Source organism: Streptosporangium saharense, assembly GCF_014203715.1.
GTDB classification, from domain to species: domain Bacteria; phylum Actinomycetota; class Actinomycetes; order Streptosporangiales; family Streptosporangiaceae; genus Streptosporangium; species Streptosporangium saharense.
This window is the reverse complement of the sequence record NZ_JACHJP010000010.1, coordinates 226,543-281,687: the sequence shown is the minus strand read 5'-3', so window position 1 is coordinate 281,687 and position 55,145 is coordinate 226,543. Positions and strand designations below refer to the sequence as shown.

The 55,145-nt window shown below is 70.8% G+C and carries 58 protein-coding genes (2 of these 58 only partly in view); 29 read left to right on the top strand and 29 right to left on the bottom strand.

From position 1 onward, the window contains the following. Window positions 1–154: the beginning of an MDR family MFS transporter gene (locus FHS44_RS33600; RefSeq protein WP_184722335.1), read on the bottom strand. The gene continues 1,379 nt to the left of window position 1, outside the view; the window shows 154 of its 1,533 coding nt (coding positions 1–154); its start codon is at window positions 152–154; the stop codon falls past the left edge of the window. 159 nt (window positions 155–313) lie between these two features. Here FHS44_RS33600 and FHS44_RS33595 point away from each other — a divergent pair, with 159 nt between their 5' ends. The 4 genes from FHS44_RS33595 to FHS44_RS33580 all read left to right on the top strand — a co-directional run bounded on the left by FHS44_RS33595 (window position 314) and on the right by FHS44_RS33580 (window position 2,386). Continuing rightward, window positions 314–865: a TetR/AcrR family transcriptional regulator gene (locus FHS44_RS33595; RefSeq protein WP_184722332.1), complete on the top strand. Its 552-nt coding sequence runs from the start codon at window positions 314–316 to the stop codon at window positions 863–865. Then, window positions 862–1,128 carry a DUF4031 domain-containing protein gene (locus tag FHS44_RS33590; protein WP_184722329.1) on the top strand — a complete coding sequence of 89 codons (267 nt, stop codon included), beginning with the start codon at window positions 862–864 and terminating at the stop codon, window positions 1,126–1,128. The genes FHS44_RS33595 and FHS44_RS33590 overlap by 4 nt, the downstream gene beginning before the upstream one ends. A 101-nt stretch (window positions 1,129–1,229) precedes the next feature. After that, window positions 1,230–1,775 carry a type 1 glutamine amidotransferase domain-containing protein gene (locus FHS44_RS33585; RefSeq protein WP_184722424.1) on the top strand — a complete coding sequence of 182 codons (546 nt, stop codon included), beginning with the start codon at window positions 1,230–1,232 and terminating at the stop codon, window positions 1,773–1,775. A 119-nt stretch (window positions 1,776–1,894) separates the two neighbouring features. Then, complete coding sequence (locus FHS44_RS33580) at window positions 1,895–2,386, top strand: ATP-binding protein (protein ID WP_184722326.1); 492 nt, start codon at window positions 1,895–1,897, stop codon at window positions 2,384–2,386. 10 nt (window positions 2,387–2,396) lie between these two features. Here FHS44_RS33580 and FHS44_RS33575 read toward each other — a convergent pair whose 3' ends face one another. Together FHS44_RS33575 and FHS44_RS42545 are read right to left on the bottom strand one after the other, a co-directional pair. Beyond that, window positions 2,397–2,549, bottom strand: a complete 153-nt coding sequence (locus FHS44_RS33575) for a hypothetical protein (RefSeq protein WP_184722323.1) — start codon at window positions 2,547–2,549, stop codon at window positions 2,397–2,399. A 39-nt stretch (window positions 2,550–2,588) separates the two neighbouring features. Beyond that, window positions 2,589–3,638 carry a helix-turn-helix domain-containing protein gene (locus FHS44_RS42545; RefSeq protein ID WP_184722320.1) on the bottom strand — a complete coding sequence of 350 codons (1,050 nt, stop codon included), beginning with the start codon at window positions 3,636–3,638 and terminating at the stop codon, window positions 2,589–2,591. 111 nt (window positions 3,639–3,749) lie between these two features. Between FHS44_RS42545 and glyA the strand changes: the two genes are divergently transcribed. Beyond that, the gene (gene glyA / locus FHS44_RS33565; protein ID WP_184722318.1) at window positions 3,750–5,057 is read left to right on the top strand and encodes a serine hydroxymethyltransferase; all 1,308 of its coding nucleotides are present in this window, start codon (window positions 3,750–3,752) and stop codon (window positions 5,055–5,057) included. A gap of 78 nt (window positions 5,058–5,135) precedes the next feature. Here glyA and FHS44_RS33560 read toward each other — a convergent pair whose 3' ends face one another. The 3 genes from FHS44_RS33560 to FHS44_RS33550 all read right to left on the bottom strand — a co-directional run bounded on the left by FHS44_RS33560 (window position 5,136) and on the right by FHS44_RS33550 (window position 7,944). Further along, window positions 5,136–6,509 carry an NADP-dependent succinic semialdehyde dehydrogenase gene (locus FHS44_RS33560; protein WP_184722315.1) on the bottom strand — a complete coding sequence of 458 codons (1,374 nt, stop codon included), beginning with the start codon at window positions 6,507–6,509 and terminating at the stop codon, window positions 5,136–5,138. Window positions 6,510–6,634: 125 nt separating this feature from the next. After that, complete coding sequence (locus FHS44_RS33555; protein WP_184722312.1) at window positions 6,635–7,684, bottom strand: NADPH:quinone reductase; 1,050 nt, start codon at window positions 7,682–7,684, stop codon at window positions 6,635–6,637. Window positions 7,685–7,773: 89 nt separating this feature from the next. Beyond that, window positions 7,774–7,944 carry a hypothetical protein gene (locus FHS44_RS33550; protein ID WP_184722309.1) on the bottom strand — a complete coding sequence of 57 codons (171 nt, stop codon included), beginning with the start codon at window positions 7,942–7,944 and terminating at the stop codon, window positions 7,774–7,776. Between the two features lie 220 nt (window positions 7,945–8,164). Here FHS44_RS33550 and FHS44_RS33545 point away from each other — a divergent pair, with 220 nt between their 5' ends. From FHS44_RS33545 to FHS44_RS33535, 3 genes are all read left to right on the top strand, one after another. Next, window positions 8,165–9,133, top strand: coding sequence for a YihY/virulence factor BrkB family protein (locus FHS44_RS33545; RefSeq protein ID WP_184722306.1), 969 nt, complete (start codon window positions 8,165–8,167; stop codon window positions 9,131–9,133). A gap of 105 nt (window positions 9,134–9,238) precedes the next feature. Next, window positions 9,239–10,303 carry a cobalamin-independent methionine synthase II family protein gene (locus FHS44_RS33540; RefSeq protein ID WP_184722304.1) on the top strand — a complete coding sequence of 355 codons (1,065 nt, stop codon included), beginning with the start codon at window positions 9,239–9,241 and terminating at the stop codon, window positions 10,301–10,303. Window positions 10,304–10,369: 66 nt separating this feature from the next. Continuing rightward, window positions 10,370–10,660, top strand: a complete 291-nt coding sequence (locus tag FHS44_RS33535) for a DUF1330 domain-containing protein (protein WP_184722301.1) — start codon at window positions 10,370–10,372, stop codon at window positions 10,658–10,660. A 2-nt stretch (window positions 10,661–10,662) separates the two neighbouring features. On the opposite strand, the gene FHS44_RS33530 is transcribed toward FHS44_RS33535, so the two are convergent. The 6 genes from FHS44_RS33530 to FHS44_RS33505 all read right to left on the bottom strand — a co-directional run bounded on the left by FHS44_RS33530 (window position 10,663) and on the right by FHS44_RS33505 (window position 19,621). Next, window positions 10,663–11,307 (bottom strand): SDR family NAD(P)-dependent oxidoreductase, encoded by a 645-nt coding sequence (locus FHS44_RS33530; protein WP_184722298.1) that lies wholly within the window; start codon window positions 11,305–11,307, stop codon window positions 10,663–10,665. Between the two features lie 119 nt (window positions 11,308–11,426). Continuing rightward, window positions 11,427–13,385 (bottom strand): Xaa-Pro dipeptidyl-peptidase, encoded by a 1,959-nt coding sequence (locus tag FHS44_RS33525; protein ID WP_184722295.1) that lies wholly within the window; start codon window positions 13,383–13,385, stop codon window positions 11,427–11,429. A gap of 100 nt (window positions 13,386–13,485) precedes the next feature. Then, window positions 13,486–14,487, bottom strand: coding sequence for a glycoside hydrolase family 6 protein (locus FHS44_RS33520; RefSeq protein WP_184722292.1), 1,002 nt, complete (start codon window positions 14,485–14,487; stop codon window positions 13,486–13,488). 10 nt (window positions 14,488–14,497) lie between these two features. Then, on the bottom strand, window positions 14,498–16,519 hold the full coding sequence (locus tag FHS44_RS33515; protein WP_184722288.1) for a galactose oxidase early set domain-containing protein: 2,022 nt from the start codon (window positions 16,517–16,519) through the stop codon (window positions 14,498–14,500). Next, window positions 16,516–18,228 carry a glycosyltransferase family 2 protein gene (locus FHS44_RS33510; protein ID WP_184722286.1) on the bottom strand — a complete coding sequence of 571 codons (1,713 nt, stop codon included), beginning with the start codon at window positions 18,226–18,228 and terminating at the stop codon, window positions 16,516–16,518. The genes FHS44_RS33515 and FHS44_RS33510 overlap by 4 nt, the downstream gene beginning before the upstream one ends. Window positions 18,229–18,508: 280 nt before the next feature. After that, on the bottom strand, window positions 18,509–19,621 hold the full coding sequence (locus tag FHS44_RS33505; protein WP_184722283.1) for an MBL fold metallo-hydrolase: 1,113 nt from the start codon (window positions 19,619–19,621) through the stop codon (window positions 18,509–18,511). Window positions 19,622–19,890: 269 nt separating this feature from the next. Here FHS44_RS33505 and FHS44_RS33500 point away from each other — a divergent pair, with 269 nt between their 5' ends. Then, window positions 19,891–21,108, top strand: coding sequence for an MFS transporter (locus tag FHS44_RS33500; protein WP_184722280.1), 1,218 nt, complete (start codon window positions 19,891–19,893; stop codon window positions 21,106–21,108). Here the strand turns inward: FHS44_RS33500 and FHS44_RS33495 are convergent. Continuing rightward, window positions 21,096–21,395 (bottom strand): thiamine-binding protein, encoded by a 300-nt coding sequence (locus FHS44_RS33495; protein WP_184722277.1) that lies wholly within the window; start codon window positions 21,393–21,395, stop codon window positions 21,096–21,098. The genes FHS44_RS33500 and FHS44_RS33495 overlap by 13 nt on opposite strands. Before the next feature lie 59 nt (window positions 21,396–21,454). On the opposite strand from FHS44_RS33495, the gene FHS44_RS33490 reads away from it, so the two are divergent. From FHS44_RS33490 to FHS44_RS33455, 8 genes are all read left to right on the top strand, one after another. Further along, window positions 21,455–22,126: an endonuclease V gene (locus FHS44_RS33490; protein ID WP_184722275.1), complete on the top strand. Its 672-nt coding sequence runs from the start codon at window positions 21,455–21,457 to the stop codon at window positions 22,124–22,126. 28 nt (window positions 22,127–22,154) lie between these two features. After that, a complete protein-coding gene (locus FHS44_RS33485; RefSeq protein ID WP_184722271.1) occupies window positions 22,155–23,144 on the top strand; it encodes an ankyrin repeat domain-containing protein in 990 nt (329 codons plus the stop codon). 12 nt (window positions 23,145–23,156) lie between these two features. Then, window positions 23,157–23,705, top strand: a complete 549-nt coding sequence (locus FHS44_RS33480) for a hypothetical protein (RefSeq protein ID WP_184722268.1) — start codon at window positions 23,157–23,159, stop codon at window positions 23,703–23,705. A 340-nt stretch (window positions 23,706–24,045) separates the two neighbouring features. Beyond that, window positions 24,046–25,008: a LysR family transcriptional regulator gene (locus FHS44_RS33475; protein ID WP_312863911.1), complete on the top strand. Its 963-nt coding sequence runs from the start codon at window positions 24,046–24,048 to the stop codon at window positions 25,006–25,008. A gap of 169 nt (window positions 25,009–25,177) precedes the next feature. Then, the gene (locus FHS44_RS33470; RefSeq protein WP_312863910.1) at window positions 25,178–26,902 is read left to right on the top strand and encodes a M28 family peptidase; all 1,725 of its coding nucleotides are present in this window, start codon (window positions 25,178–25,180) and stop codon (window positions 26,900–26,902) included. A 319-nt stretch (window positions 26,903–27,221) separates the two neighbouring features. Continuing rightward, window positions 27,222–28,595 carry a hypothetical protein gene (locus tag FHS44_RS33465; RefSeq protein ID WP_312863909.1) on the top strand — a complete coding sequence of 458 codons (1,374 nt, stop codon included), beginning with the start codon at window positions 27,222–27,224 and terminating at the stop codon, window positions 28,593–28,595. After that, a complete protein-coding gene (locus FHS44_RS33460; protein WP_184722263.1) occupies window positions 28,592–29,734 on the top strand; it encodes an ARPP-2 domain-containing protein in 1,143 nt (380 codons plus the stop codon). Before FHS44_RS33465 ends, FHS44_RS33460 begins: the two co-directional genes overlap by 4 nt. 114 nt (window positions 29,735–29,848) lie before the next feature. Next, window positions 29,849–31,348, top strand: a complete 1,500-nt coding sequence (locus tag FHS44_RS33455) for an MFS transporter (RefSeq protein ID WP_184722260.1) — start codon at window positions 29,849–29,851, stop codon at window positions 31,346–31,348. Window positions 31,349–31,352: 4 nt separating this feature from the next. Here the strand turns inward: FHS44_RS33455 and FHS44_RS33450 are convergent, their stop codons facing one another. From FHS44_RS33450 to FHS44_RS33435, 4 genes are read right to left on the bottom strand one after another with little or no spacing between them, the layout of a single operon-like run. Further along, window positions 31,353–32,498: an LLM class flavin-dependent oxidoreductase gene (locus FHS44_RS33450; RefSeq protein WP_184722257.1), complete on the bottom strand. Its 1,146-nt coding sequence runs from the start codon at window positions 32,496–32,498 to the stop codon at window positions 31,353–31,355. Continuing rightward, window positions 32,495–33,460, bottom strand: coding sequence for an ABC transporter substrate-binding protein (locus FHS44_RS33445; RefSeq protein WP_312863908.1), 966 nt, complete (start codon window positions 33,458–33,460; stop codon window positions 32,495–32,497). The genes FHS44_RS33450 and FHS44_RS33445 overlap by 4 nt, the downstream gene beginning before the upstream one ends. 23 nt (window positions 33,461–33,483) lie before the next feature. After that, window positions 33,484–34,215: an ABC transporter ATP-binding protein gene (locus FHS44_RS33440; protein ID WP_184722251.1), complete on the bottom strand. Its 732-nt coding sequence runs from the start codon at window positions 34,213–34,215 to the stop codon at window positions 33,484–33,486. Continuing rightward, window positions 34,188–35,015, bottom strand: coding sequence for an ABC transporter permease (locus FHS44_RS33435; RefSeq protein ID WP_312863907.1), 828 nt, complete (start codon window positions 35,013–35,015; stop codon window positions 34,188–34,190). Before FHS44_RS33435 ends, FHS44_RS33440 begins: the two co-directional genes overlap by 28 nt. Before the next feature lie 163 nt (window positions 35,016–35,178). Here FHS44_RS33435 and FHS44_RS33430 point away from each other — a divergent pair, with 163 nt between their 5' ends. The 4 genes from FHS44_RS33430 to FHS44_RS33415 all read left to right on the top strand — a co-directional run bounded on the left by FHS44_RS33430 (window position 35,179) and on the right by FHS44_RS33415 (window position 38,598). After that, on the top strand, window positions 35,179–35,661 hold the full coding sequence (locus FHS44_RS33430) for a cation:proton antiporter regulatory subunit (protein ID WP_184722248.1): 483 nt from the start codon (window positions 35,179–35,181) through the stop codon (window positions 35,659–35,661). An 8-nt stretch (window positions 35,662–35,669) separates the two neighbouring features. After that, entirely contained in the window at window positions 35,670–36,827 is a 1,158-nt protein-coding gene (locus FHS44_RS33425; protein WP_184722245.1) for a cation:proton antiporter, read from the top strand. Window positions 36,828–36,937: 110 nt separating this feature from the next. Continuing rightward, complete coding sequence (locus FHS44_RS33420) at window positions 36,938–37,402, top strand: cupin domain-containing protein (protein WP_184722242.1); 465 nt, start codon at window positions 36,938–36,940, stop codon at window positions 37,400–37,402. A 215-nt stretch (window positions 37,403–37,617) separates the two neighbouring features. After that, window positions 37,618–38,598 carry an alpha/beta fold hydrolase gene (locus FHS44_RS33415; protein ID WP_184722239.1) on the top strand — a complete coding sequence of 327 codons (981 nt, stop codon included), beginning with the start codon at window positions 37,618–37,620 and terminating at the stop codon, window positions 38,596–38,598. 47 nt (window positions 38,599–38,645) lie between these two features. Here the strand turns inward: FHS44_RS33415 and FHS44_RS33410 are convergent, their stop codons facing one another. Genes FHS44_RS33410 through FHS44_RS33395 form a run of 4 tightly spaced genes read right to left on the bottom strand, consistent with a single transcriptional unit; the run spans window position 38,646 to window position 43,340 of the window. After that, window positions 38,646–39,764 (bottom strand): LLM class flavin-dependent oxidoreductase, encoded by a 1,119-nt coding sequence (locus tag FHS44_RS33410; RefSeq protein WP_184722236.1) that lies wholly within the window; start codon window positions 39,762–39,764, stop codon window positions 38,646–38,648. Next, on the bottom strand, window positions 39,761–40,831 hold the full coding sequence (locus FHS44_RS33405) for an LLM class flavin-dependent oxidoreductase (RefSeq protein ID WP_184722233.1): 1,071 nt from the start codon (window positions 40,829–40,831) through the stop codon (window positions 39,761–39,763). The genes FHS44_RS33410 and FHS44_RS33405 overlap by 4 nt, the downstream gene beginning before the upstream one ends. Continuing rightward, window positions 40,828–42,156: an NtaA/DmoA family FMN-dependent monooxygenase gene (locus FHS44_RS33400; protein ID WP_184722230.1), complete on the bottom strand. Its 1,329-nt coding sequence runs from the start codon at window positions 42,154–42,156 to the stop codon at window positions 40,828–40,830. The genes FHS44_RS33405 and FHS44_RS33400 overlap by 4 nt, the downstream gene beginning before the upstream one ends. Further along, entirely contained in the window at window positions 42,153–43,340 is a 1,188-nt protein-coding gene (locus FHS44_RS33395) for an LLM class flavin-dependent oxidoreductase (RefSeq protein ID WP_184722227.1), read from the bottom strand. Before FHS44_RS33395 ends, FHS44_RS33400 begins: the two co-directional genes overlap by 4 nt. 111 nt (window positions 43,341–43,451) lie before the next feature. On the opposite strand from FHS44_RS33395, the gene FHS44_RS33390 reads away from it, so the two are divergent. Then, window positions 43,452–44,303: a serine hydrolase gene (locus FHS44_RS33390; RefSeq protein WP_184722225.1), complete on the top strand. Its 852-nt coding sequence runs from the start codon at window positions 43,452–43,454 to the stop codon at window positions 44,301–44,303. Here FHS44_RS33390 and FHS44_RS33385 read toward each other — a convergent pair. Then, complete coding sequence (locus FHS44_RS33385; RefSeq protein ID WP_221461579.1) at window positions 44,292–45,323, bottom strand: sigma-70 family RNA polymerase sigma factor; 1,032 nt, start codon at window positions 45,321–45,323, stop codon at window positions 44,292–44,294. The genes FHS44_RS33390 and FHS44_RS33385 overlap by 12 nt on opposite strands. A 74-nt stretch (window positions 45,324–45,397) precedes the next feature. On the opposite strand from FHS44_RS33385, the gene FHS44_RS33380 reads away from it, so the two are divergent. Next, window positions 45,398–46,246 carry an alpha/beta fold hydrolase gene (locus FHS44_RS33380; RefSeq protein WP_184722219.1) on the top strand — a complete coding sequence of 283 codons (849 nt, stop codon included), beginning with the start codon at window positions 45,398–45,400 and terminating at the stop codon, window positions 46,244–46,246. Between the two features lie 65 nt (window positions 46,247–46,311). On the opposite strand, the gene FHS44_RS33375 is transcribed toward FHS44_RS33380, so the two are convergent. Next, complete coding sequence (locus FHS44_RS33375; RefSeq protein WP_184722216.1) at window positions 46,312–46,758, bottom strand: DoxX family protein; 447 nt, start codon at window positions 46,756–46,758, stop codon at window positions 46,312–46,314. 205 nt (window positions 46,759–46,963) lie between these two features. Next, complete coding sequence (locus FHS44_RS33370) at window positions 46,964–48,277, bottom strand: cation:dicarboxylate symporter family transporter (protein WP_184722214.1); 1,314 nt, start codon at window positions 48,275–48,277, stop codon at window positions 46,964–46,966. A 239-nt stretch (window positions 48,278–48,516) separates the two neighbouring features. Between FHS44_RS33370 and FHS44_RS33365 the strand changes: the two genes are divergently transcribed. Beyond that, window positions 48,517–48,861 (top strand): STAS domain-containing protein, encoded by a 345-nt coding sequence (locus FHS44_RS33365; RefSeq protein WP_184722211.1) that lies wholly within the window; start codon window positions 48,517–48,519, stop codon window positions 48,859–48,861. 14 nt (window positions 48,862–48,875) lie between these two features. On the opposite strand, the gene FHS44_RS33360 is transcribed toward FHS44_RS33365, so the two are convergent. Both FHS44_RS33360 and FHS44_RS33355 read right to left on the bottom strand, forming a co-directional pair. Further along, window positions 48,876–49,100 (bottom strand): HGxxPAAW family protein, encoded by a 225-nt coding sequence (locus FHS44_RS33360; protein WP_184722207.1) that lies wholly within the window; start codon window positions 49,098–49,100, stop codon window positions 48,876–48,878. 28 nt (window positions 49,101–49,128) lie between these two features. Next, window positions 49,129–49,575, bottom strand: coding sequence for a MarR family winged helix-turn-helix transcriptional regulator (locus tag FHS44_RS33355; RefSeq protein ID WP_184722204.1), 447 nt, complete (start codon window positions 49,573–49,575; stop codon window positions 49,129–49,131). Between the two features lie 84 nt (window positions 49,576–49,659). Here FHS44_RS33355 and FHS44_RS33350 point away from each other — a divergent pair, with 84 nt between their 5' ends. Both FHS44_RS33350 and FHS44_RS33345 read left to right on the top strand, forming a co-directional pair. Then, window positions 49,660–49,842: a hypothetical protein gene (locus tag FHS44_RS33350; RefSeq protein WP_184722201.1), complete on the top strand. Its 183-nt coding sequence runs from the start codon at window positions 49,660–49,662 to the stop codon at window positions 49,840–49,842. 59 nt (window positions 49,843–49,901) lie between these two features. Then, complete coding sequence (locus FHS44_RS33345; RefSeq protein ID WP_184722198.1) at window positions 49,902–50,102, top strand: DUF5302 domain-containing protein; 201 nt, start codon at window positions 49,902–49,904, stop codon at window positions 50,100–50,102. 9 nt (window positions 50,103–50,111) lie between these two features. On the opposite strand, the gene FHS44_RS33340 is transcribed toward FHS44_RS33345, so the two are convergent. Together FHS44_RS33340 and FHS44_RS42540 are read right to left on the bottom strand one after the other, a co-directional pair. Continuing rightward, the gene (locus FHS44_RS33340) at window positions 50,112–50,777 is read right to left on the bottom strand and encodes a response regulator transcription factor (RefSeq protein ID WP_184722195.1); all 666 of its coding nucleotides are present in this window, start codon (window positions 50,775–50,777) and stop codon (window positions 50,112–50,114) included. After that, window positions 50,774–51,943 carry a sensor histidine kinase gene (locus tag FHS44_RS42540; RefSeq protein WP_221461577.1) on the bottom strand — a complete coding sequence of 390 codons (1,170 nt, stop codon included), beginning with the start codon at window positions 51,941–51,943 and terminating at the stop codon, window positions 50,774–50,776. The genes FHS44_RS33340 and FHS44_RS42540 overlap by 4 nt, the downstream gene beginning before the upstream one ends. A gap of 403 nt (window positions 51,944–52,346) precedes the next feature. Between FHS44_RS42540 and FHS44_RS33330 the strand changes: the two genes are divergently transcribed. Beyond that, window positions 52,347–52,931 (top strand): hypothetical protein, encoded by a 585-nt coding sequence (locus tag FHS44_RS33330; RefSeq protein WP_184722190.1) that lies wholly within the window; start codon window positions 52,347–52,349, stop codon window positions 52,929–52,931. A gap of 156 nt (window positions 52,932–53,087) precedes the next feature. Continuing rightward, window positions 53,088–53,915, top strand: coding sequence for a DUF3152 domain-containing protein (locus FHS44_RS33325; RefSeq protein ID WP_184722187.1), 828 nt, complete (start codon window positions 53,088–53,090; stop codon window positions 53,913–53,915). A gap of 12 nt (window positions 53,916–53,927) precedes the next feature. Here FHS44_RS33325 and FHS44_RS33320 read toward each other — a convergent pair whose 3' ends face one another. Further along, window positions 53,928–54,815, bottom strand: a complete 888-nt coding sequence (locus FHS44_RS33320; RefSeq protein ID WP_184722184.1) for a LysR family transcriptional regulator — start codon at window positions 54,813–54,815, stop codon at window positions 53,928–53,930. Window positions 54,816–54,939: 124 nt separating this feature from the next. On the opposite strand from FHS44_RS33320, the gene FHS44_RS33315 reads away from it, so the two are divergent. Beyond that, window positions 54,940–55,145, top strand: the 5' end (the start) of a protein-coding gene (locus tag FHS44_RS33315; RefSeq protein WP_184722180.1) for a quinone oxidoreductase family protein. The gene runs 736 nt beyond the window's last position; 206 of the gene's 942 nt are visible here — the first part of the coding sequence; its start codon is at window positions 54,940–54,942; its stop codon lies beyond the right edge, outside the window.

The following is a 55,145-nucleotide window of genomic DNA, read 5'->3' as shown; positions in this document are numbered from 1 at the left end:
AGACGGTGGTGCCGAGCACGTAGGCGGTCACCACCCACGACAGGTGGGTCAGGCCGCCGAGTTCACCCACGATGCGCGGCATCGCCGTACCGACGATCATGTTGTCGAGCATCGCCAGGACCATCGCCAGCATCAGGCCCGGCAACACGATCATGACCTCACGTTGCCGCGCCGGTGCGGTCGCGGTCTCCTTCACGTTCGTTGCCCCCTAGTGGATCTTGCTTACTTGCCGACCGGCTAGTGTCGGATATGCTGGGAAATGTAAGGCGCCTACTTACCGGCCGTCAAGTTAGTTTCGAGCGCAAAGGGAGCCATGAGCGAAAACGCCGACACCCGGACTCGCATCCAGGAGATAGCCCTGAAACTCTTCATCGAGCAGGGCTACGAGGCGACCTCACTTCGCGAGATAGCCGAGGCGCTCGGCGTGACCAAGGCCGCCCTCTACTACCACTTCAAGAGCAAGGACGAGATCGTCACCGGCCTGGTCGAGGACCGGCTGCGCACGGTCGACGAGCTGGTCGAATGGGTCAAGACCCAGCCCCGTACCGAGGAGAACCGGCGCACGCTGGTGCGCCGCTACTCGGAGGACCTGCGCCGGGGCAGGCACCACGAGGTCATGCACCTCATAGAGCGCAACCAGACCGCGTTCAAGGACCATCCGACGATGGTGCGGATCCGTCATCAGATGTTCGAGCTGATCACCTTCCTCGTCGATCCCGAGGACCCGACGGCCACCCGGCTGAGGAACTCGATGTCGCTGTTCGCCCTGCACGCCTCCTGGTTCCTGCTCAGGGACGAGACGATCGGCGACGACGAGCGCAGGGAAGCCGCCCTTGAGGTCGCGCTCGAACTGCTGCGCCGGTGAGCGTCCTCATCGACCCGCCCGCCTGGCCGGGTCCCCGTGGCCTGCTCTGGTCGCACCTGGTCAGCGACAGCTCCGTCGAGGAGTTGCACGCCTTCGCCGAACGGCTCGGGGTGCCCGCCAGGGCGTTCGACCGTGACCACTACGACGTCCCGGAGACCGTCTACGAACGCGCGGTCTCCCTGGGGGCGCAGCCGGTCTCCTCCAGAGAACTTCTGACCCGGCTCATCGCCTCCGGCCTGCGCAGACGCAAAATCCGGCGGTGAATCGGAGCACTTCCCACATGGTCTCCCGCATCGCGGGGATGACAGCCCCTGCATCACAGCCAGATATCCGACATTTCGGAAAAATCAGTGCAGGGGGAATGATGCTCAACGGTAAGACCATCGCCTTCCTGGTCGCCCCCGAGGGGGTCGAGCAGGTCGAGCTCACCGAACCGTGGCAGGCCGTACGGCAGGCCGGTGGCACTCCCCGGCTGGTCTCGACGGAGCCGGGCGAGATCCAGGCCTTCAACCACCTCGACAAGGCCGACCGCTTCCCGGTCGACACGACCGTCGAGGAGGTCTCGGCCGCCGACTTCGACGGGCTGGTGCTGCCCGGCGGGGTCGCCAACCCCGACTACCTCAGGACCGTGCCCGCGGCCGTACGGTTCGCCAAGGGCTTCTTCGAGGCGGGCAAACCCGTCGCGTCCATCTGCCACGCCCCGTGGACCCTGATCGAGGCGGACGTGGTGCGCGACCGCACGATCACCTCCTGGCCCAGCCTCAGGACCGACCTGACCAACGCCGGGGCCAACTGGCAGGACCAGGAGGTCGTGATCTGCGTCGCGGGCACGAACACGCTGGTCAGCAGCCGTAGACCGGACGACCTCAAGGCCTTCTCCCAGGCCGCGCTCGACGTCTTCTCCGGCTGACCCGTCCAGGGTTTCCCGACTGCCCCGTCCGGGACGGGCGACCCAGGAGAGGTCGTTCGTCCCGGTTAGAACGGGCGGGCCGGGGCAGGGCTTCAGAGGGCAACCGTGAAGGAGGAACCGTGGAGGCCACAATCGCGCTACGCCTGCCGCGTGACGCCGCAAGTGTCCCGGTCATCAGGCAACTGCTCGACGCCGCACTCCGCGCCCTGGGGGTCGAGTCGCAGGTGCGGGAAGACATCCTGCTCATGCTCTCCGAGGCGTGCTCCAACGTGATCCAGCACGCCACAGCCAGCGACGACTACATGGTGAGCACCGAACTCTTCAGCGACCGCTGTGTCATCAAGGTGATCGACACGGGCAACGGGTTCGACTTCTCCAGCACGCGCGCGCCCTCACCCACCTCCGAGCACGGCCGCGGCCTGCTCATCATGAGGGCGCTGGCCGACGACATCCGCTTCACCAGCCGTCCCGAGCGGGGATCCGTCGTCTGTCTTGAGAAGACCCTGCGCTTCGTGCAGGACGCCCCCGGACTGTCGCTGCTGCTCAACGAGGAGCACGTGCGGCACGACGGAAACGGTCATGTACGGCAGGAGCACGCCAGGGCCCGGTGAACCGGGACCGTCACCGCCTCCGGCGCCGTGCCGTCCTCGCGCGTTCCCGCAGGGTCGAGGCGACCAGCGCCGCGAGCGCGACGAGGACGGCCACCGAGATGAGAAGTGCCGCCAGGCCGACGAGGCCCAGCACGACCAGAACGCTGACGAGCTCACTGATCAACTGCCGCACCTGCAGGGCTTTGCCCGGTTTATCCGGCGACTACACCGCATTCCAGCGCGCCAGCTTCAGCGCGAGATGGAGTTCTAACCTGTCGGCCCCGTCCTTCAGGCTGCGCCCGGTGATCTCCTCGATCCGCGCCAGCCGGTAGTAGAGGCTGGTGCGGTGCAGGTGGAGCAGCCTGGCGGTCTCCTGCGCGTCTCCCCCGCTGTCCAGGTAGGTCTCCAGGGTCACGGCCAGGGTGGGATGCCCGTGCAGCGGGCCGGTGGCGAGCCCGCCCGGCTCGGCGAGCAGCCGGTAGACGCCCAGGTCGGGCCAGGTCGCGACCGGTCCGAGCGCGGGTTCCGCCATGGCCGCCCTGGCGGCGGCGACCGCCTCCCTGTGGGCGTGCCCCGCCGTACCGAGACCGGCATGCACCGCGCTGAGCCCCGCGACACCGCCGGTGCGGGCGACCAGCCGCCCGGCCAGCGCGGCCGCGTCCTGCCCGCCGTTCAGCAGCAGTACGGCGTGCCGGTCGAGAACCGTGAAGGCGGGGGGACGCCGGGTCCCGGCCATCTCCTCCTCGACCGCCCTGCCCGGCTTGCCCCGCCCGCCGCGCAGGGCCAGCAGGCGCAGCGGCCCCTCGCCGAGCACCGCGGCGGCCCGTCCCACCGGGATCCCCCCGGTCAGCAGCCCCCGCAGCGTGCCCGACCCCCCGCCGCCGTCGAGCAGGGCGGCGATGGCCGCGGCGTTCCGTACGGCCCCGGCCTCCTGCTCCCGGGTCAGCGGCGTCTCCCCCTCGATGATCCACAGCAGGCCGACGCGCCTGCCCTGGTGGAGCAGGGGCAGGCAGAGCCTGGCCGCCATGCCGAGCGCCGGGTTGGCGGGAACCCTGACCGGCGCGCGGGCCGTGGCCACGCCGTGGACCTCCTGCCAGGCCCGGACCGCGGCGGGGACGGAGCGGGACAGGATCGCCTGGGCGCGGACCTGGTCGACCTCGCCGTGGTGGACGCTGTGCGCGACGACCTGGCCCTCGGGATCGTCCACCGCCACACCTCGACCCACGGCCGCGGCCAGGGAGTCGAGGAGATCCTGGACCTCATCGCCGATCACCGTCGAATCCTACAGATGTATGAAAGGTCTCCGCTGGCACGACGATGACTGGCCGGGGCGCGGGCCGTACCGTCGCTTGCGTCGCCTCGTGAAGCTTGGAGGGAGACCGACGTGCAGGAGCGCAGCCGTATCGCCCCGTGGGCCTCGCCCAGGGCACAACGACGCCTGGCGGAGCTTGAGGCCGCGGCCGAGGGCCTGGGTCTCGACGAGGTCGTGCGGACGGTCGGCACGTCGCTCGCCGCGCACCGGAGCAGACTCGACGAGGACGGCGTCGTGCTCTACGCGGGCACCAACACGATGAGCGAGCGCGCCAGGGCGGCCCACGAGCTGTCGGCGGCCTGCCGTCCCTCCATGGGCTGGCCCGGGGAGAAGTTCCAGACCGGCCTCGACGAGCTGGACGTGCTTGAGGTGCTCGCCCCGTTGGGGATGGCCTCCCTGATGGAGGGCGAGTTCGCCGAGGTCAGGCTGCAGAGCGCGACGCTGGCCAACCTGGCCTGCTACACGGCCTTCGCCGTACCCGGTGACACGATCGCGGTGCTGCCGGAGGCGGCGGGCGGCCACGCCAGCCACCACGCCCAGGGCGCCGCGGGGATCCGGGGCCTGCGGGTCGTCGACCTGCCCTACGACGCGGCCGGGTTCGGCATCGACCACGACGCCCTGCCGGGTTTCCTGCGCGAGCACCGGCCCGCCCTGGTGGTGATCGGGGCGAGCCTGATGCTGTTCCCGCACGACGTCGCGCGGGTGCGGGCCGCGTGCGACGAGGTGGAGGCGGTGCTGCTCTACGACGCCTCGCACGTGGCCGGGTTGATCGCGGGGGGCCGTTTCCAGCGGCCCCTGCGGGAGGGCGCCCACCTGCTGACCATGTCCACCTACAAGTCCTTCGGCGGCCCTCCCGGGGCGGCCATCGTGACCCGCGACGAGGACCTCGCCCAGCGGGTCTCGGCCGCCGCCTACCCCGGGCTGACCGCCAACTACGACGCCTCCCGGCTGGCCCCGCTGGCCGTGACGGCGGCCGAGCACGCCGCGGAGGGGCCGCGCTACGCCGACGCCTGTGTCGCGAACGCGCACGCCCTGGCCGCCGCGCTGGCCGAGGAGGGCTTCGCCGTCGCGGCGGCCGACCTGGGCTGGACGGTCTCCCACCACGTCGCGGTGGACGCCGCGGCCTTCGGCGGCGGTGACGAGGCGGCCAGACGGCTGGCCGAGGGCGGCGTCTACCTCAGCGGCATCGGCCTGCCCGACCAGGCGCCGGGCGAGCCGATGCGGGGCCTGCGGATCGGCACCCAGGAGGTCACCCGGCGCGGGTTCACCCCCGACACGATGCGGCCGGTCGCTACGCTGATGCGCAGGCTGCTGATCGACGGCCACGACCCGGCCGAGGTGTCGCGCGACACGGTGGCGCTGCGCCGTTCCCTCCCCTGATCCCGGACCGGCCCGCGACCCCCTGGGGCCCGGCGCCCCTGGCGGGCCGGTCCGTGCACCTCTCCGGCGTGAGCGCGCTCAGCCGATCCAGACCGTCTTGAGGTTGCAGAACTCGCGGATGCCGTGGGCGGACAGCTCCCTGCCGTATCCAGAGTTCCTGATGCCACCGAAGGGCAGCTGCGGATACGAGACCACCATGCCGTTGACCGCGACCATCCCGGCCTCAAGCTCGTTGACGAGACGCTCCTGTTCGCGCTCGTCGGTGGTCCAGGCGTTGGCGCCGAGCCCGAAGGAGGTGGCGTTGGCGAGCGTGACGGCCTCCTCGACGTCCCCGACCCGGTACAGCGAGGCGACCGGGCCGAACGACTCCTCAAGGAACAGCTTCATCCCGGGGGTGACGCCGCTCAGCACGGTCGGCTCGTAGAACCAGCCGGGCCGGTCGGGGCTCACCCCGCCGCACAGCACCCGCGCGCCGCGCCCCGCCGCGTCGGCGACCAGTTTCTCCAGGTCGTCGAGCCCCTGCTCGGTCGCCAGCGGCCCGACGTCTGTCGTCTCCTCCATGGGGTCGCCGACCCGCAGCGACTCCATCCGCTCGACGAAGAGCGCCTCGAACTCGTCGTAGACGTCGGTGTGCACGATGAAGCGCTTGGCCGCGATGCATGACTGGCCGTTGTTCTGCACCCTGGCGGTGACGGCGGTCGAGACGGCGGCCTCAAGGTCGGCGGACGGCATCACCACGAAGGGGTCGGAACCGCCCAGTTCGAGGACGGTCTTCTTGACCTCGGAGCCCGCGATCGCCGCGACGGAACGGCCCGCGGGCTCGGAGCCGGTCAGGGTCGCGGCGACCACACGCCTGTCCCGCAGCACCGACTCGACCTGCGAGGACCCGATGAGCAGGGTCTGGAAGCAGCCGGCGGGGAAGCCCGCCCTGGTGAACAGCTCGCCCAGGTAGAGCGCGGTCTGCGGGACGTTCGAGGCGTGCTTGAGCAGTCCCACGTTGCCCGCCATCAGGGCGGGCGCGGCGAAGCGGATCACCTGCCAGAGCGGGAAGTTCCACGGCATCACCGCGAGCACCGGCCCCAGCGGCTGGTAGCGCGCGTAGGCGCGCCGTGCCCCGACAGCTTGCGCGTCCCCCGGCTCGTCGGCCAGGAGCGCCTCGGCGTTGTCGGCGTAGAAGCGCATCCCGGTCACGCACTTGGTGGCCTCGGCGCGGGCCGAGGCCAGTGTCTTGCCCATCTCGGTCGTCATGAGGCGGGCCGTCTCCTCAAGCTCGCCTTCGAGCAGGTCGGCCGCCGCGCGCATCCAGGCCGCCCGCTGCGCGAAGCCGGTCGCCCGGTAGGTCAGGAAGTCGGCGGCGGCGCGTTCGAGCCGTTCCTCGACCTCCCGCTCGTCCAGTGGCTCGAAGGTCTTCAGGGTCTCCCCCGTGGCCGGGTTGACCGTCGCGATCGCCATCACTGCCTCCTCGACGGCCGCCGCCCCCGGACGGCGGCCGGAATCGGGACCTGCCGGACAGGGGGCGTGTCCTGCACGCCCCCTACCCTCCCCAGATATCCGCTCAGACCCGGAGGAAACAGGGGTCAGGCACCGACCTCGATGATGACCTTGCCGACGGCCCCCGCCTCGACCGCCGCGTGGGCGTCGGCGGCGCGCTCCAAGGGGAATCGGACGATCGGCAGCCCCGCCTCCTCCCCCACGCGCAACGCGCCCGCGGCGACGGCGGCGGAGACGTCCTCGACGGCGGCCAGCTTGACGGCCTCGGGGACGGTGTAGACCAGGACTCCCTGGTAGCGGAGGTTGCCCGCCGCGACCGGCCCGAGCGGCAGGAGGACCTCGGGAGGGCCGCCGTCCACGGCGTAGACGGCGACGGTCCCCGCGGGGGCCAGGACCGCGAGGTCGAGGTCGAGGTTCACCACGGGCGCCACCTCGACGACGAGATCGACGCCGCACGGGGCGACCCGCCTGATCTCCTCGGCCGCGTCCCCCTCGCGGTAGTTCACGACGTGGTGGGCACCGGCCGAGGCCGCGAGCGCGGCCTTCTCCGGGCCGCTGACCGTGGTGACGACCGTGGCGCCCGCCCACCTGGCGAGCTGGATCGCGGCGTTGCCGACCGCGCCCGCCCCACCGGCGACCAGTACGGTACGGCCCGCCAGCGCGCCGGGCGCCAGCCTTCCCGCGCCGCTCTCCCCCACGGTGTTGTCCAGCACGGTGCTGTCCAGCACGGTGAGGCAGCGGTGCGCGGTCAGCGCGGGGACTCCCAGGGCCGCGCCCACCTCGAACGAGACTTCTGCGGGCAGCCGTACGGCCTGGCGGGCGGGCAGCACGACGAACTCCTGGGCGGTGCCGTCGGGGCGCTGCCAGGCGGCCTCCCAGATCCAGACACGGTCGCCGGGCCGCAGGTCGTCGACCCCCGCGCCGACCGCGTCCACGACGCCTGAACCGTCCTGGTTCGGCACCACCTCGGGGAAGGTGGGGCCTGACTCGTCCGCGCGGAACTTCCAGTCGCTGGGGTTGACGGCGGACAGGACCACGCGGACCCTGACCTCGCCCGGCCCCGGCTCGGGAACGGGCCGCTCGACCAGGCGCAGGACCTCGGGTCCGCCCGTCTCGGTGTAGATGATCGCTCTCACACCGGAGGTAACCTCCGCTTAGAGCGGCTTATTCCTCCTGTCTCCCGCGGAACCGCCGTGAGAGGGGCGGCCCCGCGGGTCTGTCTCCGTCAGTCTCCGAACCTGGAGGAGCGGAAGAGCTTGACCACGAAACCGGCGACCACGGCGATCAGACCGAGGATCAGGGCCCACTTGATGAGGCCGACGACGAAGCCCAGGATCGAGCCGAGCAGGAAGAAGGCGAGCACCACGGCCGCCACAATCAACAGAATCCGTCCCATGTCTCCACGCTACGACCCGGTATGCCCCCGACGGCAGGGGCGTGGACCGAAGTCAGGGGCAAGCCAGGGTTCCCCCTCGGGGACACCCCTGGTTCCCACGCGGGGGTGTCGGGTGCCGCCGGGGCCTGAATGTCTGCCAGACTTCCGGGATGATTTCGTCGCCTTCCGTGACATCCGGCCCGCTGGGACGGGTTCCGCGATCCCGGGGTAGAGCCCCTCAATGACGGTCATGAGCTTCACCGGGCGGCTGTCCGGGCGGATCACGGAGGCCTGGGTGCGCGCCCGCCGTCGGCACGGCTGGCTCGACCATCTGGCGCGCGCCGCCGTGCGTTACGACCAGGTGGACGGTGGCCGCCTGTCCGCTGCGCTCACCTACTACTCGTTCTTCGCGATCTTCGCGCTCGGCCTGCTCGGGTTCGCGATCATCGGGCACGTCCTGGACACGCCCGAGGTGGTGCGGGCCGTACAGGACTATCTGAGTGAGACCTTCCCGCGTCTCGACGTGGCGGCGCTGCGGGAGGCGCAGAGCACGGCCGGGCTGATCGCCCTGTTCGGCCTGCCGCTGACCGGGCTGTTCTGGATCGACACGCTGCGCTCGGCGATCAGGGCCATCTGGCACCTTGAGCAGTATCCGGGCGTCCTCCTGCTGCGTCAGCTCATCGACCTGGGGGTGCTGGCCGGGCTCGGGCTGCTGCTCTCCCTGACGCTCACCCTGGCGTTCGTCACCGGGGAGATGCTGAGCTGGCTGGTCGCGCACACCGTGGGCACCAATGACGCCCCGGCCCAGTGGCTGCTGTCGGCCGCCGCCTTCGTGGTGGGGCTCGGGGTGAACACGCTGCTGGCGTTCGCCCTGCTGAGCGGGCCGCCGAGGCTGCGGCTGCCGCCGCGCAGGGCGCTGGTCCCCGCCCTGCTCATCACCGTCGGCCTGGAGATCCTCAAGACACTCGGGCAGCTCTACATCGGCATGACCGCGGCCAACCCGGCCTACCAGGTGGTCGCGGGCGCCGCCGCGATGCTCGTCTTCCTCAAGCTCCTCAACCAGCTCGTCCTGTTCGCCGCGGCGCTGACGGCGACCGGCAGGGACGGCCGGGTCGTCGATCTGACGACCGGCAGAATCGTCCCGCCCGTCGTACCGGCCGCCGTTCCACCGGTCGCCGCACCGGAGCGGGATGTGACCGGCGCGTCGTGAGCGCGGAGGTTCCACATCCGGGGGAGGAAGTTCCACACCTCGGGGGGTAATCCTCTCCACCGGTACGTGATTGATCAGACACAGATCGTTATCTACGCTCGCGGCATGGAGATCCCCACCGAACCGATCGGCAGCATCCCCCGCCCTCCGGAACTGCTGACCGCGCTGGCCGACCACGCCGACGGCCGGATCGGCGACGAGGAACTGGCCGCGCGGCAGGCGGAGGCCGTCGCGGAGACGATCAGACGCCTTGAGGAGACCGGCTCCCCCGTCCTCGTGGACGGCGAGCAGTCCAAGCCGAGCTTCGCCACCTACCCGATCGCCGGTCTGCCGGGGCTGCGCCCCGACGGTGCGGTCATCCCGTTCGCGGACGGCCACACCCGGCAGCTACCCCGCCTGACCTCGGGCCCGTTCCGCTACGCGGTGCACGCCGAGGAGTATCTCAGGCGGGCCAGGAGCCACACCGCTCTGCCGGTCAAGCAGGCGGTCATCGCCCCCTCGGCGCTGAGCCTACTCTACCCGGCCGACGGCATCGAGGACTACCCGCGCAAGGCCTTCCTCGACGACCTGGTCAGCGAGGCCGAGACGGACATCCTCGGCAGCCTGAACGCGGGCGCGCACGCCGTACAGCTCGACTTCACCGAGGGGCGCCTGTCGCTCAAGCTCGACCCGAGCGGCGGGCTGCTCGACGACTTCGTCGAGCTCAACAACCGGGTGCTCGACCGCTTCAGCCCGCAGGAGCGGGCCAGGATCGGCGTGCACACCTGCCCCGGTGGCGACCAGGACTCCACGCACAGCCTCGACGTGGACTACGTGAGCCTGCTCCCGGCGCTCTTCCGGCTCCAGGTGGGCAACTTCTACGTCCAGCTCGCCAGCGAGGCCGACCCCGAGCGGGTGCTGAGCGTCATCGGCGAGGCCCTGCGTCCCGGCGTGCGGGTCTTCGTCGGCGTCATCGACCCGATCGATCCCCGCGTCGAGACGGCCGAGCAGGTGCGTGACCGGGTGCTGGCCGCCGCCCGTCACATCCCTCTCGACCAGCTCGGCACCTGCGACGACTGCGGTTTCTCCCCCTTCGCCGACGACACCTCGACCTCCCGCGAGACGGCGTTCGCCAAGATCACCGCCCGGGTCGAGGGGACCGCGCTGGCCGCCCGGGAACTCGGGCTGTGAGGAGGTGTCCCGCCGCCCCCTCCCCGCGGCGGGGGCGGCGGGACACCTCCCGGTACGGTGTGGCCCATGACCGCATACATGATCGCGAAGGTGAAGGCGACCGGCGACGAGGCGGAGCTGGCCGCGTACCGCGCCCAGGTCGAGGCGACCCTCGAACCGTACGGCGGCCGCTATCTGGTGCGGGGCGGCCCCGTCGAGGTCCTTGAGGGCGACCCCGAGCCCGGCCGGATCGTCGTCGTCGAGTTTCCCGACGCCGAGTCCGCCCGCGCGTGGAACGACTCCCCCGAATACCGGCGGATCGCTCCCCTGCGGATCCACAACGCCGAAAGCGACCGCCTGATCGTCACGGGGGTCTGACCTCAGCCCCCGTGGACGACCTCGTGCTCCCACTCCGAAGGCGGCTGGGTGTGCAGCCGCCAGTAGTGCTCGGCGATGTCGTCCGGGTCGTAGGCCGTCCCCGGGGCGACCGCTCCGGCGACGGTCACGCTGGCCACGTGGACCCCGGCCGCGCCGTACTCCTGGTCGAGCAGCGTGACCAGCGTCCGCACGCCCGCCTTGCTGAGCGAGAGGCTCACGTACTCGGCCCTGGGCTCGGGCATCCCGCCCGTGACGATGAACGAGCCACCGCCGCGTTCGGCCATCCCCGGCGCGACGTGCGCGGCCGCGGTGAGCGCGCCGACGACGTTCACCGCCCAGACGTCCAGGTGCTCCCGCACGGACAGCTCGCCGGGCGCGTCGGGGCGGACGATCGCGGCGTTGTAGACCACGGCGTCCGGTGGGCCGAGCTCGGCCGCCGCCGCGTCGAGGGCCTCCCGCAGGGACGTCTCGTCGGCGCTGTCCGCCGTCAGGGTGACCACCGGGCCCCCCGGGATCGCCTCGGCCACCGCCTTGACCGTTTTGTCGGTGCGGGCCACGAGTGCGACGGGCAGCCCCTCGCGCGCGAAGCGCGCCGCGACGGAACGTCCGATCCCCGAACCCGCACCAATGACGATAATTCCTGACATGTTTCCCCCTTTTTGGGCGCCGTCCCCGATGGATCGGAGCGTAAGACCTTCACATTGGTGTGAAGGTCAAGGGGGCAAAGAAGAACGCCCTCCGGCGCCGGGCCGGAGGGCGTTCTTCGTCAGGAGAGACCGGTACGGCCCCCGACGAGGGGAAGGGTGACCGAACTGGCGCCCGGTTCGACCGCGACCCTGGTCCCCGCGGGGAAGCGCAGGGTGAAGTCACGGTCGGTCGAGACGAGCACGACGCCGATCCGGTGTCCCGGCTTGACCACGTAGTCGCTGGGCTGCAGGTCGAAGGCGAAGTCGTAGAACCTGCCCTCCTTCAGCAGTTCCGTCCTGGCGGCGGAGTTTCGGTTGCGCACGTCGAGCCACCCTCTGGTGATGATCTTGTAGGGGGCGGTCTCCGTGACGTGCTTGGCCAGGTAGGTGCAGCCGGTGTCACCCGGCACACCCTGCCCGTAGCAGTACGGCTCCTGGCTGAAGATCACACCTCCGGTGGCGCGGGTGTCACTGCCGTAGTCGACGAGCAGCGCGGTGAGGTACGGCGAGCGCCCCCCTGCGAAGGAGGCCCTGACCTTCACCTTCGGTGTGCCGGACAGGCGGACCTGCCCGTCCACCGGCTCCGACAGGTAGGCCAGCCGGTTCGGGTCGGTCGTGACGACGTCCTGGGCGAGCTGACCGGCGGTGCGGCTCCCCTGGTCGACGAAGGACTCGACGCCGTGGCCGTGCGGGCGCCGCGACCCCAGGGTGCCGTTGCGGTCGTGCGTCCCGGCGCCGAGGTTCAGCCGGACGTCACGGGTGCCGGGAAGCGGCCAGGTGGCGTACTGGGCCCACTGCTCGGGACCCGACTCCACGTCGGCCCTCGGCTCGTCCAGGATGCCGTTGCGCAGGCCGTACAGGTAGAAGTCGAACCAGCGGTGCAACTGGCGCAGCCACTCGGCGTTGCGGGAGGCCAGGGAGAAGGGGTTGAAGTGGGGGCCCTGGTGCAGCCAGATCTTGCGCTGCACGCCCTGACGGGCCAGGGCGTCCCACCACTGGACGGTCTGCTTGGTCTTGACGTTCCAGTCGTTGAGCCCGGCGACCGCGAAGACGGAGGCGCGGACCCCGCGCACGTGGTTGAGGTAGTTGCGCCGGTCCCAGAAGGGGGAGTAGTCGCCCGTCACCCGGTCCTGGTCGCGTTCGATCCCGTTGACCAGGGCGCCGCAGGCCTGCTCGGCGTTCTGCCTGGTCAGGACGTAGCGGGCCAGGATGTCGGTGTCCTCGCCCTGGTAGCCCTCGGGGGCGACCACGCCGCCGTTGGCGCGGTAGTAGTCGTACCAGGAGGAGATCGCCGCGATCGGCACGATGGTCTTGAGGCCCCTGACTCCGGTCGCGGCGACGGCGTTGGCGAGCGTGCCGTTGTAGGAGACGCCGATCATGCCGACGTTGCCCGTGGACCAGTCGGCGCGGACCTGGTTGCCCGCGGCGTCGAAGGCGCGGGCCCTGCCGTTGAGCCAGTCGATCGCCGCCTTCGGCCCGGCCGTCTCGTTCTCCAGGCCGGAGGTCGGGCAGCCGGTTGCCCGTCCAGAGCCGAGGTTCTCCACCAGCACGACGGCGTAGCCGCGCGGGACGAAGTAGTTGTCGTAGTAACCGCGGAAGGGCGGCGCGACCGCCCGTGAGGCCGGGGGACGCTCCCCGGCACCGAAGATCGCCTCGCTCAGACCGTCGAGCTTGTTGCGACGGTAGTCCATCCCCGAGGGGTCGGAGGCGTCGAGATCGACCGTGTGGTTGACCACGGTGTTGGTGCCCGCGTAGTAGGGGCTGGACTCCATGATGACCGGGACCTTCAGCCCGGACGCGGTCTCCTTGGGCCGCATGATGTCGACGGCGACCCGGTCCGGGCTGCCGTCACGGTCGCTGTCCACGCCGGCGACCTCGACGAACACGGTCTCCGTGAGGGCGTCGGCGCGTGAGTAGACCGGTTTGGTCTCCTCGTTCTCGATCGGGGCGGGCGCGGATCGCGCGGCCGCCGCGGGCATGACGACGCCCGAGGGTACGGCGACCGCCATGGCGATGAGGACTGTCTTCCATCTGTTCATCGAGGGGGACTCCCGAAGGCCGATGAAGATTGACAACTGCAGTCAATGTCCAGCAAGCCGAACTTCACCGACAAGATCCGGGAGGTAACGAATTCTGTGACTACTTAGCGTTACGAGCGAGATCCAACGCGTAGTCGTGGTACCAGGTCCCCGGCGCGGGCTCGCCCCGGTGGCACTCGCCGTCCGACTCACCCGGCCGTTTGACCCACAGGAAGGCGTCCACCCGCTCACGGCCCGTCTGGGTGGTCGGCGCCGTGCCCAGGGCCCGGCCCGCCGGGTTGCACCAGGCGTCGTCGCCCTGCGCGCCCTTCGGCGAGCCGTTGCCGTTGCGCGAGGTGTCGATCACGTACGGCGCGCCGCCCAGCGCCTCGGAGAGCCGCCCGGCGACGGCGACGCTCTCCTCGACGGTGAAGAAGTTGCTGACGTTGAAGGCGAACCCGTCGGCCGTCGTGACCCCCGCGCGCCGCATCGGATCGACCCAGGCGCCGGGGTCCCTGATCCAGCCCGCGTTGCCCGCGTCGAGGTAGACCCTGGTCCTCGGCTGCCGTTTGAGCGTCTCGACGGCGTCCTTGAGCAGGTCGAGGCGTTCGTCCGCCTTGCCGCCCTGCGTGCAGTTGTCGAGGATGTGCGCGAGCGCGTCCGGTTCGAGGATGACCCAGGCGGGGCGGTCGGCGAGGCCCTCGGCGAAGCGGCGGATCCAGGCGCGGTACTCGTCGGGGTTGGCGGCGCCGCCCGCGGAGAACTGGCCGCAGTCGCGGTCGGGGATGTGGTAGGCCACTAGGATCGGCACCCGGCCCGCCTTGGCCGCCTTCTGGGTGAGGGCCTCGACCCGGGGCGCGGGGTCGGCGTCGCCGATCCAGACGGCGGTGGGGCGCTCGGCGATCCTGCCGACCAGCTCCGCCTCCTGGGTCTTGCCCTCCTCGCGCAGCCTCCTGACCTCCCTGGCCGCGGCCCCCTCGTCGTCCACGTAGAAGTTCGTCCCCGTGCCTCCCGTGCTTCCGGTGGAGGACGACGGCCGTACGGCTGACGGTTCCGGTCCCGCCGTACAGGCCGTCGCCATGGCGAGGGCGAGCGCGGCGGCGGCGCGGCCGTAGCTGTTCAATCGTGCTCCCTCAGGCTCGACCGTCCAGGACGTGGACCCAGCGGGCCTGGGACGGTGTTCCCTTTTGTGTGACTCCGAACATCATGTACCAGCCTGGCGGCATGAGTGCGGGGTTGGTGGGGAGCGTGACGACGATGCCGCTCGGCACCCGGGTGAAGTCGATCTCGATGGAGCGCTGCTCGACGTCGGTGACGTGGGTGACCGCGCTCGGCCGCATGAAGCGCACCTTGGCGATGCGCTCGCCGTCCGGGGTCTTGAAGCCCGCCCTGCCACCGAGCCTCACCTGCTGCCGCCCGTCGGTGAAGACCGGGCGCCGCTCGCCGTTGTGCAGGTAGGGAGGGGTGTAGATCTCGACCCGCTGCTCGAAGCTGCCGGGGACCGAGCCCTCCCCGTTACCGAAGAGCGGGTCGGAGCCCATGCTGAGCACCCGGCCGTCGGGCAGCAGCAGGCCCTCGGCGTGGTAGTTGCGGCCGACGGCGGGGGCGGCGGCCTGCCGGAAGGCGTTGACCCCGGGGTCGTAGAACTCGGCCCGCAGGATGTTGCTGTCTCCCCGGCCCCGGTAGTCGCCGGAGCCGTTGAAGGTGAACACGGTGTCGTCGGGCAGCAGCACCGCCGAGGAGTAGCGCACGGGGTGGGAGAGGTTCGGGCCGCGGACGTAGCGGGGCGCGGGCTGCCTGAAGTCGATGATGGCGGTCCTGTCTGTGGAGTTCTTCAGGCCGGGCTGGCGCTCCCCGACCGGTCCTCCGCCCAGCACCATGATCTTCTGGTCCTGCGCGGGGGGCAGCATCACCGAGGCGCCGGTCTCGTTGAGCTCGGGCTCGGGCAGGCCGGGCACCGGGGTGAAGGCCTCCGTCTCGTCCGGCGCGAGACCTCCGGGCGCCCCGGCAGTCGGCACCAGGCGGTCGGTGTCGTGGCGGTAGTCCCACACGCCGGGGGGACGCATCGCGAGCTGGCCGGGGCCGTACCCCGCGCTCATGCCGGAGAAGAAGAGCGTGTCGTCGTCGAGCAGGAACAGCGCCGGGTAGGTCGGGAAGAAGCGCCGGGGGCCGGGGCTCCACTTCTTGGTGGCCGGGTCGTAGATCTCGTTGTCCCTGGTGACCTGGCCGACCACGTCGAGCCCGGAGACCGTCATCACCCGGCCGTCGGGCAGGCCCGTCAGCGTCGGATACCAGCGGCCCTCGGTCATGTTCTGGACCCGGTTGTAGCGCTCGGTCACCGGGTCGAACTCGAAGGCGTCCTTGATGCCCTGGAAGTCCTGCTTGCCGAGCGTCATGCCGCCGCCCATGGCGTACAGGTTGCTCTTCTCCCTGTCGGTGGCCAGTCCCTGGATCTCGTACTTGACGGAGCCGTCGGCGGCGTCGAGCACGCCGGAGGCGCCCTCGGTGACGGACTCGGCGAACACCTTGGTCTCGCTGGGCGTGACCTTCGCCCTGCCGCGCACCCCGGTCTCGGTCTTTGTCGCGGGCGGCACCATGATCATGGTGGTGGTGCGGTAGAGCCGTCCGTCGGGGGCGGCGACCAGGGTGCCCTCGGGCAGGTGCTTGGTGAGGTGCGGGTTCTCGTTCTTCACCACCAGCGGCCCGGCGGCCCGTTTGACCTTGTCCTTGAGCACCTCGAAGCGCAGCGTGCCGCCCGCGATGAGGAGTTTGCCGTCGGGCAGCATGACGTGGCCCGAGCAGAAGAGGTCGACGGGGGTGTCCACGTGCTTGAACTCGTCGGGCTGCCCCGGCCTGGACGGGTCCCACAGCACGGTGTTGAAGGTGCCCTTGTCGAAGTTGACGATGTTGTTGCCGGAGCCGGCGACGATGAGCACCTTGCCGGTGCGCAGCAGCGCCGCGTGGATGGCGTTCACCTTGAACCGGTCGGGGACGTTCAGGAAGCTCCAGTGGCCGTGGCTCGCCTTGTAGTCGTCGCGGTTGATCTGGTACTCGTGCCACTCCCGCTGGGCGAACCCGGCGACGGCCGGGAGGTTGACGCCGACGACGGCGGTCACGATCCCGGCGACGACCAGGTTCTTGCGCAGCCTGCTCATCGACTTCTCCTAGCGGTCCACGCCCAGGCGACCAGGGGCCCCAGGCAGATGACGAGGGCGAGAATCCCCCACAGGGTCATGGCCAGGTGAAGGTGGCCGGTCCAGAAAACGTTGAGCAGCAGGCCCCCGCCGAAGATCGCGGCCCACCACAGGTGGATGCGGAAGGTCGCGACCCGGTCGGGGCTGGCCGAGTCGCCCTTCGGGGTGACGACGAACCTGCTGGGGCGCCGCAGCGCGGCCCCGACCAGGGAGGCCACGTAGATGGGGGCCGACAGCGCCGACATCACCATCCCGGCGACGCCTGAGGAACCCTCTGGCTCGTGCGGGCTGACGTTGTGCCTGCGGTTCCAGGTGTAGAGCATGACCTGCAACAGGGCGGCGTCGCCGTACAGCATGAGCCAGACGTCCATCGGCACGGTCACGCCCGAGCCGCCGACCGCCATGAACAGCACGGCGCTCAGCCCCGCCAGCAGCCAGTTGAGCGCGGACATGGGATAGAACGTCACCATCAGCGTGTAGTTGAACAGCCTGCCGGGCGACAGGCGCGGGGCGGCCCGCCAGAACTGGGTCAGCAGCGTCTCGTAGGTGCCTCGGCTCCAGCGAAGCTGCTGGGTGAAGAAGTCGGTCCACGACGTGGGCCCCTCCCCCACGGCCAGCACGTCGGGGGTGTAGACCGACTTCCAGCGCTGCCCGGTCTTCGGGTCGCGGGCGCGGTGGAACTCGATGCCGGTGGCCATGTCCTCGGTGATCGAGTCGTACAGGCCGCCGATCTGCCTGAGTGCCCTGATCCGGACGGCGTTGTTGGTGCCGACGAACATCGGCGCGCCGTAGCGGTTGCCCGCGCGCTGGATCAGCGAGTGGAACAGGAACTGCTGGCTCTCGGCCGCCTTGGTGACCCCGGCCGTGTAGTTGCCGTAGACCTGGGGGCCGACGACGAAGGCGACGCCGGGGTCGCGGAAGTAGCCGAGCATGCGCTCGCAGAACTCCGGCAGCGGCACGTGGTCGGTGTCCACCGAGACGAAGAAGTCGTAGTCGTCGCCGTGGGCGTCCAGCCAGCTGTTGTAGTTGCCGTGTTTGGTCTTCGCCCTGAAGGGTCCCTTCTGCTGGTTCCACTCGGGCACGCCCCTGCGGGTGAAGTGGTGGGCGCCCAGCCAGTCGCACAGTTCGTGGATCTCCGGGTCGTCGCCCTCGTCGAGCAGCCACACGTCGAGCACGCCCCGGTGGCGGATCTTCAGCGCCGCGGTCAGGGTCCGCCTGACCATCTCCAGCGGCTCCTTGCCGGGTACGCAGGTGGTGATGAAGGCGACCCTGCTGCCCGGCTCGGGCCCGACCGGGACGGGGTCCCTGGCCGCGAGCATGGCGTGGACGTTGGAGACCACGCTGACCAGCCGGAACAGCTCGATCATGGCGATGGCGACGAGCATGATCCGGTCGGCGACCGGTAGGTACCACGGGAGCCCGCCGTACGGGTCGGGGCGCTCGGTCCAGTGCTCGGGCAGCAGCAGCCAGACCATCAGCGTGAACTCGACCAGCAGCGCGGCGACCATCAGCAGCACCGCGCGCACCCGGTGTGGCTCGCTCGCCAGCAGTGAGCGGTATCTGACCCGGTACGGCTCGCCGGGCTCGGGCTCGGTGATCGGCCCGGCCAGTCTGCTGAAGCGCTCGTAGTCGTAGAGGGCCGGCCTCGCGGTTCCCGTGCCGGCGCTCATCGTGTTGGTGGCCTCACCGCGCGCACGCAGAACCCCGGCACTGTCCCCCCAGGCGGATCACATGGGCCGCCCTGCCGGAAGGCATGGCCGTCGCTGGCCCATAGATCGGTAAACGATGATCCATCATATTCTCAGGGGTAAGCCAGACATCACCGGTAACATGAGGATCTGCACCGTTACCGGGAGACTCTCAGATTCTTCATGGAACGGTCCAGAAACTACCAAACTTTCACCCCCCGTCGCGCGGCGGGGGGTGCTCAGTTCGGGACGTAAGGCCAGGTCACCCGCCCAGCAGCTCCCACCAGCCGTCGGGAGCTGGCGCGTCACCGGCGTCGATCCGCTCCCCGGGACGCGGTACGGCCAGCCGCACGTCCCCGGCCTTGGCCTCGCGCCACAGGCGGTCGACGGGCTCGGCCCACGGGTGGAAGGCGAGGGTGAAGCTCGCCCAGTGCACGGGCAGGAGCACCTCGCCGCCCAGGTCGAGGTGGGCCCGCACCGCCTCCTCCGGGGTCATGTGGATGTCCGGCCAGCTCGGGCTGTAGGCCCCGACGGGCATGAGCGTCAGGTCGAAGGGGCCGTGCTCGGCGCCGATCCCGGCGTAGCCGTCGAAGTATCCGGAGTCTCCGGCGTAGAAGACCCGGTGCCGCTCCCCCGCGACCACCCACGACCCCCACAGCGTCGTGTCGCGCCTCAGCGTGCGCCCGGAGAAGTGCCTGGCGGCGGTCGCGACGAACCGCAGGCCCGCGACCCGCGTCTCCTCCTCCCAGTCAAGCTCGACGATCCGCTCCCTGGGCACGCCCCAGCGTTCGAGGTGGGCGCCGATGCCCAGCGGGACCAGGAAGGGGGCCTGCTGCAGGGTGGTGAGCGCGCGGACCGTCGCCAGGTCGAGGTGGTCGTAGTGGTCGTGCGAGATCACCACCGCGTCCAGGGCGGGCAGGCCGACCAGCGGCGCGGGCATCGGGTGCAGCCGCCTCGGCCCCCCGATCGGCGTGGGAGAGCACCGCTCGCTCCACACCGGGTCGAACAGCACCCGCCGCCCCTCGATCTCGACCAGCGTCGTGGCGTGGCCGTACCACAGGGCGCTGACGCCGTCCGTGGACGGCGGGACCAGGGGCTCGCGCACCACGGGGATGCGGCCGGGCGGGCGGCGTCCGTCACGGTCGAGGACCATCTCGGTCAGGATCTTGACCAGGCTGCCCCTGGGCACCGACGCGCTGGGGACGGCGTTGTGGAAGGCGCCGTCGCGGAACCTCGGGGAGCGGCGCATCCGCTCCAGCCGCTCGCCCGTCGCGCTGCCGCCGAGCGCGGCCGGGACGTCCCGCAGCGCCCACCCCACCGCGGCCAGTGCCAGCCCGCCCGCGACAAGACGCCCAGCCCGCCCGTTTCCCGCCATCCGCCCACACTCCATAACACTGTCGGAAACGACCTCGCTGTCGTAACTCGCGGCCCCGCGCCGGTGTTCCCGTTCCGTGTGATGGCCACGACGGACAGTTCCATTCTTCTGAGGACGAAGGTCTCTCGGAGGGGGGCCGTCGCTGGTACGCTCCGCCCGACAGTGAGCTGTCAAGGATCGTCAAATGTCATGAAAAGTCGTACGGCTCGGCGGCGTACGGCGGACCTCATCTCTGCATCCGTGCACGAACGGCGCGACGAGGATGGGCCATGGAGACGAACGGCGTACGGCCGGCGCTGATGCTCGCGGTGGCCACCGCGGGGTTCACGGTGAACTTCTGGGCGTGGGCGCTGCTCAGCCCCCTTGGTCCCCACTTCAAGCGGACGCTCGGTCTGTCCGCCTCCCAGCAGGCGCTGCTGGTCGCGGTCCCGGTGATCATCGGCTCCCTCGGCCGGATTCCCGTCGGGGCCCTCACCGACAGGTTCGGCGGCAGGGTGACCTTCCCGCTCGTCTCGGCCGCCGCCGTCCCACCTGTCCTGTTCGTCGGCCTGGCCGGGCAGCGGTCGCTGACGGCGCTGCTCGCGGGCGGGCTCTGTCTCGGCGTCGCCGGGACGATCTTCGCGGTCGGCGTGCCGTTCGTCGCCTCCTGGTTCCCGCCCGAGCGCCGTGGCCTGGCCGTCGGCGTCTTCGGGATCGGCATGGGCGGCACGGCGATCAGCGCCCTGACCACGGTCGGGCTGACCGAGGCGGGCGGCCCGGTGGCGCCCTTCCTGCTCACGGCGGGGGTGCTGACCTGCTACGCCGTCGTCGCCTGGCTCGTCCTGCGGCACCCACCCACCACCGTGAGGCCGAAGGCGCCGAGGGCCTCGGGGGCGCGGATGGCCGCCGCGCTGCGGTTGCCGATCACCTGGCAGGCGTCGGTCCTGTACGCGGTGGCCTTCGGGGGGTACGTCGCCTTCTCGGTCTATCTGCCGGTCTATCTGCAGACGGCCTACGGGCTCGGGCAGGCGGACGCGGCCCGCAGGATGGCCGGGTTCGTGCTCGTCGCGGTCCTGGCACGGCCCCTCGGCGGCTGGCTCTGCGACCGCTCGGGGCCACTTCCCGTCCTGGTCGCGGTCTTCGCCGTGCTCGCGGTCTGCGCCGCGGCGCAGTCGTTCACCCCGCCCCTGGTGCTCACCGGCACGGCCGCCTTCCTGACCATGGCCGCGGCCTTCGGCACGGGCAGCGGGGCCACCTTCGCCCTGGTGACCCTGGTCGCCCCGGCCGACCTGGTCGGCTCGGTCACCGGCCTGGTCGGCGCGGCGGGCGGCCTGGGAGGGTTCGTCCCGCCGCTGGTGATGGGGCTCGACTACGGCAGGCTCGGCTCCTACGGCCTGAGCCTGGCCCTGCTGGCGGTGGCGTCGCTGGTGACGCTGCTGATGACGGTGACCACGGTCCGCTCGACGCTGCGGCGCCACGCGGCCCCCGCGCGGTGTCAGGCGAGGTAGTTCTCCACGGTCGCGACCTTGGTGTCGAGCCCGCCGTCGCGTCCCCTGCGGATGTCGGCCTTGAGCACGAGGCTGACCCGGCCGCACCGGGCCTCGACCGCGGCGACCGCGTCCCGCACCACGTCCATGACCTCCTCCCAGTTCGCCCCCTCGACGGTGGTGAACATCGCGTCCGTCCGGTTCGGCAGCCCCGAGGCGCGGACCACCCGCACGGCCTCGGAGACCAGCTCCCCGACGTCCTCGCCCGTGCCGATCGGGGTCACGCTGAACGCCACAAGAACCGACATGTCACTCTCCTTCACCCGCTGCTACGACGTCACCCCTCAAAAATAGCGATCATGTGTACATGAAGGTACGAACGCCCCGCACCGTCGCCGAAGCCGAGGCGATCCAGGACGAGCTCCGGTCACTGGTCGACCTGACGGGACCCGGCCCGCTGCGGCCCGCCAGGGTCGCCGGGGTGGACGTGGCCTACGACGGGGAACGGCTCGCGGCGGCCGTGGCCGTACTGGACGGAACGACACTGGAGGTCGTCGAGCGGGTGGTCGTCGGTGGCCGGGTGGCCTTCGACTACGTGCCCGGCCTGCTCGCCTTCAGGGAGATGCCCGCGCTCGTCGAGGCGCTCGGACGGCTGGGCACGCCGCCGGACCTGGTCGTCTGCGACGGGTACGGCCTGGCCCATCCCCGCAGGTTCGGCCTGGCCTGCCATCTGGGGGTGCTGACCGGTCTGCCCACGATCGGCGTCGGCAAGACGGCCTTCGTCGGCTCGTACGCGGTTCCTGACGCCGCGCGGGGGTCGTGGAGCGAGCTGGTCCTCGACGGCGAGGTGGTCGGGCGCGTGCTGCGCACCCGGGACGGCGTCAAGCCGGTCTTCGTCTCGGTCGGCCACCGCGTGGACCTCGAAACCGCCTGTCACAACGTCCTCGCGCTGACCCCGCGGCACCGTCTTCCGGAGACGACTCGGATCTCTGACCGGTTGTCACGTATGGGTTTGATCGAAAATGTCGCCTTCGAGTGATTTGATCCTGTCATCGAGAAGAGACGAGGTGACAGTGGGCGACATCGAGTGGAGTGAGATCACCGGCGCGTGGAGCGACACGAACCTGAGGGAGATCCGCGAACGACTGGCCGAGGGGTTCGACCCCGGACAGTGGCTTCCCTGGCTGGACTCGACGCCCCTGCACCAGGCCGCCCAGGAGGGCGCGGTCCGGGTGATCGGGCTGCTGCTGGCCGCGGGGGCGCAGGTCGACTCGACAGACGGCGACGGGGTCACCCCCCTCTGGGAGGCCGTACGGCACGGCCAGGACGACGCGGTCAGGCTGCTGCTGGCCGCGGGGGCCGATCCGTGGCGGCCCTGCATCGCCGGGCGCTCCCCCGGCCTCCAGGCGCTCTTCACCGAGTTGGCCGGTCTCTTCTCCGACCTGCCCGGCGCTCCCCGGATAGGCCCGAAGCTGCGGGAGATCCAGGAGACCGTGGACGACATGATGTTCTCCTACGAGGACTACCACGAGGAGTTCTGCATCTCCTTCGTCGGCGGCGTCGCCGAGGAGGAGGTGGTCCGCCGCCTGGGGGCCGTCCCCGAGCACTGCCCGCCCGTCATGGGCGGGGAACTGCGCCGGGCCGAGCACGAGTCCCCCTTCGAGACCGTGCGGATCGCGAGCCCTCCCGGTGGCGGCGTGGTGCTCTTCCAGTCGGAGGGCATCCTGCCGGTGCACGACAGCGTGGCCCGCCGCGTCACCTCGGGCGGCGGGGTCCTCGCCGGGGGCTTCCCGCTCACCAGCGGCTCGATCGACATCTGGCGGGACGGCGTCAGCGTCGCCAGGCCCTCGGTGCACGAGCAGCTCGGCGACGACAGCCCGTTCGAGCTGTGGATGTGCCGCTTCGGCGACTGCGGGGCGCACCCGTCGACCGCGACGGAGCGGGTCCTGGCCCTGATGACGCTGCTGACCGCGACCTACGTCACCGAGGAATGGCTGTGGAACACCCCCACGCGGGTGGTGCCCATCGAACTGCGTCAGACAAGCCGAGGTGGATAGAGTCGCAAAATCATGAAAAAACACACCATGACCACGCTGTGGGACGAGATCCCGGACGACGCCGACGATCTCCTTGTGGTTCGTGGCGGATTCAGAAGATATCTGTGCCTGTGCGGTAAACACCTGCCCGACCGCGACGCCGCCGAGCTGCACGCGATGGAAACCAACCAGTGCACCACCTGCCTGGGCACCACGACCGAGCAGATCACCCCGAACTTCTCCCAGCCCTGCACCTCGTGCGCCGCGACCGGCAAGCGCAAGGCCCAGCTCAGTTGGGAACTCGCCTACGCCGAGGCCGAGGCGCTCATCACCGTCGAGCTCGTCCGCAAGCTGATCACCCCGCTGACCGGGCCCTTCCGGCTCTCCGAGGTCGCCGACGCCGTACGCGCCACCCTCGACCTGCCCGTCGGCAGGCTGCCCGTGGGCCCCCGGGTCCGCGACGTCCTGCGCGGCCTCGAAGCGGGCGGCGAACTCGTCCTGGTCTCCGCCCCCGACGAACTCCTGCGCGGCACCACCGTCGTCCTCTACCGCGACCCCTACTGGCAGCACGCCGCGAAGTGAGCCTCCGGTCGTACGGCGGGCACCCGGCCAAGGTCCGCCCGCCGTACGAGGCCTGATGTGGCCAGCCCATAGGATCGGTCCACGAGGTGCCCGGCTGCCCCTTCCCTCCCCTTGATCCCATCCGTCCACGATGGAGATCGAATGCCGTTCACCGGCCGGAGGGGGTGTGAAAATGTCCCTTTTGTTCCTTGCAGCGACTCCATATCGAGCCGTCATATGCGATTTGGTATGCGGCTCCGCGACGCCACAAGCTGCACAGACGCCGATATCCGGCCCAGGGAAACGGCACGCCACAAAGTTGGGCCTTACCGGAAAGGTTCTTTACTATTAACCTTCTGGTGTGGACCTAGAAGTGCGTCATTTACGGGCGATCTGTGCGATCGCCGACTCGGGCAGCATTTCCAAGGCGGCGGCAGCTCTCAAGATGTCGCAGCCTGCGCTCGCCACACAACTGCGACGCATCGAACGCATGTTCGGTGGGCCGCTGTTCGAGCGAGGCCGGGAAGGAGCACGGCCCACACAGCTCGGCATGTGGGTGCTGGTCCGTTCACGCTCCCTGCTGCCGGCCTTCGACGAGCTTCGGCGTGACGGCATGCGCTACGCCGAACAGGCCGCGGAGAAGCTCAAGATCCGGGTGGGCTGCATGTCCAGCCATTTAGCGATAAATGTCATTAAGTGCCTCCATGAACTATTGGCCGGAGCGGACATCACCGTCCGCACCGAGGAGGCCATGGACCTGCTGCCCGGTCTGCTTGAGTCCGAGCGGCTCGAACTCGCCACGCTCGGGGACTATCCGGGACACGAGCTCACCCCTCCCCCCGGGGTGGTCTACGCGGGTGTCGCCGTCGAGCCGATCTTCATCGGCCTGGCCGCTACCCACCCGCTCGCCCAGCGGGAGGAGGTGGAGCTGCGCGACCTCGCCTGCGAGGACTGGACCCTGCACGCGCTCGCGGAATCAGGACACCGGGAGCACTTCTGGGCGGCCTGTGCCCGGCAGGGCTTCGCGCCGAAGATCGCCTACTCCGCCGACCTCAGCCTCGCCATCGACCTGATCGCCGCGGGACGCTGCGTCGGCATGTTCCAGGCGACCAGCAAGGGCTACCCGGGCATCGTCATCCGGCCGCTCGCCGGGACCCCGCTACGGTTCCGGCACATGATCGGCTGGACCGAACACGGCCCCATCGCGAGACACGGGCCGGACCTGGTCCAGGCGGTCACCAAGACCTATTGGTCAGAGGTACGGCGCGCACCTGTCTACGCCTCCTGGCTGAGGCGTCACGTGCCGCTTTCTCCGCCGGTCTAGATGACCATATCCCTTTCCTGCCGGGTTTAGCCGACCATATCTCCAAGTTATCCACATTCGTGGGGTACTCCACCCGGTCCCCGAAGTGTGAGCTTTGGTCCAGCCCAAACCCTCAGGGCTCCTTGCATCCCTCAAACCCCCCAAGGGACACCGAGAGGAGTCACCCCGCGTGAATCCCAAGGTCAAGTTAGGCGCGGTCGCCGTACTGGCCGCCGTCGCCATGGCCGCATCATCCGTGGCGAGCGCCACAACCGCCGTCGCGGCCCCCGCGGCGAGCACCAACGCCGCACTCGCGGCACCTGATCTGTCCGTGAGCAACATCCAGGCGCACCTGCAGCAGTTCCAGTCGATCGCCAACAGCAACGGTGGAAACCGCTCGTCCGGTTCCGCCGGCTACACGGCGTCGCTGAACTACGTGAAGAACAAGCTTGAGGCCGTGGGTTACACCACGCAGACCCAGAGCTTCAGCTACAACGGGCGCACGCACTACAACCTGATCGCCAACTGGCCGTCGGGTCCCGCGAGCCCCACCTTCATGCTGGGCGCCCACCTGGACAGCGTGACCGCCGGACCCGGCATCAACGACAACGGCTCCGGCTCGGCCACCCTGCTTGAGCTGGCCCTGACCATCGCCAACCTCAAGCCCAACCTCAACAAGCACCTGCGCCTGGCGTGGTGGGGTGCCGAGGAGCTCGGCCTGGTCGGCTCCAAGTACTACGTGCAGAACGGCGGCGCGAGCGGAGTTGACACCTACCTCAACTTCGACATGACCGCCTCGCCCAACCCGGGCTACTTCGTCTACGACGACGTGCCGGCGATCCAGAAGGTCTTCAACGACTACTACGCCAGCAAGAACATCCCGACCGAGATCGAGACCGAGGGCGACGGCCGCAGCGACCACACCGCCTTCAAGAACGCGGGCGTCAAGGTCGGCGGCGTCTTCACCGGCGCCTCGACCCGCAAGACCTCGGCGCAGGCGGCCAAGTGGGGCGGCCAGGCCAACGTGGCGTTCGACCGCTGCTACCACTCCTCGTGCGACACCACCAGCAACATCAACGTCACGGCGCTGGACGTCAACGCCGACGCGATCGCGAACGCGGTGTGGAAGCTCGGCGTCACCGACGCTCCCTCCAACGACTACTCGCTGTCGGTGAACCCCTCCTCGGCCACCGTGCAGGCGGGTTCCTCGACCACGGCGACGCTGAGCACCCAGCTCGTCTCCGGCAGCTCGCAGTCGGTCTCGCTGAGCGCCTCCGGCGCCCCCGCGGGCACCACCGTGTCCTTCAGCCCGTCCACCGTCTCCGTTCCCGGCAGCTCGACGGTCACCATCGCCACCTCGGCGTCGACCCCGGCGGGCACCTACAACATCACCCTGAACGGCAGCGCGGCCAGCGGGACCAAGTCGGCCACCTTCAGGCTCACGGTCGGCGGCCAGCCCCCGACGGACGACTACTCGATCTCGGTCAACCCGAGCTCGCTGAGCGTCCAGCCCGGCGCCTCCGCGACGTCCACGGTCAGCACCCAGACCACCTCGGGCAACGCGCAGTCGGTCTCGCTGAGCGCCTCCGGCGCCCCGTCGGGCACCACCGTGTCCTTCAGCCCGGCCACCGTCACCAGCGGCGGCAGCTCCACGGTCACCGTGGCCACCTCGGCCTCGACCCCGGCCGGTACCTACACCATCACGGTCAACGCCAGCGGGACCGTGACCCGTACGGCCACCATCACCCTCACCGTCAACGGCGGTCAGGGTGGCACCGAGTGGGCGGCGTGGAAGCCGTACGCCGTGGGTGACGTCGTCACCTACAGCGGCTCCAGCTACCGCTGCATCCAGGCGCACACGGCCTACCCCGGCTGGGAGCCGCCGAACGTGCCCGCCCTCTGGCAGAGGCTCTGAACCGCTGACCGGTTCTGAGCGAGGCACAGAAACCAACCAGGAAACCGGGTGACAGTACGGCGGGCGGCCACAACCGCCCGCCGTACCTGTGTCCGCGGCCCCGGAGAAATAGGGCTGAAAGCGGAAAAAGGCCGGTGTTAGTCTTCCAGCGCCGGCCGCGGGACTCCGGTGCGACTTCCGGAACCCGCCTGTGAAGCGATGATTCGCAGTTCGTGCCCCCATTCCCCGGCCGGCCTCGGCATCGGACCCGGAGGCGACGATCGAGACCCAGACGGAGACGCACGCGGACCTGATCGCCGCTGACGACGTCCTGCTGTTCGTGAACGCCGCGATCACCTCGACCGGCCAGCGGGAGTTCCACTCCGGCGAGCAGGAGCAGAGCCTCTCTCTGGACTTCCTGCACCGCTACCTGCTGGGCAACTACCGCGAGCTGTACGCGGCCACCCTCGCCCTGGACGTCAACGACCACAACGCCGTGCTGATCGCCACGAACCTGCTGACCACGGCGGCGGAGGCGGATCCGGCCCGGCGTCGCGCGGAGGGGCGGCTGATCGCCCGCAGGCTCGCCCTGCTGCCGCCGCCCCGCGTCTACGGGCTGTTCCGCGCGCTGCGCCGCGCCAGGGTCAACAACCGGCGCACCAGGGCGATCATGCGGGACTGGCTCGCCGCCCGCCCCGACCTGGCGTTCGACGCGGTGAAGTACCGGGGCGCCGTCAAGGACGTGGTCCGTCACGCCCACCTGAGGCCGGGCGGGGAGCTGGGGCCGTTCCTGTTCGCCCCGCGCGGGAAGGCCGCCTACGCCACGCCGATCCTGGAGACGTGGCGGCGGGCCCACTACGAGCAGGCCGCGCTGTACCGGCTGCCCTACACAGTGGCGGAGGGGTTCGCGGCCAAGCACCGCATCGCCCGCGCCACCTTCCTCGATCGCATCGCGCCCCAGCTCACCCGCCTTGAGCGGCTGCGCCTGCAGGAGTCGGCGCGCGGCCTGAAGGCCGACGCGGTGCGGGCCGACCTGACCACGATGCCGCTGACCCGGCTGGCGTCCTACGTGCTCTCCCTGTCCCTGGACGAGCGCGCGCACCGCCGTACCGAACTGACGGCGGCACTGCGGGCGGCCGCGCGCCGGGCCGCGGGCGGGCAGGCGGGGCGCTGGGGCTCGGTGGTCGCCGTCCTCGACGACAGCTTCTCCACCTACGGGTCGGGCCACAAGCGCCGCCGTCCGCTCGCCGTCGCGCTCGCCTGTCACTTCCTGCTGGAGGCGCTGGCCCGCGAGTACACGCCGCTGTGGCTCTCCGGCCGCTCCGACGCCCTGCTCGTCCATCCGTACGGCGCCACGCCCCTCGGTGAGCGCGTCCTCGACGGCCTCGATCGCCGCCCCGAGCGCCTCGTCATCGTCTCCGACGGGTGGGACAACGCGCCGCCGGGGCTCGCGGGAGAGGTGCTGCGGATCTGGCGCACCCGGCTCGACCCGCACCGCGCCTGTGCCGTCGTGCACCTCAACCCGGTCTACGACGCCGCCGACTTCGACGTGCGGCGGCTGGCGCCGACCGTCCCGACCGCCGGGATCCGCGACGCGGAGAACCTCGTCGCCCTGGTCGAACTGGCCCGGTTCGCGGACGGGCGCACCGGGCTGCCCGAACTGCGCGCTCATCTGGACCGCCGGGTCGAGGAGTTCCTCGGGGAGGACACGTGACGGCTCTCACCCTCACCGGGCTGTCCACCCGTCCCGCGCAGGTGTGGGGCGGCGTACGGCTCGTCCCACTGGTCCGTCAGGAGCCGATCGAGGACCTGCGGCTCGACGCCAGGATCTACGACGCGGACCTCGGCGTCGTGCAGGTGGACGCGCGGAGCGTGTACTCCTCCTACATCCCCCACGGGTTCGTGGCGGACTGGACGCGTGACGGCACCCCCGCCGCGGCGTACGGAACGCAGCTCCGGGGAGCGGCGGAGCGCGACCGCCCGCCCAGCAGGGCGCCGCTGCGCTTCCACCGCCGCATGGCCCGCAGGACCGACAGGAACCGGCTGCGGTTCCTGCCCCTGCACCTGGCGCTTGAGGGCTACCTGTCGCTGCACTTCGGCGGCCCCGAGATCGCGTGGGAGGAGTGGTCGCGCCGCGCGATCGACAGGGGGCTCTCCCCGCGCGTCGAGGAGGCCTACGTCGGCGCCCAGGTCAGGGGCCTGGGGGACGCCCTGCGCGTCTTCGAGATCCATCCCGGCCAGTGCGGCGTCGTCGTCCACGTCGCGGACACGCTCGCCGCCGTCTTCGTGGTGCCGCACCCCGACGACTACCGCGCCCTGCACTCCACCCTCGTGCACGACCTGTACGGCGAGCTGATCCACCACCACGCGACGTACGGCATGCCGGTGGCCGACTTCCGGCCCCGCGCCGTGGGCGCCTCGGTGCGCTCCCTGGCCGAGCTGCGCGCGTGGGCCCGCGAGCAGCGGGAGGGGTGGGCGGCCTTCCACGACCGGGTCATGGCGGACGGGCTGCTGGGCGCGGACTACACCTACCAGCGTGTTCACACGATGGGGAGATACCGCCTGTCCCGCTTCCTGCCGTCCTTCGAGCGGCAGCGCGAGAACCACATCGGTGAGCTGATCACCGACGACACCGGGCGGCTCGTCTACCTCAAGACGTTCCGCCTGTCGGAGAACCAGGTCCGGCGTGGTCATCTCCTGACCCGGCTCGCCGCCTGCGGCTGGAACCTGGCGGAGACCGCGGCCGCGCTCGACGTGACCGAACGTCAGCTCGCCCTGCGGATCGAGGCCGTGGGCTTCGGCCATCTCCTCCGTCAGGACGTCCTCGACCGCTACCGTGCCCAGGCCCGGTGAGTTCCCGCATACCCGAAAAGGGTAGGTATGTCGCACTAAGTCCACCACGACCATGACCAAGGCGGCGATGATGCTCCTCAGCACAGCTCCCATGCCCCACCGGGACGGGAGCGCATGAGCGCAGGGACGCCGGTCACGCGGTCGCGGGAGGAGGAGGCCGATCCGCGCCGGTGGAAGGCGCTGACCGTCTGCCTGGTCTCCGGGTTCATGACCCTGCTCGACGTCAGCATCGTCAACGTCGCACTGCCCGCGATCCGCACCGGCCTCCACGCGCCGCAGAGCGACCTGCAGTGGGTGGTCTCCGGGTACGCGCTCACCTTCGGCCTGGTGCTGGTGCCCGCTGGGCGCTTCGGCGACATGCGCGGCAGACGCAACGTCTTCGTCTTCGGCGTCGCCCTGTTCACCCTGGCCAGCGCGGCGGCCGGGATCGCCATGAGCTCGACGTTGCTGGTGCTGGCCAGGCTCGTGCAGGGCGTGGCGGGCGGCATCATCAACCCGCAGGTCAGCGGGCTGATCCAGCAGCTGTTCCGGGGGGCGGAGCGGGGCAGGGCGTTCGGCATGCTCGGTGCGACCATCGGCATCTCCACCGCGATCGGCCCGCTGCTCGGCGGCCTGCTCATCCGCCTGGGCGGCGAGCACGACGGCTGGCGTCTCGTCTTCTACGTCAACGTGCCGATCGGCCTGCTCGCCATCGCCCTGGCCTACCGCTACATCCCGCGCCGCCCCCCGGAGAGACGCACGCGCAAGAGCATGGACCCCGTCGGCGTGCTGCTGCTGGCCGCCGGTCTCCTGCTGATCCTGCTGCCGCTCGTCGAAGGCCAGCAGTGGCAGGGTTCGGGCAAGTGGCTGCTGCCCCTCGCGGGACTTGCCGTGATCGCGCTCTTCGCCCTCTGGGAGCGCCACTACGGCCGCCGCCGCGAGCCGATGGTCAACCTGTCGCTGTTCGGCAGGCGCTCCTACACCTTCGGCGCCCTGATCGCGGCGCTCTACTTCGCCGGGTTCACCGCGATCTTCTTCATCCTCACGATCTACCTGCAGAACGGGCTTGGCTACTCCCCGCTCGCCGCGGGCCTGGCCAGCACCTCGTTCGCCGGAGGCTCGGCGGTCGCCTCCATGCTCGGCGGGCGGGTCACCGTCAAGTACGGCAGGCCGCTGGTGGTCACGGGCCTGGTGATGGTGCTGATCGGCCTGGCCGTCACCGAGCTGGCCGTACGGCTGAACGCCGGGCCCGGGGTCGCCTGGGCCATCGCGGCGCCGCTGCTGCTGGCCGGGCTGGGCAGCGGCCTGGTGATCTCGCCGAACCAGACGCTCACCCTGGCCCAGGTGCCGGTCGCCGAGGCGGGCACCGCGGGCGGGGTGCTGCAGACAGGCCAGCGGATCGGCACGGCCATGGGCATCGCGGCGATCGGCTCGGTGTTCTTCGCCGTGGTCGCCTCCTCCCACGGCGACTACGCGACGGCGTTCAGGACGGCGCTGCTGGTCACCATCGGCTTCGTGCTGGCCGCGCTGGTGGTCGCGGTCGCCGACGTGCTCGCCGACCGCAGATCACGCCCACCGGGCCGCCCCGAGGGCCAGGAGACACCGTCGGGAGCCCGGCGCTCGGCGAGGCGGTGAAGCCCTACAGGCCGGGGACGCGGGCGCGCCCCACCGGGACCGCGTGGTCGTCCCGGGCCGGGCGCAGCCGGGGAAGCACCCCCTCGCCGAACCAGTAGGCCTCCTCAAGGTGCGGGTAGCCGGACAGCACGAACTCCTCGATGCCGAGCGCCGCGTACTCCTCGATCCGTTCGGCCACCTGGGCGTGGCTGCCGACCAGCGCCGTCCCGGCACCACCCCTGACCAGGCCGACCCCGGCCCAGAGGTTGGGGTGGATCTCCAGGTCGCGCGCCGTACCACCGGCGAAGTCCTCGTGCAGGGCGAGCATCCGCCGCTGGCCGACCGACTCGCTGCGCCCGAGCGCCTTCCTGGCAGCCTTGATGTCCTCGGGGTCGAGGGCGCCCAGCAGCCGTTCCGCCTCCGCCCAGGCCTCCCGCTCGGTGTCCCTGGTGATCACGTGCAGCCGGATGCCGTACCTCAGCGTGCGTCCCCGCTCCTCGGCGAGGCCGCGGATCCACTTGATCTTCTCCGCCACCTGGTCCGGCGGCTCGCCCCAGGTCAGGTAGACGTCCACGTGCCCGGCCGCGACGGGTCCCGCCGCCGCGGACGAGCCGCCGAAGTAGATCTCCGGGACCGGGTCCGGCGCCTCGGCGACGGTCGCGCCCTCGACCCGGTAGTGCCTGCCCTCGAAGTCGTACGGCGTGCCGCTCCACGCCCCGCGCACGACCGAGAGGAACTCCCCGGTGCGCTCGTAGCGTTCGTCCTTCGCCAGGTGGTCGCCGAACCTGACCTGCTCGGCCGTCTCGCCCCCGGTCACCACGTTGAGCAGGAGCCTGCCCCGGGACAGCCGCTGGTAGGTCGCGGCCATCTGCGCGGCCAGGGTTGGCGAGAGCAGGCCGGGGCGGAAGGCGACAAGGAACTTCAGCCGTTCGGTCTCCCTGGTCAGCGCGGCCGTGACCAGCCAGGCGTCCTCGCACCAGGAGCCGGTCGGGGTCAGCACGGCCTCGAAGCCGAGCTGCTCGGCCGAGCGGGCGATCTGGGCGAGGTACTCGATGTCCGGCGGGCGGAAGGCCGCGCTCTCGGAACGGCCGTGGCCTCTCTTGAGGCCGTGCCCGCCCCCGGTGAGGACCCGGCTGTCGCCCGCGGTGGGCAGGAACCAGTGGAACTTCACGAGGACTCCTCCACGGTCGCGTCGAAACGGGTGTCGACGATGTCGGCGATCCTGACGGGCTTGGGGATGAGCCCGGCCTCGGCGAAGGCGTCGGCGACCAGTTGCTCGCGGGCGATCACGTCCCCGGCGAGTTTGAGGTCCCTGAACCCGCCGCGCTTGACGGCGGAGGCGATCACGTCCCCGTCCACGCCGGTCAGCCGGGCGAAGACCTTCGCCCACTCGTCCTGGTGCTCGTTGGCCCAGCGGTGTGCCTTGCGCACGCGCGCCAGATAGTCGCCGAGCGCGGCGGATCTGGCGGGGTCGGCGAGGGCGTCCCGGCCCGCGATCTCGAACTCGAACCCGTTGGCGTAGCCCTCGCCGTCCACCAGGATCCTCGCCCCGGCCTGTGCCTGCGCCTGGGCGGTGTAGGGGTCCCAGATGGCCCAGGCGTCGACCTTCCCCGAGGAGAAGGCGGCCAGGGCGTCCGGGGGCTGGAGGTACTGCGGCTGCACCTCGGTGAAGGCGAGCCCCACCTTCCTGAGGACGACCAGCAGGTGGAAGTTGGCCGAGCTGCCCTTGGCGACGGCGACGCGTTTGCCCTTCAGGTCGGCCGGGGTCCTGATCGGCGAGTCCTTCGGGACCACGATCGCCTGGCCCCCGATGCCCCGCTCGGCGACCCCGACGATCGAGATCTTCGCCCCCGCCGCGGCGGCGAACACCGGAGGGGCGTTGCCGACCGCGCCGAAGTCGATCGAGCCCGCGTTGATGGCCTCCAGGATGGGGGGTCCCGAGGTGAACTGGGACCAGGTGATCTTGTAGGGGGTGCCGTCGAGCTGGCCGGCCGCCTCCAGCAGGGCCCGCAGCCCGGCGCCCTTCTGGTCGCCGACGCGCAGCGTCACCCGGGACAGGTCGTCCCCTCCCGCCTGGCCGGTCCCGCCGCAGGCCGCGGTGGCCAGGAGCAGGACGGCCAGGACGGCGGTCACGAGGGATCTCGTGCGGCGGTGGTTCATACAGTTCCCTCCGGGGTGACGCCGAGCCTGGCGAGCAGGGTCGAGCGCAGGGCGACGAGGTCGGGGTGCTCGCGGTGGCGGGGACGGGGAAGATCGACCGGGGACTCGTGGGCGATGATCCCCCGGTCGAGGACCAGGACGCGGTCCGCCAGGAGCAGGGCCTCGTCCACGTCGTGGGTGACGAGCAGGATGCCGGGGCGGTGGCGCTCCCACAGGTCGAGCACGAGCCGGTGGATGGTGATGCGGGTCAGGGCGTCGAGGGCGCTGAAGGGCTCGTCGAGCAGGAGCAGGCCGGGCTCGCGGACCAGCGCCCTGGCCAGGGAGGCCCGCTGCGCCTCCCCGCCGGACAGGGTCAGCGGCCAGGCGTCGTGGAGGGCGCCGAGTCCCACCTCCTCCAGGGCCGCCAGGGCGGCGGCGCGGGGGTCGGGGACGCGCAGCCCGAGCGCGACATTGGCCAGCACCCGCTTCCACGGGACGAGCCTGGGCTGCTGGAAGGCGACCGAGACGGTGCCGCCGACCGAGACGGCGTCCCGCGTCAGCGGGTCGAGCCCAGCGAGGGCCTTCAGCAGCGTGGACTTGCCGGAGCCGCTGCGGCCGAGCAGGGCGACGAACTCGCCCTCGCGGATCTCCAGATCGACGCCGTCGAGGACGACGCGCCCGCCGAACGAGCGGCTGAGGCGGGTCACCTTCGCGGCGGGGACTACCGCTGCGGGAAGCTCTGCCGCCATGCCAGGGCCCTCCTCTCCAGCAGGCGCACCAGCGCGTCGGTGAGCAGCCCGAGGATCGCGTAGACGATCAGGCCGACCACGATCACGTCGGTGCGCAGGAACTCACGGGCGTCGTTGATCATGTATCCGAGACCGGCGTCGGCGTTGATCTGCTCGGCGACGATCAGCGCGAGCCAGGCGACGCCCAGGCTCTGCCTGAGCCCGACGAGGACCTGCGGCAGCGCGCCGGGCAGCACGATGTGCGCGACCAGTGCGGTACGGCTCAGCCGCAGCACCCTGGCCAGTTCGGCGAGGCCGCCGTCGACGCCGCGGATTCCGGAGAAGGTGTTGAGGTAGAGGGGGAAGAGCACGCCGAGGGCGACGAGTCCGATCTTGGGCACCTCACCGATGCCGAACCAGAGGATGAACAGCGGGATCAGCCCGAACAGCGGCAGGGCCCGCAGCATCTGCAGCAGCGGGTCGAGGGCGTTCTCCCCCGCCCTGCTGAGCCCGGCGACCAGCGCCAGGCCGATCCCGGCCAGCGCGCCGAGCAGGAAGCCGAGCGCCGCCCGCTGCAGGGAGACCGCGATCGCCTCGGGCAGGACGCCGGTCCCGACCAGGTCCGCGGCCGTCGAGACGATCCTGGCGGGTGAGGCGAGCAGACGTTCGGGGAGCAGCCCCGCGCTGCCCGCCGCCTGCCAGACGGCGACGACGGCCAGTGGGCTGAGCAGGCGCTGCCAGGCGGTGAAGGACCGCGAGACACGTGGCCTCGCCCGTACGGCCTGGCCACCCACCCTCGCTTCGGCGACGGGAAGAGACACGTGACGACCTCGTTACAGCTGGGGGGCTGGGTTCCGCCCATCGTCAGACATAAAACCCACAAAGTCAATCGGTAATAGGGGTTATATGCGGAACCAGAGTCATCGCCGTTCGTTGATAGGTTCAGGATTCCGTCGATTTACCTAAAAGTGGAGGAAGGGCACAGTGGACGTCGAGCAGACGGCTCTGCCGGGGATAGGACTACGGCACGAGTTCACCACGCGGTCAGGCAGACGCATAGGAATCGTCTCCCACCGTACGGGCCGCCGCGACCTGGTGATCTACGATCCCAACGACCCGGACCGGGCCTGCGAGACCGTCAAGCTGAACGACGAGGAGGCCGACGCGCTCGCCGAGCTGCTCGGCGCCCCGCGCATCGTGCAGCGCCTCAACGCCCTGCACCGCGAGGTCGAGGGCCTGGTCAGCATGCAACTGCCGATCTCGCCGGGCACGCCGTACGTGGGAAGGCCGATGGGCGACGCCCGGGTCCGCACCCGCACCGGCGCGTCCATCGTCGCCGTGGTCCGTAGCGGCCAGGTGTTCGCCAGCCCCGGCCCCGACTTCACCTTCGACGGCGGGGACGTGGTCGTCGTGGTCGGCAGCCCGGAGAGCACCTCCGCGGTCTCCGAGATCCTGGCCCACGGATAGGGCACCGGGTGCACACTGCGATTCTCCTCCTCGAGCTCGGTGCCATCCTGCTCGGACTCGGTGTTCTCGGCGCGTTGGCACTGCGCGTCGGCATCTCCCCCATCCCGCTCTATCTCGTGGCCGGTCTCGCCTTCGGCACCGGCGGCATCATCCCCCTGGCGACCAGCGAGGAGTTCGTCTCGGTCGGCGCCGAGCTGGGGGTCATCCTCCTGCTGCTCACCCTCGGCCTGGAGTACAACGCCGACGAGCTCGTGACCAGCCTGAAGGGCAACGCGCGCGCCGGGGTCGTCGATCTGGTCCTCAACGCGACTCCCGGCGCGATCGTGGCGCTGCTGCTCGGCTGGGGCCCGGTCGCCGCCGTGGCGATGGCCGGTGTCACCTACGCCACCTCCTCGGGCATCACCGCGAAGGTCCTGTCCGACCTGGGCTGGATCGGCAACAGGGAGACGCCGGTCGTGCTCTCCCTGCTGGTCTTCGAGGACCTGACCATGGCGGTCTACCTGCCGATCCTCACCGCTCTGTTGGCCGGGCTGACCTTCGTCGGCGGCGCGGTCACCGTGGCGATCGCGCTCGGCACGGTCAGCGTGGTCCTGCTGATCGCGCTGCGCTTCGGCCGGTTCATCGAGAGCTTCGTGGCCAGCCCCAACTCCGAGGTGCTGCTGCTGAAGGTGGTCGGGCTCGCGCTGCTGGTCGCCGGGGTGGCCCAGCAGCTCCAGGTCTCCGCGGCCGTCGGCGCCTTCCTGGTCGGCATCGCGCTGTCCGGGGAGCTGGCCGAGGACGCCCAGGCGCTGCTGACGCCGCTGCGCGACCTGTTCGCCGCGGTGTTCTTCGTCTTCTTCGGCCTGCAGACCGACCCGACCAAGATCGGACCGGTCGCCGGGCTGGCGGCGCTGCTCGCCCTGGTCAGCATGGTCACCAAACTGCTCACCGGCGCCTACGCCGCCCGCAGGGCCGGGATCGCCAAAGCGGGCCGGGCGCGGGCGGGCATCGCGCTCATCCCGAGGGGCGAGTTCAACATCGTCATCGCCGGGCTCGCCGTCGCGGCCGGGGTCCACCCCGACCTCGGTCCGCTCGCGGCGGCCTACGTCCTCATCCTCGCCGCGTTCGGTCCGCTGGCCGCGCGGCTGGTCCAGCCCCTCATCACCGCTGTCGCCAAACGGACCTGATCCAGGAGCGCGACACGGTACGGCCACGCCCACGGGGGAAATTTCTCCGTGCGGCGTGGCCGTACCGTATTTCATGTATTTTTGATGGGTTTTCCAGACAAGGAGCCCCGATGTCGATCGTCATTCCCGAGGATCCCTTCCACCGCAGGCTGCACCACATCGCGCCCACGGGCCTGACCGCGGAGACGGCCCAGACCTCGGGCATGCGCAGGCACGCGGCGATCAGCGGCGAGACCGTCGGCTCACGCCGGCTGTGGATGGGCCAGACCCACGTCGCCCCGGCCACCGTCTCGGCCAACCACCACCACGGGGAGTCGGAGACGGCGATCTACGTGGTCAGCGGCACCCCGTCGTTCGTCTTCCTCGACGTCGAGGGAGAGGAGCCGGTCGAGGTCCGGGTGGACACCCGGCCCGGCGACTACATCTTCGTGCCGCCGTACGTCCCGCATCGGGAGGAGAATCCCGACCCGGAGACGGAGGCGATCGTGGTGATCGCGCGCAGCACCCAGGAGGCGATCGTGGTCAACCTCGACGAACTGTCCTGGACAGGCCCGGTCCTGACGTCTCAGCGCTAGTTTCATCCTGTTATCACGATTTAAGGATAAATGACGGCATTTATCCGGTTATCGCCCTTAAACGGGGAGGACAATACCCCGGATTGGGGGGTGTTCTTCTTGGCCGAATGGGAGATGATCTGCCCGAGCGTTCAGCGGAAACCGGACCGGTCCGCCCGGTTCCGCCTGGATCGGGGATTCATCACACGGCCGAGGAGAGGATTTCCCGAGTGTCGATGGGAAGACGCAACGCGATGACACTGGGCGCCGGGGCGATAGCGCTGGCCGCGACGGGCGGCGCCGCCCCCGCCTCCGCGACGGAGAGATCGGGGGGCCCTTCGGTCCCCTCGGACGCGGAACTGGCGCGCTCCCTGCCCGGCGGTTTCACCAGCCGCCACGCCGAGGTGAACGGCGTCCGGCTGCACTACGTGACCGGGGGAAGGGGTGAGCCGCTGGTCCTGCTGCCCGGCTGGCCCCAGACCTGGTGGGAGTACCGCAAGGTCCTGCCCGCGCTCGCCGCCCGCTACCGGGTCACCGTCGTCGACCTGCGCGGCATGGGCGGCTCGGGCAAGCCCTCCTCCGGATACGACAAGAAGACGATGGCCCGGGACGTGCGCGAGCTGGTGCGCGTGCTCGGCCACGACAGGGTGAACATCGCCGGACACGACGTCGGCGCCATGATCGCCTTCAGCTTCGCCGTCAACCACCCCGAGGCGACCAGGAAACTGGCGCTGCTCGACGTCACCCACCCCGACGAGTCCTACTACGAGTTCCGCATGCTGCCGCAGCCGGGGCAGCCGTTCTTTCCGTGGTGGTTCGCGTTCAACCAGGTTCAGGGACTTCCCGAGCAGCTCGTCTCCGGCAGGTCCCGATATCTGGTGGACTGGATATTCGACTATCTCCTGGTGGACAAATCCGCGATCGGCGACCGTGACCGCGCGATCTACGCGAAGGCCTATTCCTCCCCCGACGCCATCCGTGGCGGAAACAGCTGGTATCGCGCTTTCAGCCAGGACATCGAGGACTACGGGTCGTACGGAAAGGTGGCGGCGCCGACGCTCGGCCTGGCGCACAGCGCCTTCTACCCACGCATGAACGAGGTGCTGCCCACCCAGGCGGCCGACGTCCGCGTCGCCGAGCTGACCGGGACGGGCCACTACTTCGTCGAGGAACGGCCCGCCGCGGTCGTCGGCCACCTGACGGGCTTCTTCGGCTGAGCATGAACGCGGCCCCGCCGGTCTCCCTCCGGCGGGGCCGCGCCCGTTCAGGCGTCCCACTCCTGGGCGAGCAGCTCGTAGGAGCGCACCCGGTCGGCGTGGTCGTGGGTGATGGTCGTCACGAGCAGCTCGTCGGCGCCGGTGACGTCGCGCAGGACGCGCAGCCGTTCGGCGACGGTCCGCGGCGAGCCGACGAACTGGGTGCTGACCCGGTCGGCGACCAGCGCACGGTCCTCCTCAGTCCACTCGTGGGCCGCGGCCTGCTCGGGCGTCGGGAACGGAATCGCCCCCTCCCCCCTGCGGATGCTGCGCACCCACAGCCCGTACGGCGAGGCCAGCTCACGGGCCGTCTCGTCGTCCTCGGCCACGACCACGTCCGCGGAGACCACCAGACGCGGCGCCGACAGGACGCGCGACGGCTTGAACGCCTCCCGGTAGGCCTGCGCCGCCTCAAGCACGTTGGACGGGCTGACGTGGTAGTTCGCCGCGAACGGCAGGCCGCGCTCCCCGGCGACCTGGGCGCTCTGGCCGCCGCTGCTGCCCAGGACCCACAGCTCGACCTGCGCCCCCTCCCCCGGTACGGCGTGCGCGGCCAGTCCCTCCTCGGAGCGGTAGGTCCCGGCGATGAGGGCGGCGATGTCGTCCACCTGGTCGGCGAAGTCCGGGCTCTGCGCCCCCGGCTGCTGCAGCAGCGAGGACTGCAGCGTGAAGACCGGGGAGGCGGCCAGGGCCGCGAAGGAGAACGGCTCGGGGATGAGCAGCCCGTCCACGACCTGGGCGGCCCTGGGCGGCGCCGGGGGCTTGCTCGCCTCGGCCAGCAGTTCGGTCCTGCGCTGCCCGGAGCGGCCGAGACCGAGGTCGATCCTGCCCGGATACAGCGCGTCGATCAGGCCGAACTGCTCGACCACGGCCAGCGCCGTCTGGTGGCCGAGCTGCACGGCCCCCGAGCCGACCCTGATCGTGCTGGTCGCCGCGGCCACCAGGGCGATGAGGACGGCGGGCGCCGCGCTGGCCACGCCGGGGGCGAAGTGGTGCTCGGCCAGCCAGTAGCGCCGGTAGCCGAACTCCTCGGCACGTTTCGCCAGGTCGATGGTGTTGTTGAGGGCGTCCGTGACCGTGCCGCCCGACGGGATCGGGGACAGGTCGAGGATGGACAGCGACGTCATGACTGCCTTTCGTGCTGGCTTTCGTGTCCGGGGAAGGGCCTGCTGGGGATCTCCCTGCGCAGCACGGGGGCGACGTCGCTCTGGAAGAGTTCGAGGCTGGCCCGGTGCTGCTTGTCGGTCAGGCCGTCGGCGTCGGCGGACAGGTGCATGACCTCGTGCCCGAGCCGTTCGTGGTAGCGGTGGACCTTGTCGATGATCTGCTGGGGGCTGCCGACCAGGATGGAGCTGCGCTCGACGGCGTCCTCGATCGTGTGAAAGACCGGATCGACCCCGGCCTTCCTGAACAGCTCCAGCCTGGCGTCGAAGATCGGCCGGTAGGTCTCGACCGCCTCCTGGGAGTTCCTCGCCACGTAGAGCCCGGCGCTGCCCGCCCCGACGAGCGCGTCGGCGGGGTCGTGGCCGTGGAACTCCCACCGCTCCCGGTAGTGACGGACCAGTTCGGCGTACGGCTCGACGGGGTTGGTGACGTTGGCGGAGAAGAGCGGGTCACCGTACAGGGCGGCCAGCTCGACCGACTCCCTGCTGGTCGCGCTGCCGTGCCAGACGCGGATCGGCCGCTGCAGCGGGCGCGGCAGCGCCTCCGCCTCGTCGAGTGAGGGCCGGAAGCTGCCCGACCAGGTGACCTTGTCCTCCCGCCACAGGCGGCGGAACAGCTCGTAGCCCTCGCGGTTGCGTTCCCACTGGTCCTCGGGGGTCACGTGGAAGAGCTTGGCCTGGGCGGCGCCGTTCCCCTTGCCGATGATCAGTTCGAGGCGCCCGTCGGAGAGGTGGTCGAGCGTCGAGTAGTCCTCGAAGGCCCTGACCGGGTCGAGCAGGCTCAGCGTGGTGACCGCGGTGAACAGCCTGATCCTGGACGTTCTGGCGGCGATGTGGCTCAGCACGACCGGCGGGGAGGAGGAGATGAACGGGCGTTCGTGCCGCTCGCCGACGCCGAAGCCGTCGAAGCCGAGTTCCTCGGCCAGGACCGCGTTGTCCACGACCTCGCGCAGGCGCGCGTTGGTCGGCTTCAGCTCACCGGTGATCGGGTGGGGTCCGTGGACGATCAGGGTGATGGCGAGGAACTTCACGCTCCGCCCTCCAGCCCGAGGTGGCCCCGCAGGGTGCTCGTGCCGTACTCGGTGCGCAGCACGCCACGCTCCTGCAGCAGCGGGACGACCCTGTCCACGAACTCGTCCAGACCGGCCGGGACGAGATGCGGCACCAGGATGAAGCCGTCGGCGGCGTCCTCCTGCACGAACGCGTTGATCTGCTCGGCAACCGTGCCGGGCGAGCCGATGAAGGACTGCCTGCCGGTGACCTCGATGATCAGGTCGCGGATGCCGAGCCGCTTCTCCTCGGCCAGGGCCCGCCAGCGCGCGGCCGTCTCCAGCGGGTCCCTGGTCAGCCGGGTACGGCCCCTGCTGATCGACTCCTCCTCGGAGACGAGCGGGTCGATCTCCGGCAGCGGCCCCTCCGGGTCGTAGGACGACAGGTCGCGGTTCCAGACCTGCTCCAGCAGCAGGATCGCGGTCTGCGGGCTGACCTGCTGACGCCGGACGTGGTCGGCGTTCTCCTGGGCCTCGGCGTCGGTGTCGCCGAGCGCGAAGGTGACCCCGGGCAGGACCTTCAGCGAGTCGGGCGACCTGCCGTTGGCCACGACCCTGGCCTTGACGTCGCGGTAGAAGACCTTGCCGTCCTCAAGCGTGCCGTGCCTGGAGAAGATGGCGTCGGCGTGGGCGGCGGCGAACTCCCTGCCCTCGTCGGAGTCCCCGGCCTGGATGGTCAGCGGGTGCCCCTGCGGGGCGCGCGGCACGTTGAAGCGGCCCTCGATGTCGAAGAAGGTGCCGTGGTGGGCGAACTCCCCGGCGTTCGCCGAGGCGAAGAACCCGGTCGCGGGGTCGGCGACGAGGTCCTCGGCCTTCCAGGAGTCCCACAGCTCGCGCACGGTCCGCACGAACTCCGCGGCCCGCGCGTAGCGCTCCGAGTAGTCCAGGTAGCCGCCCCTGCGGAAGTTCTCCCCGGTGAAGGCGTCGGAGGAGGTGACCACGTTCCACCCGGCCCTGCCGCCGGACAGGTGGTCGAGGGTGGCGAGCTTGCGGGCGAGTTCGTAGGGCTCGTTGAAGGTGGCGTTGATCGTCCCGGCCAGGCCCAGGTGGTCGGTGACGGCGGCCAGCCCGGCGAGCACGGTGAGCGAGTCGGGACGGCCGACCACGTCGAGGTCGTGGATCCTGCCGCGCTGCTCGCGCAGCCGCTGGCCGTCGGCGAGGAAGAAGAAGTCGAACCGGCCGCGCTCCGCGGCCCGCGCGAGGTGGACGAAGGAGGAGAAGTCGATCTGACTGCCCGAGGCTGGATCGCTCCACACCGTCTGGTTGTTCACACCGGGGAAGTGGGCGGCGAGGATGACCTGCTTCATCGGGTGCTCCCTGCGTAGCGGCTGGCGGGACGGGCGAGCCCGAGGTGGCCGCGGAGCGTGCCCGCCTCGTACCCGTCACGGAACGCTCCGCGACGGCGCAGCTCGGGCACCAGAGTGCGGGTGATCGCGTTCAGATCCGTCGGCAGTACGGCGGGGCGCAGCCGGTAGCCCTCAAGACCGGTCTCACGCCAGTCGAGCAGGAGGTCGGCGAGCTGTTCCGGGGTCCCGGCGAAGATCTTGGCATCCGAGGCGTACGCGGCGCCGTCCAGCTCGTCCAGCCTGGCCCTGCGCTCCTCGGCGGCCTGCTGGGTCTCGTCGAGGAAGACGACCAGGTCGGCGAAGACCTTCGGCTGGACACCGCCGATCTCGCGGATCTCCGCCACGATGGCGCGCGCCTGGTCGGCGTCGTGCGGCGTGATGTACTCCACGTCCACCCCACGCGCGGCGAACTCGTACGGCAGCCGCGAGTGGGCCAGCGCGGTGACCAGCGGCTGTCCCTGCGGGGGACGCGGGACGATCGAGGGTCCCCTGACGCTGAAGTGGGGTCCCTCGTAGTCGACGTAGTGAAGCTTCTCGCGGTCGACGAACCGGCCGGTCGCGACGTCGCGGATCACCGCGTCGTCCTCCCAGCTGTCCCAGAGGCGGCGCACGACCTCGACCACATCCCCGGCCTCGCCGAACAGCTCGTGGTAGATGGCGTAGTCCTCAAGGGCGACGGCCTGGGCGGGCCCCAGCTCGGGGACCTCACGGCGGCCGAAGTGGGCCGCCTCCGAGCGCCTGCCGGAAAGCTGCACCCGCCATCCGGCCCTGCCGCCGCTGACGTAGTCGAGGGTGGCCAGGGAGCTGGCGACGTGGAAGGGCTCGGTGTGGGTGGTCGTGACCGTGGGCACCAGCCCGATGCTCCGGCTCAGCGGGGCGATCCGCGAGGCCAGCAGGACGGCGTCGAAGCGGCCCCGCACCTGGTCGGTGCGGCCGTCCGGGCCGTCGAGGCGGCTGGTCTGCAGGGCGACGGTGTCCTCGATGGTGACGAAGTCGAGCCGGCCTTGCTCGGCCTCGGCCACGAGTCCGGCCCAGTAGGCGGCGGTGAACAGGTCTTTCGGGGAGGCGGCCGGGTCGCGCCAGGCCGCCGGGTGCCATCCCGCGCCGTCCAGCGCGACGGAGAGATGGAGATGAGCTGCCGACATGTCATGACGATAACATCAAAACCAGTAATTCCTACATGTTTAGTTGCATTTAGGGTGGGAGGTAACCCGGGAGACCCGCGGGAGGGGCCGTGTTCTGGTAGGCATGTGCGGGTGAGACGCCCCCTGACGATCATCATGACCGCCCTGCTCCTCCTGCTCCCCGCCGTCCCTGCCTCCGCCGCGCCGTACGTCCCGGCCGGGGTGCGCGCCGGATACGTCGTCTTCGACCGGCAGACGGGCAGGGTCACCGCGCGGCACGACGCGCACCGGAGGTTCCGTTCCGCGTCGGTGGTGAAGATCCTGATCGCGATCGACTACCTGGAGTCGCACCGCGTCGTCCCCAGGAGCGACCTCGCGCTGCTCGGCAGGATGCTCCGGGCCAGCGACGACGCCGCCGCGACCTCCTTCTGGACCAGGGGCGGCAGGGGGAGGATCGTCGAGCGGACCGCGCGCAGGCTCGGACTGACCGACACCGCTCCCCCGCCCGCCGACAAGCCGGGGTTCTGGGGCTACACCTCACTCAGCGCGATGGACGTCGTGCGCGCCTACCGCTATCTCCTCGACCGCGCCACCCCGCGGGTCCGCGACCTCGTCCTCGGCCACCTGCGCAACGCCGAGCGGTGCGGCTCCGACGGCTTCGACCAGTACTTCGGCATCCCCGGCGCGGTGCCCAGGCCCTGGGCGGTCAAGCAGGGCTGGTCGGGGTACGGCTCGACACCCCCGGTCCGGTGCGCGAAGACCTCCCCCACCGCAAGGACCGCCTCGTTCCAGGCCCGTCCGGTGTCCGTCCCCGACCTCGGTCACCCGGTGCTGCACACCACCGGTCTCGTGGGAAAGGACGAGCGCTGGATCATGGTGCTGCTCACCGCCCACCCCTCGACGGCCACCTGGAGCGGCTCGACCGCCCGGACGACCGCCCTGGCCAGGCGGATCTACCTCGCCGCGACCCGGTCAGGGCAGTGAGGCGGGCAGCCTGAACCGCGTGAAGTGGCCGGAGCCGACGAAGGAGGTGATCTCCGCGATCCGGTCCTCGCGCAGGGTCAGCACGTCGATCGACCAGCCGAGATGCGCCTTCCCCTCCTCGTTCCACAGGTAGGAGGCCACGCCGGGCTGGCCGTTCGCGCTGACCGACAGGTGCCGCCAGCTCCCGCACGAGGTCAGCGGCAGCCGTACGGCGAAGTCGGTGACCGCCTCGATGCCGCGGTACCAGTGCGTCATGGGCGGCATCGACCAGGTGACGTCCTCGGTGAGCAGCGCGACCAGGGCGTCGGCGTCGCCGCGTTCCAGCGCGGCCGAGTAGTCGGCGACGATCTCCCGCACCCTGGCGTCACCGATCCGGCGCAGCGTCCGCTGCTGGGTGACGGAGGGGACCCGCTCGGCGACGACCCTGCGGGCCCGCGCCAGGGCGGAGTTCACCGAGGCGGCCGAGGTGTTCATCGTCTCGGCGATCTCGGCGACGGAGAACCCGAGCACCTCGAACAGCAGCAGTGCCGCCCGCTGGTTGCCCGGCAGGTGGTGCAGCGCCGCGACGAAGGCGAGTTCGACGGCCTCGCGCTGCTCGTAGCGCGAGGCGGGCCCCTCGGGCAGGTCCGCGTCGGGATAGGGGCCGAGCCAGGCGATGTCGGTGCGCGGGACGTCACCGGTGACGGCCCGCTCGCTCGACGGACCGAGATCGACGGGCAGCGCCCGCCTGCCCCTGGCCTCGATGATGTCCAGGCAGGTGCGGGTGGTCACGGTGTAGAGCCAGGAGCGCAGCGAGGCGCGTCCCTCGAAGCGGGCCAGCCCCCGCCACGCGCGCAGCAGGGCGTCCTGGAGCGCGTCGTCGGCGTCGTGGCACGAGCCGAGCATGCGGTAGCAGTGAGCGTGCAGCTCGCCGCGCAGGGGCCGTACGAGACGGGTGAACGCGGCGTCGTCCCCGCCCCGCGCCCGCGCCAGGTCGGGATCGTCGGCGGTTTGAGGCTGTCCGGAAAAAACTTCCCTCACGGGCGACGATTCTGCCTCACCGCCGGAGTCTCCTCTCCCGACAGACATCGCACACCACCCCCTCGGGAGATCCGATGAACCACCCGCCAGCGGAAACCACCGTGACCACCGGCACCCTCAGGGTCGCCGACGCCACGCTGCACTACGAGATCCGGGGCGAGGGACCCCTGGTCGCGCTCGTCGGCGCCCCGATGGACGCCACGTTCTTCGCGCCGCTCGCGGACCTGCTCGCCACCGACCACACCGTGCTCACCACCGACCCCCGGGGGCTCAACCGCAGCGTCCAGGACGATCCCGAGCGGGATTCCACCCCCCGGCTGCGCGCCGACGACCTCGCCCTGCTCCTTGGGCACGTGGACCGGGGCCCGGCCACGGTCTTCGGTTCGAGCGGCGGCGCCGTCACCGCGCTGGCGCTCGCCGTCGCCCACCCGGAGCGGGTGCGCGCCGTGATCGCGCACGAGCCCCCGCTGAACCACGTGCTCGACGACCCCGCCGCGCGGGACGCCGCGGTCGAGGACATCATCGCCACCTACGCCTCCGGCGACGTCGGGGGAGCCTGGGTCAAGTTCCTGGTCAACGCCAACATCCCGCTGTCCCCTGACGGGGAGTCCGGCGAGGAACCCACCGAGGAGCCCACAGAGCAGGACCCGCAGCGGGTGGCCGACGAGCGTTTCTGGTTCCTGCACGAGATGCGGGAGACCACCCGCTGGCGGCCCGACGTCGCGGCCCTGCGCGACGGGCCGGTCCGCGTCGTGGTCGGCGTCGGGCAGGACTCGGCGGGCCAGTTCTGCGATCTCACCTCGGCCGCCCTCGCCACGGCGCTCGGCACGGAGCCGACGGTCTTTCCCGGGGGCCACATCGCCTTCGTCGAGGATCCCGAGGGGTTCGCCCCCCGGCTGCGCGAGGTTCTGGACGGAAGCTGAACGGGAGCACGGCGGTCCTCCCCCGGTTTCCCGGGGGAGGACCGCCGTCAGCGGGCTCAGCGGACTCAGTGGGTCGTCAACGGGTTGTTCTCCGACGGCTCCTGCGGGCGCGGGCGCTCGCGGTCCCTGGCGCGGGCCGAGATGGCGTCGAGCGCCCACGCCCCCGGCCCCATGACCGCGATCAGCAGGAACGCCCAGGAGTAGAGCGCGGAAAGCTCGCCGTCGTTCTGGATGGGCCACAGGGCCTTCGGCTGGTGGACGACGAAGTACGCGTAGGCCATCTCCCCCGAGCAGACCAGCGCCGCGATCCTGGTGCCGAGGCCGAGCATGACGAGGACCCCTCCAACGAGTTCGATGACACCCGCGTACCACCCCGGCCACGAGCCGAAGGGCATCGCCCCACCGCCCAGCACCCCGAAGATCTTGGCGGCACCGTTACAGGCGAAGAGCAGTCCGACGACGATACGGAACAGTGCAAGGACGTACGGCCTGGCCGATTCGATGAACTTCACGGCCCCTCCTCTTGTGCCGCCCCGCACCGGAGCGCGGGGCGCGACGGGAACGACGGCACCGGCGGGCGCCGGAGGGCACGCCCGGTCCTCCTCGGTTCATGACAGACGGGCAGGACCGTCCGGCAGGTCTGTCTCCTGCTCAGGATCCCCGGCCCATGCCATAAAAACACCCCATTTCGGACATATCACACATAAAGGACAGGGTTCAGCCGTGCTCCAGGACCTCACGCGCCGGAGGCGCAGGGGCCGGGTCAGTGGCCAGGACACTCTCGTCGAACGGCTCACGCCCCGACAGCACCAGCGCCGCGCGCGCCCTGTCGAACCCCCCGGTCCACGCCCCGACCAGGATGGCCGCCACCGCGTTGCCCGTGAAGTTGGTCAGCGCCCGAGCCTCGGACATGAAGCGGTCGACGCCGACGAGCAGCCCGACGCCGTCCGCCAGGTCGGGCCGGTGCGCCCGCAGCCCGCCCGCGAGGGTCGCCAGGCCCGCCCCGGTGACCCCGGCCGCCCCCTTGGAGGCCACGAGCATGAAGACGAGCAGCGACACCTGCTCACCGGGAGACAGGGAGACGCCGGAGGCGGTCGCCACGAACAGGGTGGCCATCGTCAGATAGATGGCGGTGCCGTCGAGGTTGAAGGAGTACCCGGTCGGCACCGTGACCCCCGCCACGGCCCGGCTCACCCCGAGGTGCTCCAGCTTGGCGATCAGCCGGGGCAGCGCGGTCTCCGAGGAGGAGGTGGACAGCACCAGCAGCAGCTCCCCGCCGAGATAGCGCAGCAGCGACAGCAGCCCGACCCTGGCCACCAGCCACAGCAGCGGCCCCAGTACGGCCAGCACGAACAGCAGGCAGGTCACATAGAAGCAGGCGACCACGGCGGCGAGGCTCCCCAGCGCGGCCGCGCCCGTCGCGCCGACGACGGCGGCCGTCGCCCCGAGGGCCCCGGCCGGGGCGGCCCACATGATCATGGAGAGGACGCGCAGCACGAGCGCGTGCAGGTGCCCGGCCGCGGCGAGCAGTACGGCCCCGCGCTCCCCCATGGCCTGCAGGGCGAAGCCGGTGAGCAGCGCGACCAGCAGCACCTGCAGCACCCGGCCCTCGGTGAACGCCGAGAGCGGCGTGGCCGGGATGATCCCGAGCAGGAAGGCGGTCAGGTCCTCCCCCGCCTCGGCCGGGACGCTCGGGGGCGCTCCCCCGGCGAGGCGCAGGCCACGGCCGGGGGTGACCAGGTTGCCCGCGGCCAGCCCGAAGGCCAGCGCGACTACCGACATGACGAGGAAGTAGCCGAGCGCCAGGCCGCCGATCCTGCCGACCCTGGCCGTGCCCGCGACCGACCCGACGCCGAGCACGACGCCGAAGAAGACGACGGGGCCGATCATCATCTTGACCAGCGCGACGAAGGCGGTGCCCAGCGGGGCGAGCGCCTTGGCCGTCTCCGGGGCCACCAGCCCCACGACGGCGCCGACGGCCGTCGCCAGCAGGACGGCGGCGTACAGATGACGGGTTCGATCGCGGGACATGGCGCCCTGCCTCCGGTGACCTCGACGGAAACTCCGGTCGGGTAACCATGAGAGCGCATACGGTGACCGTCGTCGCCGTTACCCGTGATCCCGTCCGTCTTGTGTCCCGCCGCCTGGCCGTACGGCGAGGTCAGCGCGTGGATTCGCCGCCCGATGATCGCCGGCGTGTCTCATCGGCTCCCGGGACCTGGTAGGACAGAGGCAGGCCCGCCCTGCCCCCGCGGGCGGAGGAGCGGATCATGGCTTTTTTCACGGTTTCATCAAGCATGCGCGGTACGGCATGCGTCGTTGAGGCGAAAGGGGAGCTCGACTACCACCACACTCCCCTTCTCCGTGACGAGATGAACAGGGTCTGGGAGGAAGGGCCTCCCCCGACCGTGGTCATCGACGTCACGGCGCTCACCTTCTGCGACTCGACCGGCCTCGCCGAGCTGATCGCGAACCTCAGGAGAAGCGGCGCCCTGGGCACCCGCCTGGTCCTGGCCGGGGTCCACGGCACCCTGGAGCGCATCCTGACCATCACCGGCCTGCGCGCCGCGTTCGAGCTCTCCCCTTCCGCCGAGGACGCTCTGCGGAAGGAGTGAAGCGGCGGCCTCGGTCAGCTGTGGTTGTCCTGCGACACCCGGGGGGCGTCGATGATCACGTCGGAGAAGATGTCGACCACCAGGGCGATCACGCCGCCGACCGCGATGATCCCGGCTCCCACCCAGACCAGGGTCCAGTTGGGGCCCAGGCACAGGGCCACACCGCCGACGGTGAACCCGATCAGAATGACGATCACCGCAAGCCAAGACTTGAGGCTTCCTCCGTGGCTTCCAGCCATGAGCCTTTCTCCTGTTCCTCTCCGTGGATCAGTGAGGCGCGCCGTTCGCGGCGGCGATCACACGGGTCAGCGACCGGTGGAGCTCCTGCAGCTCCTCCAGGGGCATACCCAGGCGTTCGACCACGGACGACGGAATCCTCTCAGCTTCGCTCCTCAGCTCACGGCCCTTCCCGGTGAGCGTGACCAGCAGGACACGCTCGTCCTGGCTGTCCCGCTGCCGCCGGACGTAGCCGATCGCCTCAAGACGCTTGAGGAGCGGTGACAGCGTACCGGGGTCGAGTTGCAGTAGCTTGCTCAGCTCCTTCACCGACAGCGGCGCGCGCTCCCACAGGGCCAGCATCACCAGATACTGGGGGTGGGTCAGCCCCATCGGCTGCAGCAGCGGCCGGTAGACGCCGATGACGGCGCGCGAGGCGACGGCAAGGGCGAAGCACACCTGGCGGTCCAGGCTCAGGACATCGGTCACATCGCTCACGACACCTCCCAACCGACACAGTATGATAATTGGTGCACAAACCATTGTTGTGCAAAGCGTCGGCGGCCGACGAGAGGGAGTCCCATGTTTCACGGCAAGACGATCGAGGAGCGGATCGCCGAGCGTCAGGCCGGACGCCCCACCCTCAGGGAGGGCAAGCACTTCGAGCACGGCCCCGCGAGATTCGTCTTCCTCTTCGTCATCGTGTTCGTCGTCGTCGGTCACCTCGTGGGCCTGCTGGTGCTGATGGCCATGGGGGTGCACTGAGTCGCGGCGACCGTCGTGAGAGGATGATGTCCCCGCTCCGCCAGATCCAGGAGGTCCGTATGTCCGACGTCACGCCGGGTCCAGAGGGGTCCGAGAGCGCCGACGACGAGCTCAGGCGCAGGTTCCGCGAGGCTCTTGACCGCAAGAAGTCGGCCCAGGCCGACGCCGCCTCCGGCGGCAAGGGCAAGGGGTCGTCGAAGATCCACGGCGCCCACGGCCCGGTCGCGGGAAAGCGTTCCTTCCGCCGCAAGAGCGGCTGAGCCGGCTCGTCAGATCAGGCCGTGATCGCGTGCGTAGAGAGCGGCCTGGGTCCGGTCCCGCAGGCCGAGCCTGCCGAGGATTCGTGAGATGTGGTTCTTGACCGTGCCCTCGCTCAGGAACAGGCGGGAGGCGATCTCCCTGTTGGTCGAGCCGACCGCGAGGAGACGCAGCACCTCGATCTCACGGCCGGTCAGCGCGGCCGCCTCCTCACCCGCCTCCGCCTTCACCGCCGCGGGCACCTTCCCCGCGCACGCCAGCGTGGACGCCAGCCGTCTGGCGACGGAGGAGTCGAGCTGGGTGACACCGGCCCCGGCCAGCCGGACGGCACCGGCGAGGTCGGCGGCGGGCAGGTCCTTCAGAAGATAGCCCGCCGCGCCCGCCGCGAGCGCCCGTACGACGTACTCCTCGTCGTCGAAGGTGGTCAGCATGACGACGCGGCAGCGGGGCATCCGCTGGCGCAGGACCGCCACCGCCTCAAGACCGCCGGCTCCGGGCATCCTGACGTCCATCAGGACCACGTCCGGCACGAGCTCCAGGGCTCGGCTCACCGCCTCCTGGCCGTCTCTCGCGGTGCCGACCACGGTCAGGCCAGGTTGGATGCCGAGCAGGGAGGCGATTCCCTCACGGACCAGTTCCTGATCGTCGACCACGAGCACCCGTACGGTCTGGGTCATCCGACGGCCTCCGCGCGCCGGGGAATCGTCACGGTGACCACCGTTCCCGTTCCCTGGCCGCTCCTGACGTCGAAAGCACCGCCGAGGAGACGGGAACGCTCCCGCATACCGAGCAGGCCGAACCCGTCCCGCCCAGCCGACGGGGAGAAACCCTCTCCGTCGTCGGCGACGACAAGCCGCGCCGACGACTCACCGAACGCCACCGAGATCGACACATGGTCCGCGGCGCCGTGCCTGCGGGCATTGGTCAGACATTCCTGTGCGGCCCGGTAGAGGGCGGTGAGCTCCGCGGCACCGTAGCCGTCCTCCTGACCCGTGAGTTCGAGGGTGACCACCGGACGTCCGCCGTCGTCGTTCCCCGCCAGCTCGGCGAGAGCCTCGGACAGCGAGAAGTGCCGCGTCTGCGCGCGTGCCGCCCGCACCGCGCCGCGCACCTCCTCAAGAGCGCGTCTGACCGCCCGGCGGGCGTCGGCGAGAGCCCGGTCCGCGGCGGCGCCGTCCAGGTCGCGGAAGGCGGACGCCTTCTCCAACTGGATGGAGATCACGGTCAGGTGGTGGCCGAGGCTGTCATGGATGTCCCTGGCCAGCCGGGTCCGTTCCATCGTGGTGGACAGCTCGGCGACCTGACCGGCGTAGTCCGTGAGCAGACGGTGGGACTCCTCAAGCTCCCTCAGGGTGAGCTCAAGCCGTGCCCTTCCCGCCCGTTCCCCCACGGCGACCTCGGCCGTCGAGACGACGAGGACCAGCCCGAGGGCGAACATGAGCAGGTCTGAGATGTACTCCGCCCGCGTGTACCAGCCAGGGGTGGTCAACGTGAACGCCGTGACCAGTACCCCGAGACACGCCACCCCCAGCGTGACACCCGCTCTGCGCCCGAAGGCGAAGTACGCCGTGAACGGCACCAGCAGGAACAGGGCGCGGGAGAGCCCGGAGCCGTCGAAGAGCGTGACCAGGGCGAACAGTCCCAGGCGTACGGCGAGCAGCGCGAGCGCCGGTCCGGTGGACGGCCTGGCGTCGAGGCGATGCCGTCCGGTGACGTCGAGAACGAGCAGCGCGACGAGACCACCGGCGAAGACGACAGTCCGCGCCGGTTCGCCCTGCCCCGCCCCGGCCACCCCGTAGTAGACGCCGCCGACGAGCACCGAGACGTAGAGCGTGGACGACACCCACGGCACAGGCCAGGCGAATCCGGTCCCCCGCCGTCCTGCGCGGACATCCCCGCCCGTCACGGGCGTGGCCCGCGAAGGAGACATCACGCACCTCCGAACGATCGCCATGCGGCCGGGCAGGGCCGTCTCCGGCAGCGTACGCCGCCACCGGAACATCCGTCCCCGAGCCGCCCTCGCATTGGCCGTCCGGCACGTGCCGGACGGCACCGGCGCGTCCGCGAACCGTGACCTCAGGACGCGCTCACCGGTACCCACGGCACTTCCGCGCCGGATCGCGCCGTTCCTACGGTCGTCTCGTCCGTAGACGGCGCCTTCGACCGGAGAGCCGTCCCGTAGATCGTCCGGGCGTCGTCGGTCCACGCGGAAAACCCACCGGATCACGCGAAAAGGAGTTCTTCACATGTCCATCTCCTGGTTACTGCGTTTCGGCGCGATCTGCGGGGTCCTGACCGGCCTCTCCCTCGGCATCCCGGGGGTGATCGAGCCCTTCACCGGCGAAACCCCCGCGACGAGCTTCGTCGCGGGGATCGGAGGCGCCTTCGCCGCCCCGGCGGTCACCGCGTTCCACCTGCGGCAGCGCGCCGCGGCCGGGCGGTTGGGGGCGATCGCGTACGCGGTGAACGTCGTGGGCCTCGGCCTGTTCGCCGGCGTCGCGTTCTCGCTGAACCTGGTGGTCTTCTTCCTTGACGAGAGCACGGCCTCCCTGGTGCTGGAGGGGCCGACCAGGCTGGCGTTGCTCGGCTCCGTCGTCGTGTTCGTCACCGGTGTCGTCCTGTTCGGCCTCTCGATGCTCAGAGCCCGGGTGCTGCCCTGGCCCGCCGCCGCGGGCTACGGGTTCTTCCTGCCGCTGCTCGCCGTACTGGCGCCGCTGCCCGACACAGTGCTGACCAGCGTGGTCCACCTGCTGGGCTGTGCGTCACTGATGTGGCTGTCGGCGGCGACGTGGGCGGGTGCCGTGAAATCCGAGGAAGGGACCCGAGCATGACCGTCGTCCCGGGCTCCCGAAGAAGCCCATTGGGGGACATATTTCCTAAAATCCGAATATGTCGTTAATCCATCGTCCGGGGGAGAGGAACATCTCCGGCCGCCGACGGCCTCCCGAGGTGAGGGAGGTGCCGATCGGTAATATGGTTTACGGCCTATGTCGAGGAACGTACGGCTCAGCGAGCGTAAGCCCTTTTTGTGGGTCCTTGCTGTCAGCATCTCGGCCACGCTCGCGATCGGGAGCCTGGCCGTACTGACCGGTCATCCCGTCAGGGAGCGCGACGAGCCCGCGCCGCTCCCCGCGCGGGCGGACGGAGCGGCGCCCACCGGGTCCCCGACCTCCACGCCCACTCCCACGGCGCCGCCGACCCCGACAGAGGCCGCGCGCCGTACGGGGCCCGACCGGACGTTCCTGCTGGCCAACGGGCGCCGTCAGCCCCGGCGGGTCTCCGTGCCCGCCTCCGCCGGTGGCCGTTACCGCGTCGTCGCGAGCGAGGCCGCCCCTCCCCCGCCCAGGGGACGCAGGCCGGGCAAGGTGATCCGGTACGTCGTCGAGGTCGAGCGCGGGCTGCCCTTCGACGGGCAGGAGTTCGCCGACGAGGTGCACCGCGTCCTCAACGACCGCAGGAGCTGGGGGTTCCGGTTCCAGCGGGTACGGCGGGGCCCGGTGCGCATCAGGGTCTCCCTGTCCAGCCCCACGATGACCGACCGCATGTGCAGGCCGCTGGTCACCTTCGGCGCCCTGTCGTGCTGGAACCACGGGCGCGCGGTCATCAACGCCAGGCGCTGGAACGCGGGCGCCAGGGGATACGGCCGTGACGTCGCCTCCTACCACGAGTACGTCATCAACCACGAGGTCGGCCACGGGCTCGGCCACGGCCACGTGAGCTGCCCGGGACCCGGCAGGCGGGCCCCGGTGATGCTCCAGCAGACCAAGTCCCTGTACGGCTGCCGCCCCAACCCCTGGCCCTCGCCGGGACGCTGAGAGGCCGGGGGCTCAGCCCGCCGCGGCGAAGCGCTCGGCGCAGTGAGCCCGCAGCTCGCCGACCAGGTCGCGGACGACGACGGAGCTGAGCATCTCCGAGGTCGTGACGTAGCCCACGTGCCGCATCGGCGGGTCCTCCCCGAGGTCCTCCATCGCGACCTTCGGCGGCGCGTCCACGAGGGTCAGCCTCGGCACGATCGCGGCGCCGAGACCGTAGCCGACCATGGAGACCACGACCCCGTCGTCCTCGACCTGGATGTCACCCGGCGGGATCCACGCCTGCCTGGCCAGCCACGTCCTGGTCTCCGCCGAGCAGTTCTCGTGCCAGTCGATCATCGGCAGGCTGCGCGGGCAGGGATGCCCCGCGGGATAGGCCAGCACGTACGGCTCGGCGAACAGGTCACGGCCGACCAGCCCGTTCACCCGGGAGGGAAGCGTGGCGATGCCGAGATCGGCCCGGCCGTCGAGCACCTCCCCCGCGATGCCCCTGCCCAGCTCGGGCACGATGCGGACGTCCACCGTGACCTTCGGGTGGCGCCTGGCGAAGCGCGCGAGCACGATGGGCAGCAGGTGGAAGGCGGCGCTGCGGAAGGCCGCGACCCTGATGGTCCCCGCCGTGTCGCCCACGGAGGCCGCGTGCGTCTCGGCCTTCATGACGTCCATGAGCCGCAGGATGCGCCTGGCGTGCCCGACGGCCGCGGCGCCCGCCGCCGTGGGACGCGCCCCGGTGCGCCCGCGCCGGAACAGCACCGTGCCTATCTTGCGCTCCGCCGCCCGCACGGCGTGGGAGACCGCGGACTGGGTGAGACCGAGCTCCGCCGCGGCGGCGGAGAAGCCACGCCGCCTCTCGACGGCGACCAGAACACGTAGTTCACTCGCCGTCAGATCCTCGTTGGTCACGCCGCAGACGTTATATGAACGCCGCTCATGGAAAACACGATCTCATGAAGCCGGGCCCCTGGTTCATGCTCGTGGCGCTTCCTACGCTGACCGGCACAACCAACCGACCGACCAGAGGACATTCATGCGCGCCATCCAGATCACGCGGCTCGGCGGCCCTGAGACGCTGACCGAGTCCGAGGTGCCCGACCCGGTGCCCGGCCCGGACGAGATCCTCGTGGACGTCGAGGCCGCCGGGGTGAACTACGCCGACGCCGAGCGGATCGCCGGGACCTACCTTCCTCCGGACCTGCCGTTCATTCCCGGCAGCGAGGTCGTCGGGCGGACCGC

Excerpts from the sequence above, each read along its gene's own strand:
- FHS44_RS33550 (WP_184722309.1), bottom strand. The coding sequence starts at position 7,944 with ATGGGACGGATTCTGTTGATTGTGGCGGCCGTGGTGCTCGCCTTCTTC.
- FHS44_RS33595 (WP_184722332.1), top strand. The coding sequence starts at position 314 with ATGAGCGAAAACGCCGACACCCGGACTCGCATCCAGGAGATAGCCCTG.
- FHS44_RS33540 (WP_184722304.1), top strand. The coding sequence starts at position 9,239 with ATGGAGATCCCCACCGAACCGATCGGCAGCATCCCCCGCCCTCCGGAA.
- FHS44_RS33350 (WP_184722201.1), top strand. The coding sequence starts at position 49,660 with ATGTTTCACGGCAAGACGATCGAGGAGCGGATCGCCGAGCGTCAGGCC.
- FHS44_RS33480 (WP_184722268.1), top strand. The coding sequence starts at position 23,157 with ATGAAAAAACACACCATGACCACGCTGTGGGACGAGATCCCGGACGAC.
- FHS44_RS33340 (WP_184722195.1), bottom strand. The coding sequence starts at position 50,777 with ATGACCCAGACCGTACGGGTGCTCGTGGTCGACGATCAGGAACTGGTC.
- FHS44_RS33365 (WP_184722211.1), top strand. The coding sequence starts at position 48,517 with ATGGCTTTTTTCACGGTTTCATCAAGCATGCGCGGTACGGCATGCGTC.
- FHS44_RS33535 (WP_184722301.1), top strand. The coding sequence starts at position 10,370 with ATGACCGCATACATGATCGCGAAGGTGAAGGCGACCGGCGACGAGGCG.
- FHS44_RS33545 (WP_184722306.1), top strand. The coding sequence starts at position 8,165 with ATGACGGTCATGAGCTTCACCGGGCGGCTGTCCGGGCGGATCACGGAG.
- FHS44_RS33585 (WP_184722424.1), top strand. The coding sequence starts at position 1,230 with ATGCTCAACGGTAAGACCATCGCCTTCCTGGTCGCCCCCGAGGGGGTC.
- FHS44_RS33380 (WP_184722219.1), top strand. The coding sequence starts at position 45,398 with ATGAACCACCCGCCAGCGGAAACCACCGTGACCACCGGCACCCTCAGG.
- FHS44_RS33525 (WP_184722295.1), bottom strand. The coding sequence starts at position 13,385 with ATGAACAGATGGAAGACAGTCCTCATCGCCATGGCGGTCGCCGTACCC.
- FHS44_RS33560 (WP_184722315.1), bottom strand. The coding sequence starts at position 6,509 with ATGGCGATCGCGACGGTCAACCCGGCCACGGGGGAGACCCTGAAGACC.
- FHS44_RS33495 (WP_184722277.1), bottom strand. The coding sequence starts at position 21,395 with ATGTCGGTTCTTGTGGCGTTCAGCGTGACCCCGATCGGCACGGGCGAG.
- FHS44_RS33410 (WP_184722236.1), bottom strand. The coding sequence starts at position 39,764 with ATGACGTCGCTGTCCATCCTCGACCTGTCCCCGATCCCGTCGGGCGGC.
- FHS44_RS33440 (WP_184722251.1), bottom strand. The coding sequence starts at position 34,215 with ATGGCGGCAGAGCTTCCCGCAGCGGTAGTCCCCGCCGCGAAGGTGACC.
- FHS44_RS33395 (WP_184722227.1), bottom strand. The coding sequence starts at position 43,340 with ATGTCGGCAGCTCATCTCCATCTCTCCGTCGCGCTGGACGGCGCGGGA.
- FHS44_RS33360 (WP_184722207.1), bottom strand. The coding sequence starts at position 49,100 with ATGGCTGGAAGCCACGGAGGAAGCCTCAAGTCTTGGCTTGCGGTGATC.
- FHS44_RS33490 (WP_184722275.1), top strand. The coding sequence starts at position 21,455 with ATGAAGGTACGAACGCCCCGCACCGTCGCCGAAGCCGAGGCGATCCAG.
- FHS44_RS33455 (WP_184722260.1), top strand. The coding sequence starts at position 29,849 with ATGAGCGCAGGGACGCCGGTCACGCGGTCGCGGGAGGAGGAGGCCGAT.
- FHS44_RS33370 (WP_184722214.1), bottom strand. The coding sequence starts at position 48,277 with ATGTCCCGCGATCGAACCCGTCATCTGTACGCCGCCGTCCTGCTGGCG.
- FHS44_RS33345 (WP_184722198.1), top strand. The coding sequence starts at position 49,902 with ATGTCCGACGTCACGCCGGGTCCAGAGGGGTCCGAGAGCGCCGACGAC.
- FHS44_RS33325 (WP_184722187.1), top strand. The coding sequence starts at position 53,088 with ATGTCGAGGAACGTACGGCTCAGCGAGCGTAAGCCCTTTTTGTGGGTC.
- FHS44_RS33330 (WP_184722190.1), top strand. The coding sequence starts at position 52,347 with ATGTCCATCTCCTGGTTACTGCGTTTCGGCGCGATCTGCGGGGTCCTG.
- FHS44_RS33500 (WP_184722280.1), top strand. The coding sequence starts at position 19,891 with ATGGAGACGAACGGCGTACGGCCGGCGCTGATGCTCGCGGTGGCCACC.
- FHS44_RS33515 (WP_184722288.1), bottom strand. The coding sequence starts at position 16,519 with ATGAGCAGGCTGCGCAAGAACCTGGTCGTCGCCGGGATCGTGACCGCC.
- FHS44_RS33400 (WP_184722230.1), bottom strand. The coding sequence starts at position 42,156 with ATGAAGCAGGTCATCCTCGCCGCCCACTTCCCCGGTGTGAACAACCAG.
- FHS44_RS33415 (WP_184722239.1), top strand. The coding sequence starts at position 37,618 with ATGGGAAGACGCAACGCGATGACACTGGGCGCCGGGGCGATAGCGCTG.
- FHS44_RS33420 (WP_184722242.1), top strand. The coding sequence starts at position 36,938 with ATGTCGATCGTCATTCCCGAGGATCCCTTCCACCGCAGGCTGCACCAC.
- FHS44_RS33505 (WP_184722283.1), bottom strand. The coding sequence starts at position 19,621 with ATGGCGGGAAACGGGCGGGCTGGGCGTCTTGTCGCGGGCGGGCTGGCA.
- FHS44_RS33530 (WP_184722298.1), bottom strand. The coding sequence starts at position 11,307 with ATGTCAGGAATTATCGTCATTGGTGCGGGTTCGGGGATCGGACGTTCC.
- FHS44_RS33510 (WP_184722286.1), bottom strand. The coding sequence starts at position 18,228 with ATGAGCGCCGGCACGGGAACCGCGAGGCCGGCCCTCTACGACTACGAG.